Below are 57,671 nucleotides of genomic sequence, written 5' to 3'. Positions count from 1 at the left end.
TTCTTTTAATTGGTAAAAACCAAGCGATGCAGTTGCACCAATAATACGTTTTGCTTCGGTTGGATCTTGCACGCCCGGTAACTCTATACGAATGCGATGTTTGCCTTGTTGCTGTGTTACCGCTTCGGTAATGCCTAACTCTTCAATACGTGAACGAAGAGTTGTAAGTGTTTGCCCCATAACTTCTTTATCAAAGCTGCTTAGCCCTTGCTCTGAATAACTAAATTTGGCAGTTTTAACGTTGCCGTTATTGCTTGTTACAACGGCTAAATTAGCAAATCGGCTTTGTAGCTCTTCAATAACGGGGGTTAGCTTGTCGGTTGCACTAGGCAATGCGTTTATTTCAAACCCGTGCTGAGTTTGCTGCGCTTTTACACCATGTGCTTTTTGCTTAATAATGATTGATTTAGCTTGTTGATACGCACTGACTAATTGCTCATCAACGGCTTTATCTAAGTCTACGTCTAGTACAAATAGCACACCGCCATTTAAATCAAGGCCTAGCTTTATTGGTGATAAACCAAAATCTTGTAACCATGTTGGGCTGGTTGCATGCTCAACAATTTTAACTTGCGTGTTTGGGTATTGCGCTTTTATAGCCGCTTGCGCCTGAGCGCTTTTAGTTGGCTCGTTTAAAAGTACATTAATAGTTGATTGTTTATCTAAGCCCTGCTCAACCTCAAGCCCTTGGTTATTTAAAAAGGTAACTAGGGTTTTAGTGCTCGGTAAAGATTGTCTTTCGCTGTGCGGCGTACTACTTACGTGCAACCACGATTTATTTGGATATAGGTTTGGTAATGCGCTAATAGCTAATAAAACCAATACTATTAGCATGGCTATATAACTTAATTTGAACTTAGCCGTAGACGGCTTTTTATCTTTTTTAAAACTTAACATCTTTAATCCTTACTATCAGCCATTAGCTGATAACGTACTTTTTAAAAGCACAATTAATCTGCAGGCTAAAACTTTAAAAGTTAAAACCTAATAAAATTAAATAAGGAAAATTAAGCGTGGTAGGTAGTTACAGCAGTGTAGAGTAAGTTAACGTCTTTCCAACCACTTAAGCGCGACTTTTTACTATTAGTTACAAGCGTATACCAAGGTTGTATAGGGTTAACAGCGCATGGTTTTAAAAATATATGCCTAACAAGGTTTTGAGCAAAAAATTCAAAAACAACATCGTATTCAGACTCACTTTGAACAGTGTGCAAAAACAATGATGAATTATTGGCAGTTAACCTTGGTTGGTGCGCGTCAAAATCGGTTTGATGCGTTTTTTTATGCTGCGTAGTATCTACAGATTTAGTAATAGGCTGTATTTTAGTTAAATCGCCAATATCAGTAAGCGAAACCTGCGTACTAACAGTAATATTTAAATTTTGTGAGGCGCCCATAGCATTACTTTGCACACTAAAAAGTGCAGCAAGTAGCAAAAAGGCAGTTAAAAACACTCTAAATTTAAACATTCACGTTTTAAAACTAAAATAAGGGATGCGTAGTATATAAGGGCTAGTATTTGAAATACAATAGCCTTTAATTATTTACTATCTAATTTAATTTTACTGAGACTTTTAATGCGCCCCAGACAAAGCAGTGAAAAACGACCAGACGCGATGAATTTACGCCAAAGCGTAAAAACACTGTGGCCCTACCTTACAAAATTTAAAGGCCGTGTTTTTATTGCACTTATGGCGCTTATAGGCGCAAAAGGTGCCACGCTTTTAATGCCTTGGGCGCTTAAAGAAATAATAGACTCGGTTGATAAGTCGATTAACCCACTGTTAGTTATCCCCGCTTTATTGTTATTGATGTACGGCGCGCTGCGTTTTGCTAGCGTATTTTTAGGTGAAATAAGAGATGCTGTATTTTCGCGCGTAACCGAGCACGCAATGCGTGATATTGGTTTAAAAGTATTTAAGCATTTGCACTCGCTAGAGCTTGCCTTTCACCTAGATAGGCAAACCGGTGGCATTAGCCGCGATATAGAGCGCGGTACGAGCGGCTTAAGCTTTCTAATGCGTTTTTTAATGTTTAACATTGTGCCTACTTTGTTTGAAATACTGACCGTTGCGATTATTTTCGGCACGCTGTTTTCTGTTTGGTTTGCGCTTATTACATTATTGGCAGTTGCTATTTATATTACCTTTACTGTGGTGGTTACTCAGTGGCGAAACCGTTTTATTAGAGAAGCAAACGCTGCCGACAATCAAAGTAATACCCGCGCCATAGACAGCCTACTTAATTATGAAACTGTAAAGTATTTTAATAATGAGCAGTTTGAAGCAAAAACGTACGACACCTTTTTAGCAAACTGGGAAAAAGCCCGTTTAAAAAATAGAATGTCGTTACTCGCCCTCAACTCAGGCCAAGCACTTATTATTGCTTGTGCTATTACCGCGTTAATGTGGTTGGGCTCAACCGAAGTAGTTGCAGGTACGCTCTCTATTGGTGAACTTGTGATGATTAACGCGTATATGATTCAGCTATTTTTACCGCTTAACTTTTTAGGTTTTGTGTACCGCGAAATAAGACGCGCGCTAACCGACCTTGAAAACATGCTTGGGCTACTTAACAAAAAACCACAAATAACCGATGCACTTAATGCAAAAGAGCTCAATATTAGCCAAGGTGAAATAACATTTAAAAATGTGAGTTTTAGCTACGATGCGCATCGCCCTATTCTTAATAATCTTAGCTTTAGTGTTAAAGCTGGCAGCAAAGTAGCCATTGTTGGTGCCAGTGGTGCTGGTAAAAGTTCATTAGCCCGACTGCTGTATCGTTTTTATGATGTAAGCGCTGGTGAAATTAGTATCGATAATCAAGCAATAAACTCAGTAACACTTAATAGTTTACGAAAAGCCATTGCAATAGTCCCGCAAGATACTGTGCTATTTAATACCACTATTCGTGAAAATATTGCTTACGGTAGACCATCAGCAAGCAATGCAGAAATTGATAAAGCCATTGCAATGGCGCATTTAAAAGACTTTGTAGTAACTCTTGATAAAGGCGACAAAACACTGGTTGGCGAGCGCGGTTTAAAGGTATCCGGCGGCGAAAAACAGCGTATTGCTATTGCGCGCGCTATTTTGAAAAAGTCCCCTATTTTAATTTTTGATGAAGCAACTTCAGCACTCGACTCTCATTCTGAGCAAGCAATACTCGCAGCAATGCGTGAAGTGGCCAGTAACCATACGAGTATTGTAATTGCTCATCGCCTTTCTACTATTACCGATGCAGACACCATTATTGTGCTCAAAGCCGGACAAATTATTGAACAGGGTAAGCACGATGAGTTACTTACACTCGCCGGAGAATACGCCCGTATGTGGGAACTTCAGCAAAATAAATAGTAAACAAGCGCGGCATAAAGCCCCGCCTACAGATAAATTAAAGCCCCAAGCCCACGAATACATCTAAACATCGCTATTAACCGTGGGCGTGAGTTTACCTCGCGCTTTTTGAGCTAATTTAAACAAGCGCAGCATAAAGCCGCGCCTACAGATAAATTAAAGCCCCAGCCCATGAATACATCTAAGTATCGCTATTAAACCGTAGGCGTGAGTTTACTTCGCGCTTTTAAGCTAATTTAAACAATCGCGGCGTAAAGCCGCGCCTACAGATAAATTTGCACACTGCCATTAACCGTAGGCGTGAGTTTACCTCGCGCTTTGGACTTGCTCACTTCTTGCTTAATCTAAGCTTTATCAAGCACTGGGGTGATTCACCTCAAAAGGTTTGTTTGTCTGATTAATATCAATAACAATCGATAAGTTAAATATTCGTAATAATAAAATGGTTCTCATCTATTTGAATCCAAAAAGCTCCTCAGGGGAACATAATGAAAAAGAGTTTAATTGCCGCAGCATTAGCTGCCACATTTATTACCGGTTGTTCAGAGCCGTAAACCAGGCGACGACTTTTTATGTATGCCCGCGGCACATGGTATGACAACGATGAAATGCCTGCAGATAAAACCCGCTACGGTGCATTTTCAGGATTAACTGAGCGCAGCGAAGACGATGTTAAATCAATTACTCATCAGAGATATTTAGTACCTTTACATAGTTACTTAATAATTTAGTCACTACTCTACCTTTAAACATTAATGTTTCGACCTTATTTATCTACTTCCTAGAACAAATATATCCTCCTTTAATTTACTTATAAATAAGTTCATTTTTATGATTATTTTCACCCTGATTGGTTTTTTAAACTAAAAACGCAGAGCTTAAATCAGTAAAAGTTAAAAAAATTGCACCTTAAGTTAATAAAAGGTAAATTAATTGTACCTACTTTATCGTAGGTCAAAAGTTACTAATATTATTAGATTTCAATCTAGGGATGAAAATGAAAAAAATAACTAATAAACGGTTTAAGCACTCTTTATCTGCGTTAGCTGTATCAACTGCACTTTTAGTCACAGCTCCTACTGCACTAGCCGCATCAAATACATCTGGCTCTATATACGGTCAAGCAAAAACTGGCGCAACAGTTACATTCAAAAATAAAAACACAGGCTTAAGCCGTGATGTAATTGTTGGAGCTGATGGCCGCTTCAACTTTAAAGATGTACCGACAGGTAAGTATACTGTAACAAGCAGCAATGGCATTTCACGTGACATTTTAGTAACTCTTGGTACTGGTAGTTCAGTTTTATTTGATCAAAGTACGGAAGTAATTCAAGTCTTTGGTTCAAAAATTCGTGCTATCGATACAAGTTCTGTTGAATCAACAATGGTTTTTACTCAAGAACAGGTTGAGTTATTACCTATAGGACGAGATTCTACTTCCATTGCTCTGTTAACACCCGGTACGGTAGCTGGTGATGATGACTTTGGTAATCTCCCCTCTTTTGGTGGCTCATCTGTTGGTGAAAATGGCTTTTATATAAATGGATTCGATGTAACAAGCTTACGTACTTTACTAAGCTTTGCTGAATTGCCTTTTGACGCAATTGGGCAGACGCAAGTTAAGACAGGTGGTTATGGTGCAGAATTTGGCCGCTCTCTTGGTGGAATAACAAATGTAATAACTAAAAAAGGGACAAATGAATGGCAGTTTGGTGGAGCAGTTTATTACTCTCCAGATAGCCTAAGAGAACCTGGAATTGATACTATTGACCGTACACCAAGTGATGAAGTTGTATACGCTGGCTATAACTCAGATAATTATATTAACAGCTTAAGTTATAACTTTTCAGTTGGCGGGCCAATAATTGAAGATACGTTATTTATGTATGCTAACGTAGAGTTTCAAGATGATAATCGTGATTATTATAACCGTGATACAAGCGATAATCGTTCTGTTACAAATCCAAATGGCATTGTAACTCTAGATTGGTATATTACCGATAACCATATCCTTTCTGGTACTTATATCCAAAATGAAACTGAAATAGATAGAACTTATTATGTAAACTCAGTAGATCAATTTTACACAGGTAAACATGGCACCGAATCATCTAGTTATACAGAAGAAAATGGCGGTGACATATTTATTATTAATTATAATGGTCATCTAACAGACAATCTTTCATTAAGTCTGATGTACGGCGAACTTGAAAATAAAGAAGAAAATAAAAACCCGCGCAATCCAGATCCTGACGCAGCATTATGTGCTTTAGCTTATGATACTTTTGGAGTTTCATTTGCTGCACTTACAAATGTTGGCTGCTTTAATCCATCACAAACTACGATTGGTGCACTCGATGCCAAATCAGACCGTGATGAGCGTAACAGTTATAAAATTGATTTTGATTATACTTTAGGCGATCATAATATTAGAGCCGGCTATAACAACGAAGAATATACTTCGTTTACAATAGGTTCGTCTTATACTGGTAATAACTATTACCGCTACATCGATGTTAGTGAGGGTGGCTATTCATCAACAGGTATAAATGGTGTTGACCTCCCTCTAGGTACTAAAGCCGTTCGCGTCCGCACTAGTGACACTCAGTCAGGTAGTTTTAAAGTAGAAAATACTGCTTTCTATATTGAAGATAACTGGCAAGTAACTGATGATCTACTTCTTTATTTTGGTGTCCGTAATGAAACATTTACTAACTATGCTGCAAATGGTGAAGTGTTTGTAGAAGCAGATGATTTAATAGCACCTAGAACTGGCTTTTCTTGGGATATTGACGGGGATTCATCTAAAAAGCTTTATGGTACTTTAGGCCGTTATTATATACCTATTGCTGGTAATACAAATATTAGAGCAACACGTTTAGAATCATCTTCGGAGCATTTTTATTATGTTGATGGTTTTGATCCTGCTACAGGGGAACCAGTAAATCTTGGTGCTGAAATTGGAACTGGCTATACCGATCTGCAAGTACCGGATCCTAGAACTATCGCTGTCGCTGATTTAGACCCTATGCATCAAGATGAATTCATTTTAGGTTATCAACAGCAAGTTTCTGATAATTGGACTGCTGGTGTTAAGTTTATGTACCGTAAAGTTCAAGATGGTATGGATGATATGTGTGCCCACGACGGATTCTTTAAATGGGCTGAAGCCGAGGGTATTCCTGTTGCTAATGAAGAAAATGGTTGGGTAACTCCTGCTGGTGGTTTTGATGTGGGTTCTACTGCTGGCTGTTTACTAATAAATCCGGGTAAAGATCTGAAAGTCTTCATGGATCTTAACGGAGACGGAGAAGTAACAGAGCAAACAGTGTCAAATGAGTATTTTGATCTTCCTGAATACAAAAGAAGTTATAAAGGCCTAGAGTTCACATTAGAAAGAGCTTTTGCCGATGGTTGGTATACAAATATTTCTTACGTATATTCAAAAAGTGAAGGTAATATTGAAGGTTATGTAAATTCAACACTTGGTCAGGAAGATGCTGGGGCGACTCAAGATTTTGATCATAAGAAATTCCAAGATGGTTCTGATGGATACTTACCAAATGACCGTCGTCATCAATTTAAAGCTTATGGTGCTTATAAAGTAACAGAAGAAATTACTTTAACTGCAAATATGAATATTATGTCAGGCACGCCTCTTAGTTGTAATGGTTACATTACAACCGATGATATGGAAAAAGGTAACGGCTCTACCGTTTATGATGAGCCTAACTTTAAGCGTTACGGTGCTTCAAGTTTTTATTGTGGTGGAGAACTAACTAATCGTGGTGATTATGGGAGTACCGACTGGAGTTACATGCTCGATGCTGGTGTTACTTATGTTCCAGATTGGGCAGATAATAAGCTTACGCTAAAAATGGATGTATTCAACTTGCTTAATCTAGATAAAGTGACTGAATATAATCAAACAAAAGACTTATCTCAGGGTAGTAATGATGTGAATCCAAACTTCTTAGCACCAACGGGGTATCAAGCTCCAAGAAGTATTCGCTTTACCGCTAGATATAATTTTTAATAGACATAATATTATTTAACCTTTACTGAGCACTAATTTCATTAGTGCTCTTTTATTTTTTACTATCATTCATCGCCTTCATAAAGATCACTCGCAGCTCTTATTATGGTCAAATATGATGAAATTATTAATCATAATAGATAGAAGTTTATCCCATACTTGTGCCCTGCTTTTGCTTAATATTAGCTTTATCGAGCGCTGTGGTGATTCACCTCAAAAGATTTGTTTGTCTGATTAATATCAATAACAATCGATAAGTTAAATATTCGTAATAATAAAATGATTCTCATCTATTTGAATCGAAAAAGCTCCTCAGGGGAACATAATGAAAAAGAGTTTAATTGCCGCAGCATTAGCTGCCACATTTATTACCGGTTGTTCAGAGCCGCAAACAACAAAAACAGACGAGCAACAACCTAAAGTAGCCACAGCAACAGTGGCAGAAAAAGCAGAATTAGGTAGTTTTGGTGTTGATTTAACAGCCCGTAACGAAGCCGTGAAACCAGGCGATGACTTTTTTATGTATGCCAGTGGCACATGGTATGACAACTACGTAATGCCTGCAGATAAAACCCGCTACGGTGCATTTTCAGGGTTAGCTGAGCGCAGTGAAGGCGATGTTAAAGCTATTATTGAAAAAATAGCAGCACGTAAAGATTTAAACACAGAAGAAAAACTCGTTGCAGATTTTTACAACGCCTATATGGATACCGAAACACTTAATAAACTAGGTGTAGCGCCTATCAAGCCATTATTAAGTGAAATTAGTGATATATCGTCGACTGACGATTTAGCTGAAATGTTTGGTAAGTCTTGGTTAACCGGTAATAAAGCCCCTTTGGGTGGCGGCATGTGGTTTAATCGTTTAGATCCTAACAAATATGAAATGTCGCTAGGTGCTGGTGGTTTAGGCTTACCCGATCGCTCTTACTACCTTGAAGACGCTGAGCGCTTTGTTAAAATGCGTGCAGCCTATGTTACACACATTGCTGACATGCTTGAGTTTGCAGGAACTGAAAATGCAACTGAGCGTGCTCAAGCAATTGTTGACCTTGAAACTAAAATTGCACAAGGTCATTGGCCTCGTGAAAAGCGCCGTAATCGCGATTTAACCCTTAACCAAGTTGAACGTGCCGATTTAAGCACTGCTTATCCTGGCTTTAACTGGGATTTATACTTTGCGCAAACAGGTTATAAAGTACCTCAGTTAAATGTATCTCAGCCTGAGCCAATAAAAGCGATGATTGAGCTAATCAATCAAGAAGATATTGATGTATGGAAAGACTACCTAACGTATCACGCTATTAGCGGTAACGCGGGTTTACTATCAGAGGACGTATTTAATACTAACTTTGCTTTTTTTGGTAAAGAACTAAACGGACAGCAAGAGCCTCGCCCTCGTTGGAAGCGTGCAATCAGTGAAATGTCGGGCACGACCTCTCTTGGTTTTGCTATTGGTAAAATATACGTAGCACGTTACTTCCCTGAATCATCAAAACAGCAAATGTCTGAGCTGGTTGAAAACCTTCGTACAGCCCTTGGTGAACGTATTGATAGCCTAGAGTGGATGGGCGATGACACTAAAGTAAATGCGCGCGCTAAGCTCGCTGCATTTGTACCAAAAATTGGTTATCCCGATGCTTGGCAGTCTTATGACGGTTTAAGCATTACCAAAAACGATTTAATCGGTAATGTGAAAAACATGCGTGAGTTTTTCCACGCAGAAAGTGTTGAAAAAGAGCTACAAAAAACAGATCGTAACCGCTGGGGCATGACGCCACAACGCGTAAACGCTTACTACAATAGCTCGTTTAATGAAATTGTATTTCCGGCTGCAATTCTACAACCGCCGTTTTTCGATCCAAATGCCGATCCGGCTGTAAACTATGGCGGTATTGGCGCTGTAATTGGTCACGAAATGGGTCATGGGTTTGACGACCAAGGTTCAAAATCAGACGAAAACGGGATTCAACGAAACTGGTGGACTGATGCTGACCGCGCTGCATTTGACAAAAAAGCCGATCAACTTGCTGCCCAGTACAGTAAATACGAGCCAATCGAAGGTAACTTTGTTAATGGTCGAAATAGCCTTGGCGAAAACATTGGTGATGTGGGTGGTTTGTCGATGGCTTATCATGCTTATAAGCTAAGTTTAAATGGTAAAGAAGCGCCTGTTATTGATGGTGTGACTGGCGATCAACGTTTCTTCCTTGCGTGGGCACAAGTATGGAAAGAAAAACGTACTGAACAAAGTATGCTTAACCAACTTCGTGGTGGCACACATGCCCCAGGTCGCTTTAGAGCACAAGCACCACGTAACCACGATGCATGGTACAAAGCGTTTGATGTAAAACCAGGCGATGCGTTATATCTTCCTGAAGATGAACGTGTGCGTATTTGGTAAGTAACATGGGGCTTTAATTAGTCTCGTTTAATTTTATTACTCTTTAGGCAACTCATTAAATGAGTTGCCTTTTTATTGGATGGAATTTGCTCTTAAACCTTCTTTAAATCAGCGCAAAAACGCCTCAATAAAATGCACTTTAGATGGTTTTTAAACGCTACAGCTTAATACTTACTAGCCCTTGAATGCATTTACCTTTAGAATACACACTATAATTTTATTCTATTATTTACATATATTAAGGCGAAACGCAGATGGGAAGAGCTTACCAAAACAAAAAAGATTCAATGGCTAAGACTGCGGGTGCTAAAACTAAAGTTTATTCTAAGTACGGTAAAGAAATTTATATTTGTGCTAAAAACGGCGGTGTAGATCCAGATGGTAACTTATCATTACGTCGTTTAATTGAACGCGCTAAAAAAGACCAAGTTCCAGCACACGTTATTGACCGCGCAATAGACAAAGCAAAAGGCGGCGGCGGTGAAGACTACTCAGCAACTCGTTACGAAGGTTACGGCCCAGGTAACTGTATGATTATTGTTGACTGTTTAACAGATAACAACAAACGTACCTTTGCTGATGTACGTGTTTGCTTTACTAAAGCAAATGCTAAAATTGGCGCTCAAAACTCTGTTTCACATTTATTTGATCACCTTGCTATTTTTGTATTTGACGGTGATGACGACGAAGCAGTACTTGAAGCCCTTATGATGGCTGATGTTGATGTAACTGACGTAGAAGTAGATGACGGTAAAGTTACTGTTTTTGCTCCTCACACAGAGTACAACAACACACGAACAGCGCTTGAAGAAATGGGCGTGACTGAATTTGACGAAGACTTAATTAGCTTTGTGCCACAAATTGAAACGCCGATTGAAGGCGAAGACGTTGAAGTTATGGAACGCTTTTTAGCAATGTTAGAAGATTGCGACGATGTACAAAACGTTTACCATAACGCGCAATTCTAAAGAACAATTTAGTAAGTTAGAACGACTTTAAGCCAACAGCTATGTTGGCTTTTTCATTTTTAGAACGTGGTATAAATATATGAACTCCCTTAAAGAGCTTAAAAGTGGCAAGCTTGTTGGTGCTACTCACCTGCAATTAGTAGAAGAGCTAACCACATTTCCTGAAGAAATTTTTAGCTTAGCTGATACGCTTGAAGTGCTCGATTTATCAAATAATAACTTATCAACACTACCTGATGAATTTGCCTGCTTAACACGCCTTAAGCGTGTGTTTTTATCGTTTAATCAGTTTAAGCATATTCCTGCGGTTTTAGCCAAATGCCCTGCTCTGATAATGGTTGCGTTTAAAGGGAACCAAATAACTGAGTTTAGTGATTATTGTTTACCAAAAAATATTGAATGGCTCATACTAACCGACAACAATATTACTGAGCTGCCTCAAACCTTTGGCCAATTTACACAGCTTAAAAAGCTCGCGCTTGCGGGCAATCAACTTAAGCAGCTGCCAAGTAGCATCGCGCAGTGTAAAAACCTTGAGCTTGTTAGGCTCTCTGCTAATAACTTAACACACGTAGACGACTGGCTTTTTGAACTGCCTAAACTTGCTTGGCTTGCGTTTGCCGGTAACGATTTTAATAAAGCCCAGTGCCTTACAAAGTGCAGCTTAGAAAATAAGCCTCTTAACGATTACACACTTAGCCATGTTATTGGTCAAGGTGCCTCGGGCGTTATTCATTTAGCAAAATCGGCTGATAACTCTGTAGCAATTAAGTTATTCAAGGGTGCAATTACCAGCGACGGCTACCCGCTTGATGAAGTAAATTGCTGCTTACAAGCTGGCGATCACGGTAATTTAATTAAAGTACTTGCCTACATTGAACAAAGTGATCAGCTGGGTTTAGTGATGGAGCTAATAGATAAAAGCTTTGCTAATTTAGGCCTGCCTCCAAGCCTCGAAACTTGTACGCGTGATACCTTTAATGATGATTGCTATTACTCAACTCATGCTATTTTAAAAATTGCACAGCAAATGGTAAGTACACTGCATCACTTACATGTTCGTAAAGTAAGTCATGGCGACATTTATGCGCATAACACTATGATTAACCAAGACCATGATGTTTTGTTTGGTGATTTTGGTGCGGCAACTAATTTAACAATACTAAGTGAGTATCAACAAAAGCAGTTAGAGCTTATAGAAGTAAGAGCCTTCGGCTGTTTAATTGAAGACTTATTAGGCACGGTTACCGGCGATGATAGGCAAAGTGAGCTATTTGATAAAATGTCCGATATGGCAAAACGCGCTATGCAACCTGTATTAAATCAAAGGCCTATATTTACTGAGTTATTAGAAGATCTAAATATATAACTCAATATTAATTAAATAAATTGTAAAAGGGAGCAGCATATAACGCGTTGCTCCCTTTTAGTTTATATTGTGTATTTATTCGAACATTCGAATTTATTTAGTGCGCTTAAACGGATAAACCTGTTGTTTAAGCATACCTATCGGCATGTAATCCCCGACTACACCGTATGCTTTTGGCCACTCTGTTTGACCTTTAACAGCAGTACCAAACGCGTAGTCTAAAAACGAAAAGTGCGCAGCGTAGTTGCGGTCAATCGCGGCTTTATCTGACGCATGATGCCAATGATGAAACTGCGGTGTAACCATAAAGTATTTTAGCCAACCAAATTTCACACGTACATTTGCATGATTAAACACAGCCTGCAAACCCACAATAATGACGTACAAACTAATTATTTGCTGTGAAAACCCAAGTACAAATATGGGCGTGAGCACTAAGCTGCGAGTAACGAGTATTTCAAGAATATGCTGGCGAGAGCCCGCTAACCAATCCATTTCTTTGGCGCTGTGATGTACACCATGAAAACGCCATAATAAAGGAACTTCGTGATATGCGCGATGCACCCAATACTGCATTAAATCAGCCACGAGTATTATTAAAAACAGCTGCACTACAAATGGTGTTTGCTCTATATAACCTTGTACTGTAGATGATACAGCCCAGCCAAAGCCATAATGTACAAAATGGTTAGTAACGAGTAATACAAAACCAATAATTAAATGATTTACAAAAAAGTGGTTTAAATCGCCTCGCCATTCGCTACGTAATATTTTTTGATCTTTACGATGTGGTAGTAGCTTTTCAATCACAATAAATATAAGCGTTGAGCCGAGTAAATCTAAAATAAACCAATCGAGCCCTATGTAAGGCGTGTCGCTTGCAAACTCGTTTACCTCAACGTTTGGTCCGCCAAACATAATTGACAATATAATAAAAAACCACGCTGTAGCCCCTAAACGCTTATTGGTATTACGTACAAAGTTAAGTAGCCCTAAACTGCCCGAGACCAATAATGATACAAACATAAGCTGACGTAAAAAATCGACACTGTAGCTTTTTCTCAGCTCTGGTGTGGTTAAGTATTCAGGAAAGTGAAACGCTAATACGCCTAAGCAACTCAGTATTGCTAAAAAGCAGGCTATGTAGCCACTTATGTTCCCCTCACCTATTTGTAGATGATTTGTGCGAAATATTTTTCGTGATAAAGCTTTGATCATTGTTATTATTCCTTGCGTCGTTTAAATATAACGAGATTTCCATGCCCCAATATTAACAAAATTTAGGGGTTAAAAAATATAAATAGTTCCCTCCATAGTCTAATACCAATCTGCTTATATACGGGGTCTATTTAACGTTAAGAAAATTACGCTATAACTAGGCAAAAATTTTTGTATCTAGTTGTTCTCGGCAATTGCTCCCTGCATTGCTCTACCTCCTGCATCCATGCAGTCGTAAATAAAAAATTTTTAACGACGTTATAGTGAAATTTAATTCGTTAAATTGATCAAAGATTTATGCAGATTGGTATAAGTTGCAAATATACAGATAAGCCAAACACAAAAAAGCCACGCAATGCGTGGCTTGGTTGGATAAAGCTAAAACTTTACAACACTAGGGCTTATAAAAATGCACCTAATGCTTTAACTTGGTCTAACATGCGGTTTGAGAAACCCCATTCGTTGTCGTACCAAGCCATTACTTTTACTAGATTGCCATCGGCTTTAGTTTGCGTTGCATCAAAGATAGATGACGCAGGGTTATGGTTAAAGTCGATAGAAACAAGCGGAAGCTCATTATATTGTAAAATATCTTTCATTGAACCCGTTGACGCTTCTTTCATGATTGCATTGATTTCTTCTGCAGTCGTATCGCGCTTAGTAATAAACGTAAAATCAACTAAAGATACGTTGATTGTTGGTACACGTACCGACATACCGTCTAATTTACCAGCAAGTTCTGGTAATACTAAACCAACAGCTGCCGCAGCACCTGTTTTAGTTGGGATCATAGATTGAGTTGCACTACGAGCACGATATAGATCTGGGTGGTATACGTCAGATAAATTTTGATCATTCGTATAAGAATGAATAGTAGTCATGCTACCTTTTTCAATACCTACTGTGTCGTTAATTGCTTTTGCAAGCGGTGCTAAACAGTTAGTAGTACAAGAAGCATTTGAGATGATGTGGCTATCAGCGTTAATTACATCGCTATTTACACCATGAACCACTGTTGCATCCATATCTTTACCTGGAGCAGAAACGATTACTTTTTTAGCGCCTGCAGTAATATGTTTAGCTGCATCTTCGCGTTTAGTGAAAAAACCAGTACATTCTAAAACGATATCTACGTTTAGTGCTTTCCACGGTAAATTTGCAGGGTCACGCTCTTGCGTTAACGTAATTACGTCATCGTCAATTAGCATCGTGTTATTTTCAAGTGTTACTTTTTTAGAAAATTGACCATGAACTGAGTCATACTGCGTTAAATGTGCATTAACGTTAGCAGGTGCTAAATCGTTAATTGCTACAATTTTAATTTCGCTGTTTTGAGCTGACTCATAAAGTGCACGTAAAACATTTCTACCGATACGGCCGTAACCGTTAATTGCTACATTAATCATTTTAGACTCCTATTTAAGTTCACTTGCTTGGCGAGCAAGCGCTTCAATTGCTTGCCAGTCTTTATTTTCAATTAGTTGTTTATCTAGCATCCACGTACCACCAACACATATAACGTTATTAAGCGCTAAATAATTAGGTGCGGTTGCTAAGCTAATGCCGCCAGTTGGGCAAAAAGTAATATGTGGTAATGGGCCACCGATTGATTTAAGCATGGCTGTTCCGCCTGCAGCTTCTGCTGGGAAGAATTTTAAATACTTAAAACCGTGCGACGCAAGTTGCATAACTTCACTTGCAGTTGCAGCGCCTGGTAAAAATGGTATATCTGATGTTTTAGCCAAAGCAATAAGCTCATCGCTCACACCTGGACTCACCATAAAATCTGCACCTGCGGCAACCGAAAGATCAAAACTTGCTTTATCTACTACCGTACCAGTACCTACATAGGCTTCAGGTACTTCTGCTTTCATCAGCTTTACAGCTTCTGCAGCAATAGGTGTACGTAGTGTTATTTCTAAGGCTTTTAAGCCACCGTTATATAACGCTCTTGCAAGTGGTGCTGCATCTTCTAATTTTTCGATTACAACCACTGGCACTACGGGTGCCGATGCTAAGATTTTTTCAATACTCATTACTTGTTCCTCATTACCCAGTATGGCTAATATTTATTCAAGTCCAAAAGCACTCGCGCCTAAATCGGCACTGCTTACGATATTTCTAAATCCAGTAAATAATTCGCGACCTGTACCAAATGTGGCACTTGGCAGGCTAAGTTCTGCTTCACGTTTAGCAAGTTCTTCGTCGCTAACGTGTACTTTTAATATTCCGTTTGGCGCATCAAGTGTCACTAAATCACCTTCTCGGATTTTAGCAATAATGCCGCCTTCTACTGCCTCTGGTGCTAAGTGAATAGCAGCTGGTACTTTACCTGATGCACCCGACATACGACCGTCAGTAACAATGGCTACTTTAAAGCCTTCATCTTGAAGCGTTGCCATTACTGGCGTTAATTTATGTAGCTCTGGCATACCTTTCGCTTTAGGGCCTTGCTCTTTTAGCACGGCAATAAAGTCTTGGTTTAATTCGCCACGCGTGTATGCATCTTGCAAAGCACTTTGTGAGCTAAATACTTTTGCAGGAGCAGTAACAACCTGATGTTCAATAGCAACTGCTGACACTTTTATAACGGCTTTACCTAAGTTACCCGTTAGAAGTTGCAGACCACCTTGCTTACTAAATGGGTTACTCACTGGGCGAAGTACTTCTTCATCGTGTGAGTTTGCTGGGCAATCTACCCATTTAACTTTAGTTGGGCCGGTTGAGTTGCTCATGATCAGGCTATCGTCTTTATCTAAACGAGGCTCTGTCATGTATGGCGCTAAACCATCACCTAGCATTGTTTTAACGTCTGTGTGTAAATAACCAGCGCTTGCTAGCTCTCGCATTAAGAAACCCATACCGCCAGCTGCTTGGAAGTGGTTTACATCAGCTGAACCATTAGGGTAAATACGTGTAAGCAGTGGTACAACTTCTGATAAATCAGACATGTCTTTCCACGTAACCTGAATGCCCGCAGCTTTTGCTATCGCAACAATATGAATTGCATGGTTAGTAGAACCACCTGTAGAAAGCAGGCCTACTAAGCCGTTTATGATCGTTTTTTCGCTGATCACATCAGCTAAACATGGGCTTTCTTTATCATCTGTAAGTTGCTTAAGCATAGTTTCTACAGCATTACCTGTAAGACCATCGCGAAGCTCAGTGTAAGGATTAATAAACGAGCTACCTGGAAGGTGTAAGCCCATTATTTCCATTAACATTTGGTTTGAGTTTGCAGTACCGTAGAACGTACAAGTACCTGCGCTGTGATAAGACGCGCTTTCAGCTTCTAATAAGTCTTCACGGCTTACTAAACCTTGTGCAAATTTTTGACGAATACGTGCTTTTTCTTTATTAGGAATACCTGACTGCATTGGGCCTGCTGGTAAAAAGAACACAGGTAAATGACCAAACGACAATGCACCAATTAATAAACCCGGGACTATTTTGTCACAAACGCCTAAACAAAAAACGCCATCAAACACATCGTGCGAAAGAGAAATAGCCGTTGACATAGCAATTACATCACGAGAAAAAAGCGAAAGTTCCATGCCGTCACGCCCTTGCGTAACACCATCACACATTGCAGGAACGCCACCAGCAACTTGTGCTGTAGCATCGAATTTGGTAGCAATGTCTTTAATTAAATCTGGGTAATCTTTGTATGGCACATGAGCCGAAAGCATATCGTTATATGAGTTGATAATAGCAAGATTTGGCTGCTCATCAGCCTTTAAGCGCGCTTTGTCATCACTGCTACAAGCAGCCATAACATGGGCTATATTTCCGCAACCTAAACCGGCACGAACTCTTGTTTGTTTTTTTGTGTGCGAAATACGTTCTAAATAATCTTGACGGGTATTTTTACTGCGCTCGATAACGCGCTGGGTAACTTCTTGAATACGAGGATGTAACATAATTTAACTCATCTCTATTAGTTAGAGGATAAAGGCTCAGTAGCAACTACAGACTCCACGTAAATAACTGTACTGAGCATCTTTGATTTACCCGTTCAAAGGTACGCTACCAGGGAGCCTCTCACAACAACCCTGACACCGGTGTCACTGTATTAACGCATAGCAATGACACCGGTGTCAACCCTAGGTAACAAAAATAGTTTAATATTTTAACATGACCGAATAATGACCTATTTGATTTTTAGGCACAAAGTATATTTTAGCAAGTTCAGAGCAAAAAAAAGCCCGAATAAGCGTCACTCATATTCGGGCTACTGTGAAAGTGCTTTTAGCTTACTATTTTACAGCTGCGGTTGACTCACGTGTAATTAAGCGCGATTCAAGCGTTACTTGGTATGGTTGTTCTTGAGGCTGAGCTATGTGAGATATAAGCTGCGTTACGGCTTGTTTTGTCATTTCTTCAACCGGTTGTGCAATAGTCGTTAAACCAGGCCAAATATGACGTGCAATAGGTGCGTTATCAAAGCCCGCAATAGAAATATCATCAGGTACTTTTAATTGGCGCTGGGTAGCTAATTTTAACACCGCAGCCGCCATGTAATCATTTGATGCAAATACAGCTGTTGGCCTAGGTGATAAGTCTAAAATACTGCGCGCGCTGTCGACACCTGAGTGATAACTAAAGTTACCCTCCTCTACTAAGCGCTCATCAAACTCTATTCCATGGCTTGCAAGTGAACGTCTGTAGCCTTTAAAACGCTGTTGCGTGGCACTGTGATCGGGGTGCCCTTTAATAAACGCAATTGATTTATGACCAAGACTAATTAAATGCTCGGTAATTTCAAATGCGCCTTGCTCATCGTTGCTACGCACAGAAATTGAGTCATCTTGAAGTAAAGCCGATGCAACTCTTGCGTAAGGGATTTTTTTAGATTTTAAAAATGAAACCAGCTCGGCAAAATCACCAAAAGGAGGTGTTAATACAATGCCATCTAATCGAGAAGTCTGTAGTAATTGCTCAATATTATTTATAAGGGCTTCACCACGAAACTCACAAGGGTGTATCAATAAGTTATAGTTATTTTCTTTGCATGCTTCTAAAGCGCCCGTTTGCACCCGAGTGATGTAACTTTTACTGGGATTATCGTAAAGACAACCAATAATAAAACTACGATTTTGTGCAAGACCACGCGCAATAGGGTTAGGTGTGTAATCGAGTTCTTTAAATACCGCGAGTACCTTTTCTCGGGTGGCGGCACTTACATTAGGCTCATTATTTAAAACACGCGAAACGGTTTTTTTAGAAACCCCAGCATGGCTTGCTACACTATTTATGGTTACTTTTTTCATCTATCCATTATCCAAATACAACCAATAAGGCCAAAGCCCTATTTGCTATTGTGTAAACACGCAGCAGCGCCGATAAGCGGTATATTGTCTTGTGTTACAAGTGTTACAGGGATTTGTCCTGCGTACTGCGACATAATACCCTTTTGAGAAAATCGTTCAACAAAACGACTCTCTAGAAGTCTTGCTTGCATACGAGGCAGTATTCCACCACCAATAAATAATCCGCCTAAAGCGCCGTAAACAACGGCTAAATCGCCGGCTACGCTGCCAATCCAATCACAAAATTGGTTAAGCGTTGCATCACAAACAGCACATTCACCGCTATTTGCTAGACTACTTATTTGCGCAGCATCTAAATTCTTAGCTGTTACACCCTTAACCGCAGCCATGGCCTTGTACAAATGCGCAATGCCAGGGCCTGAAAATACAGTTTCGATAGAAACATGAGGATGATCTTTGCGTAATTCATTTAATAATAAGGTATCGAGCTCATTAACAGGTGCTAGCGATATATGCCCCCCTTCAGAACTTAAAACAGCGGTAGATTGCGACGTTCTAACTAAGCACGCGGCACCAAAACCAGTACCTGGACCTATAACACCAATGTTTGCATTATCATCAGCTTGACCCGATTTAACAATGACATTTTGTTTAGGATCTAAATACGGGGCGGCGTATGCAAAGGCAGCAAAATCGTTTATGACTTCTAGTTGTTGTAAATCAAAATGAGTTTTAAATTCACTGACGCTAAAATGCCAACCTAAATTAGTTAAATGCACTTGCCCGGCTTTGATTGGGCCTGCAACGGCTAAACATGCGCGTTTAGGTGTAATATGCGGGACTGTTTGTAAATATTGCTCAAGCGCACTTTGAAGTGAGCCAAAATTAGCACTAGGGAAAATATTAATGTGCTCTATTACAAATTGGTTGGTGTGTTCATTAAAAGCAGTGATTAAAGCAAAGCGGGCATTAGTGCCGCCAACATCAGCAACTAAGATGGGATCAAATTGTGCAGAAGCGTTTGGGCTCATAGTATTATCTCTTTTGTTAAGCGACTCATGCTTATTATTTTACAATGGTGTACCATTGTTATTTATACTTTGAGCTATCACCTCAAAGTAGCTATCACAGTAAAAAATGCTGCCTATAAAGATATAGACAGCGAATACGTTTTGACAACAAAATGATAAAACATTGACATTATGACACCGGTGTCAGCCGTTTATCAATAAAAATATACGTTAATTCACAAAAAGCTTGAAATTATTCATTAATAAACGAAAATGACACAATTATTTATCAAACTAATTAAGTTGTAACGATGAAAGGTAAAGCCACCTCATTTGATATTGCCCACTATGCAGGGGTATCTCAATCAACTGTATCTCGCGCTTTACGTAACAGCCATCTTGTTAATGAAGAAACACGTAAGCGTGTTTTTGATATAGCTAAAAAACTAAATTATAAAGTTGATAAAAATGCCAGTAACTTACGCACTCAGCAAAGTAGTACGCTTGCATTACTTTTATTTGAAGACCCCACTTCTGACGAATCACAAATTAACCCTTTCTTTTTAGCCATGCTTGGCAGCATTACCCGTGCTTGCGCTAAAGAAGGTTACGATTTATTAGTTTCATTTCAATCGGCTAGTGCAGATTGGCAAGCAGACTACGAAGATAGCCACAGAGCTGATGGTATTATTTTACTCGGCTATGGCGATTACATTGATTACCAACCAAAATTTAGCACCTTACTTGAACAAAACACTAAGTTTGTTTGTTGGGGGGCAACCGTCGATAATCGACCCGATTTAACTGTTTGTTGTGACAACTACGGTGGCGGTAAGCTTGCCGCTGAGCACTTTATTGCTCATAGCAGAACTGATTGCGCTTTTATTGGTGATGCATCTGATCACAGCCCCGAATTTTTTAGTCGCTTTCAGGGGTTTAAAGACGAGCTATTGGCTAACAATGTTAAAATAAATGAACGTAAAATGGCTAACGCTATATCCACTGAAGAATCTGGGTATCACGCTACTCGCTCGCTTATCGCTAATAATATTAAATTTAACGCCTTATTTGCCGCAAGCGACTTAATTGCTATTGGTGCAATACGGGCGCTTAAAGAAGCTAATATCAATGTACCAAAAGATGTAGCCGTAGTCGGCTTTGATAACATAGCCATTGCTAGTTATGTAAACCCACCGCTGACGACGATAGAGCAAAACACCACTGTTGCAGGGCAAATGCTAGTAGAGAACTTATTAAAACTGATACGTGGTGAAGAAGTACAAAGTACCCTACTTCCACCTGTATTAATTTCTCGAAAAAGTAGCAGTTAAACTTTAAATATACTAATAAGACTTCAATATAATAAAAAGGCTCCTAAATAAATTTAGAAGCCTTTTTTAATAACTACAGCATTTTATACCAATCCGCAATAATACTTAATCATTTTGCGGGGCTAAACGTGTCGCTAACTGCGTTAAAAAACCCTCATTTACGACTGCATGGATGCAGAAGGTAGAGCAATGCAGGAGCAATTGCCGAGAACAACTAAATAGCGAATTTTTTGCCTAGCTAACAACACGTTTTTCCTGCCTCAAAATAGCTCACTTAATTAAGCGAATTGGTATTATATATTAGTCTTTAAGCGATTCGGCAACTATAGGGTAATAGTCCCAAACTTGTTTATCACTGAGTGAGCGCACAAGCTTAATGTATTCTGCGTGTGTCCATGCTAAAGGTGTTGCTGAGTTTGTGCCCTCGCCTAACTCATAACCTGCTTTATTTACGCCTACGCCATCCCATACTTGCTCAGGTAGCATCATTCCGCTATTAGCAAATTGCTCTAAGCCTTTAACATAGCTGTTTTTGATCTCGCTTTGTTTTTTATCATCTAGCGCATTATTTGCATTTGCAGCGGCGATTTCATAATGCCCGCGCTCACCTGTAAAAAATGGCCATACACGGCCACGTTGCCCTGGTGTGTTACTCCCGCTTTCGGCGTAATTAGTACCTGTGGTTTCATCTTCACCATAACCGTCGTTACCATAGCGGCGATAGCCTGCAAATGTGCCGCTGCCATCGGTAAAGTTAAAGCTGTATTTAACTTGTAGATTATCTTCAAGCGTTTCGTCGTCATACTCAGGCAGGGTTTTAATGATGCTTGAATCGTTGGCACTTCTTACTCCATAGCGGACTAATTCTAAAAACCCACCGTCTAAAATCTGCTTTTTGTTAAAACCTTCACGGCCATTGTTGGCGTTAATTTTAGTATTAGAGTTAGCATCAGTGTCTTGACCTATACGAATAAAATACTCGCCATCGGTGCTATCACCTTTTAAATTACCTTGGGTAGTAAACATTTGCGACTCTATATCACTGTTATATTTTTTAGCCGTTGCTAAATAACGCTCTGCATTTTGAGTATCGCCACTGAGTGTTGCTATGTCACTGGCTGTTATAAGACCAGCAACAACGGCAGCCGTTGTAGAGGGAGAATAACCACTTTGCTCTTCCCAGCGCTCTTGCTGTGTTGCAGGTGGAGTAATTTGCGTATCGTTCCATAAAATTTTAGCCCTTCCGCCATCAACTAAAAAGTCAGCTGCCGGTTTTAGCATGCGTACGTACCAATCTTTAAGCTCGGTATCGCTTAGTACGTTTGCTTGATGTAACTTCCACGCGAGCATAATTGGCATTGCCGTTTGATCAAGCTGTACCCCTACCCACTCAAGTTCACCGTCTACATGTGTTTTTTGTAAAAACCAGCCAGTGTCGCCATTGTTACCGGGGGTTTTACTGTTAACTTGTACTTTTTCAAGATATTCGAAGGCAGTTTTAGCTGTAGCAGTATCACCCAAAGCCATAAACGCCATCGCTACTTGATAAAAATCACGAACCCATACCGCTTTATAACCCGTCGACCCTTCTTTGGCCGAAACCGTTTCACCCCAAGGGTTAGAAAGCGAGGCGATAAGCGCGCCCGCATTCGTTTTATCTTCTTGCGCTTTTAGCACCATTGCACTGGTATAGAGTAGCTTTCCGTTATCGGCTGTTTGCTTAACCATTGTATTTAATGGCTCAAGGCTTTGTAGATAATCCTCCCATCCTAGCGCTTCACCTTTACCGTTGTAGGCATCGAGCACTCTTTGATAACCTTTAGATAAGCTCTGTGCACCTTGTTGCTGGCTTTGTATCTGCGTTTTACCAAAACTAAGTGCTAAATCAAACGTGGTATTACTACTTATACTGCCAAGCTCTGCCAACATACTGACATTGCCCGATTCACTCCCTGTATTTACATATTGCTCACTGAGTCGTTGTTTAGTTTTAAGTGACGTAATGCCATCGCTTACACCTGCAAAGCCAACGCTTTTCATTTTAAATGGAGTAGATGATTGCAGTGTTAAAAAGTTATCGTCTTCCCAAGCAACTAAACCTTGCTCAGTTGTTTTTGCAAAATCACCTAAACCGTTGTTGTTAATGTATGGATTAACAACTACATACGCTTTTACACCTTCAAGTGATGTATTAAATACAGTACGCACAAACAATGTTTGTCCGTCAGGATCGGTGAATATGTGTTTTTCGAGGGTAAAACGCCCTTTCTTATCTGTACTTGTTACTTTGTAAGCAAGCGATAGTGGTCTGCCTTTATCGTCTTTATGTAAGTAATCAATGCTAACGTCTAAATCGTCTGCTTCAGTAACTGTAAAATCTTTACCGGTTACTACAAACTGCATATCTTTAATTTGCGCTTGGTGAATGAGTCCAAACATAGTTTCGGTGATCATACCTTTAGCAATTGAAAACCATACTTTTGATACTTCACCTGTCGCAGCGTTGTTATTATATAGGCCGTTTTGGTATTGCTCAAAAGAAGTACCAATTCCGGTTTTACCCGCGTAAGCCCAAAATGGTTCAGCGCCTGGTGCGCCAGGAGCGGCTGAAACTGTAGTGTCGATATTTTCGTTATTCGTATTTTGTGCACCACAGGCCGTTAAACCCAAAGTTAAAAGAGAAGCGGTAATAAGGTTATATTTTTTCATTGTGTGACCCTTAGTTTGAATTTTTAACGCGCATAACAGCAATCGCAGCAACAACAAATGATGCTGCACCAATTAATAATGCGTAAATAGGCTGGTTCGAAAATACGTGGCGTAAAATAAGCCCTAAAATACTCGCGGCTAATAACTGTGGAATAACGATGAAGAAATTAAATATCCCCATATAAACGCCCATTTTATTACTCGGTAGTGCATTACTTAACATGGCGTAAGGAAGCGACAAAATAGACGCCCATGCAAAGCCAACGCCTATCATAGGTATAATTAGCATTTTAGGGTCTGTTATAAACATAAAGCTCGCAAGGCCTAATGCGCCTAGTAATAAGTTAAAGCAATGTGCGCCTTTTAAGCCCATTTTTTTAACTAAAAACGGAATACACATTGCTGCAATGGCCGCAAAACCATTGTAAGCGGCAAATAAAATACCGACCCAGTCGGCACCATCGTTGAATGCTTTACTGGTTGCATCGCTGCTACCATAATGAAAGCTTGTTACTGCGGCTGTGGTGTATATCCACATAGCAAATAACGTAAACCAGCTAAAAAACTGTACCCACGCTAGCTGCTTCATTGCCTCTGGCATAGTAAATACATCTTGTACTACTTGATAAAAGCCGCCTTGTGTTTTATTTGCGCCTTTTAAAGCACCCGCTATCCACTGCACAATACCAAACGCTAATAAACCACCAGCAAGTAGGTATAACTCTTTTTCAAGCGATAAACCCATTACTAATGCAAGGGTTGCTAAACCTAGCACCACAAAAATAATGGCACCTTTATTGAAGTTGATATCTACTAATGCGGTGTTAGTCGGTTTGGTAGTTTGGTTTTCAAAAGCAGCTAATTGCTCAGGGCTATATTCTTTGGTTCGCATAACTGTCCAAAGAACTGCAACTAGTAATACAACCCCACCCCAATAAAATGAATATTTAACAGACTCAGGTATTTCTCCTGCAGCAGCGGTATTACTAACATCAAACCAATTAGTCATCATCCATGGTAATGCTGAGGCTAGTACAGCACCAATACCAATAAAAAAGCTTTGTAAGCCGTAACCTGTAGCACGTTGTTTTTCTGGCAAGTTATCGCCAACAAGTGCTCTAAAAGGTTCCATAGTAACGTTGATTGACGCATCCATAATCCACAACATACCTGCAGCAATCCAGAGCGTTGGCGAGTGCGGCATAATAAAGAGTGAAATAGTAGTAAGTACCGCCCCTAAAAAAAAGAACGGACGACGACGACCAAAACGTCCCCATGTTTTATCACTCCAATAACCAATTATTGGTTGCACTATTAAACCCGTTAAAGGTGCTGCTACCCATAAAATAGGAATATCATCAACTTGTGCGCCAAGCGTTTGAAAAATACGGCTCACATTGCCGTTTTGCAGTGCAAAACCAAATTGAATGCCTAAAAAACCAAAGCACATATTCCATATTTGCCAAAAGCTCAGATTTGGTTTGTTGCTGTCATAATTATTATTTTGATTATTCATGATTAGCCTTATTAGTTAACACTGCGCTACTAAATGCGTTTAGCGTGAGCGTAAGCTTTGTAACTTGCCCGTCGGTAATGAGCTTCGTGGTATTTTGTTCAAGTAAGTCGTGTAGCGGTTTATTTCGCTCAAAGGTATTTGCTTGCTGTGGTGTTAAGTTAATAACCACCGTTTGTGGCTCCTCACTAAAATTACTAAATACATAAATCGATTGCTGGCCTAACGTGCGTACAAAACCAGCAACGCGTTCGCTACCACTAAGCGAAAGCGCTGTCATATTTCCACCTACAACAGCCGGCAAACTATTAAGAGCCATTATTGATTTATAATAATCACGAAGTGATGCTTGCTCGCTCGTTAAGTTAGCGCCAACGAATTTGCCGTCATTCATCCATGCTTGATGCGCGGGTACACCAATGTAGTCAAAAATACTGGTACGAGTAGATGTGCCAAAACCTGCGTTTTCAGAGCCGTCCTCCCCTACATCTTGAGCGAAGTATAATAAAGTAGGTGCACGACTAATTAAGCTAGAAACTACCATTGCTGGTTTCCCCCAGCGTGCATCACCTGCAAAATCAGGGCTCGCAATGCGTTGTTCGTCATGGTTTTCTAAAAAGTGCAACATGTGCGATTCAATATCATTAACTTGGCTTTGGGCTGCAAAAATCGTATTAGCAGCTTGCTTACCCTGCATAATGGCCTTTAATGTGTCGTAAAAGCCGACTTTATCGTACAGATAATCCATTTTTCCTTGCTGAATATAGGCTCTGTACATTTGCGGGTTATAAACTTCAGCCAATAAAAATGCATCCGGTTTTTGCATTTTGATTGATGAGTTTAAAAAGCTCCAAAATTCAACTGGCACCATTTCGGCCATATCGTATCTAAAGCCATCAACGCCTTTATCAAGCCAGTACAAAGTGATGTCTCTAAATTTATACCAACTATTAGGAAGCTCTTTATTTTGCCAAAACGCATAATGAGCGCGATAATCTTGGTTTTCTAGCTCTTTAGGTAATACAGGAAAGTCATAGCTGCCATCAGGCTTTACACCGTAGTTAACTTTTACGGTTTCATACCAATCGTTAATATCTGGCTTTGGTGCACGCGCCCCATTACCCGTCCATTTAGCGGGTGTTTCGTCAAAAAAACCATCAGCTAAAGGGTGAGTATTACCCCCTAAAACTGTATAGCTTTGTGATGTTGGAACCTGAAAAGACTGACCTGGTACATAATAAAAGTTATTATTTTTATCGTACTCTTTGCTGGTGTCGTCTTGCTCACCAAAGTCTTTTACTCCTTTGGGTTTTGCTACTGATTTATAATCACGCGCAACATGGTTAGGCACAATATCAATAACCACTTTCATACCATGTTGATGAGTGCGCTCAATCAGATCACTAAACTCACCCAACCTATTAGTCACATTTATGGCTAAATCGGGGTTAACGTCGTAGTAATCTTTGATTGCATAAGGTGAACCTGCACGGCCTTTAACTACATCAGGGTCGTCTTGCGTAATCCCATACTCGGTATAATCGCCCACTAGCGCATGATGTAAAACACCTGTATACCAAACATGAGTAGTCCCTAGCTCTTTAATACCAGCTAGTGCAGCATCGTTAAAGTCTGCAAATTTGCCTACACCATTTTGCTCTTTTGTACCCCAAGGTACATTTGCGGTTTGTGTGTTACCAAATAAACGTGTAAATACTTGGTATACAACAGGCTTTGTTAACTCGTTTTGAACCTGCTTAGGCATTTGCTGCGGTTCGGTTTTATTATTATCTGAGCAGGCACTTGTTACAAGTGCGCTAAACAGTAATGCGGGTACATAAACTGATTTTTTCATTGTGTGTCTTTTTGTCAGTAGTGTTATAGCTTTATACTAAAGATAACTGCAGCAAGCATACAGTTGCTGCATACGTATTCACTTAAACATTCACGGCGTATTAATCACTAATACCGTTGCAGCCATTGGCTTTAAGTCAATACTGTTAGTTAGTTTAAAAGTGTGTTGTGTGAATAATGCCTGCGCATTGGCATTTTTTGGTATAACTTCTTGCATGTAATCAAGATTATGCTTTTGTGTTACTTCGTTTTTATTCATAAAAACTAATACAGTTTGCGTGTCACTAACGCGAGCATAACTATAAACACCATTTTGCGGACTAAAATGAACGAGCTTACCCTTTGCCAGCGCAGGGCTTTGCTTTCTAAAGTTAAGTAGTGTGCTAATGGTCTTGTGCATATCGCGCTGCTCTTCGCTTAAACCGACTCCAGTAAACGCATTAGCGTTTTGATTTTTGAACCCACCAGGAAAATCAATTCGTATATCGCCATGATCTTTACTCGGCGTGTTATCTAATATCACTTCCGTTCCGTAATACATTTGAGCAATGCCGCGCGTTGTTAAAAATAACGTCATCGCCATTTTAGTTTTAGCTAAGTCTTGCCCAAGCTCTGTATATACTCGGCTCATATCGTGATTATCAGCAAACACCATAATGTTATTGGTATCTGGGTATAAAAAATCGTTAGCTAATGACTGATATACTTTAACCCAGCCTGTACTCCAGCTTTCATCTTCATTTAAAGCTTGAATCACCGCTTCTTGTAATGAAAAGTCCATTACACTGGGTAAGCTTGATGTGTACCCATCTTTATTTACTTTGCCGCGTTGCCAATACGACGCTATTGCAGGGTTTGAAGTCCACTCCTCACCAACAATATTAAAGTGTGGGTATTCATCCATAATGGCTTTTGTCCAATCACTTAAAAACGCTTTATCTGAATAAGAATAGGTATCTACACGAATACCGCTTAAATCGGCGTATTCAATCCACCAAATAGCGTTTTGAATTAAATATTCACTTAAAAGTGGTTGGCGCTGATTTAAATCAGGCATGCTAGCAACAAACCAACCATCGCTAAATTGGCGTTTGTCATAGTTGCTTGCGTGTGGGTCTTGAATTGTTTGGCGCGCATGGCTTGTCGCATTTTCACCATTTTTAAAGTCGCCATTAAAGTTAATCCAATCTTGGGTGGGTTTGTCTTTAACCCAAGCATGTTCAGAACCAAAATGATTAAGTACCATATCCATAACAAGACCAATGCCCTGCTCTTTAGCCTTTATTGATAACGTTTTGTACAACTGATTTGAACCCATACGTGGATCAACGTTATAAAAATCTGTGATCGCGTAACCATGGTAAGAATAGTCAGGCATGTTGTTTTCAAGCACAGGTGTTAACCAAAGCTGTGTCACGCCTAAATTATTTAGATACGGTAGCGCATTAATTACACCTTGAATATCACCGCCATGTCGTCCGCCTTTTAAGCTTGGATTTGCACTCTCTAGCATACCTTTAACTGTATCGTTTTTTTCATCACCATTAGCAAAGCGATCTGGGTTGATTAAATAAAGGGTATCGTTAGATGTAAAGCCTTGGCGCTTTGCACTGTTTTTATCACGTGCAAGTAGTGGAAATTCAAAATTTTGGCTCGTTTCGCTGCTGCTAAATTCTAGCGTTCCAGCTTTAGCGGCATCGGAAATCGTTATATTCAAAAATACATAATTTGGGTTATCTGTACGCGTTATTTTATTTAACTTAACGCCATTGTACTTAGCTAATTTAATTTGCTCGTTAGCAATGTTTTGTTCATGCACCATGATGGTTATAGTGCTTTTATTCATGCCTACCCACCAATTGGCAGGCTCTACATTAAGTGCATAACTAAAGCTTGGTAAGCTGCATGCGCTTACTAGTAAAAGTGTGTTTAAAAATCGCATTATTAAACCTTTTTAATACTGGCTAAAAAATCTTGATGAGTTGGTAGTTGCGCAACTGTTGAGTTTATCAATGTTTTTAAGGTAGAAAATAAATCGCTCAGTTGCTCATCACTTAACGAATCCACAATACTATTGTAGTCATCAGGGATAAGCCCTTGCCCTATCATTGCTTGCTGCCAAGCAACCTCAGTAAATAGCTCGTCGTCTTCGCGTACTACCTTGCCTGTTTGCTTAAATAAATTCATTTTTTGGCTCAGGGAGTTAGGTATATCCATTTGCCTACATTGGCGCCAAAATGGGGAGTCTTCTCGCTCGGTGAGCTTGTAATGTAAAATAATAAAATCACGTATGTGCTCTATTTCAATTACGCTTTGTTTATTAAACTCAGTTACTAACGCATCGCTAATGCCATTGTGTGGAAATAGCTTAATTAAGCGTGTAACCGCAGTTTGAATTAAATGAATACTGGTTGACTCAAGCGGTTCTAAAAACCCACTTGATAAACCAACCGCGACCACGTTTTTATGCCACTGCTTTAAGCGCCGACCTGTTTTGAATTTTATAATACGGGGCTCTGTAATTGCCTTAGCGGGTAATTTTTGAAGAAGTAGTTGTTTAGCATCATCGTCTGATAAATATCGGCTGCAATAAACAAGGCCATTACCAATACGGTTTTGCAGCGGTATTTGCCATTGCCAGCCTGCACTATGTGCAATAGATCGTGTATAAGGTTTTAACTCATTGGTACTGTGTGTTTGAATGGCCACTGCACTATCACAGGGTAAGTAATGAGACCAATCAATAAATCCTGTATTAAGTGTTTGCTCAATTAACAAGGCACGCAACCCTGTGCAATCTATAAATAAATCACCACTAATTTGACTATCGTTATCAAGTGCTAGGCTTTTAATATTGCCTGTATAGCATTGTTCAACATGGTCTATTTTTGCATCTATGTGTTTAACACCGCGCGATATAGCCAACTTTTTTAAATATTCGGCGTAAAGTGTGGCATCAAAATGGTACGCGTAACTCAGCCCAGGTAGTTGGGTATTTGGAATGGTATTTAAAGGGGCAAACCTATGCTGTTTAGCCGCTTGGTAATTGAGTGAAAAATCCCATAGTTCGTCTTCGCAACCCGTAACTTGACCTTTTAACCAAAAGTTATAAAAATCACAAAAAGGAAAGTCTTTACCAAACGAGCCAAACGCATGCATATAATTATGCTTTGGCGTTTTCCAATTTTCGAACTCAATACCTAATTTTATTGAAGCATTAGTGGCATTAATAAAATCTTGCTCGTTTATACCCAGCGCGTTATTAAGTTGAATAATAGGCGGAATTGTTGCTTCGCCCACTCCCACTGACCCAATAGCCGATGATTCTATAAGCGTGATATTAATTACTTTACCTAACACTTTATTAAGCAGTGCTGCTGTTATCCACCCTGCAGTACCACCGCCTGCAATTACCACGTGTTTTATTGGTTTCATATTATTGTCCACGTTTACAAATTAAAGCTTTGTTAAGTTAGGTAAACTAGCTATAAAAAAGCCCCTGTAACACAAATTACAAGGGCTTCTACACACAGTTTTTATTATAGCTTGTAGCTAAAGCCTAACAAGTAAGTGCGACCGTAATCTTGGTAATCACGTACTTGTAAAGCATTGTCGCCAGAAAGCGACGTAAATGGTTCTTCTGTTAAGTTTTGTACTTGAAACTGAATTGATAAACCTTCAAGGCTTTCAATACCCGCTTCACTAAAGTCGTAACCCGCTTGAACATCCCAAATAGTTTCACCTAAAATATCAACTTGTTCCGTGTCAAAGCCTAAGCCATATACATCGCCTTTAAAGGCACTACGTTTACGCATACTGGTACGTAACTGCATACCATGCATTTCGTAGTAAACCGTTAAGCTTTGAATTTTATCTGAAAGACCCGGTAGTTCGTATTCGTTACCATTTTGATCTTCAATATCAGACTCAATACCTGTATGGCTTGCTATTAAACCAAAGCCTTCAAGTGATGGGTGAAATAGTTTAAATGGTAATGCCAGTGATAGCTCGTAACCATATAAATCGCCACCGCCGCCATTTATTTTACCACTGCCAGTACCCGATGATGTTGCTGGTAATTCTCCAGTAGATGGGTCTGCAACACCCGACATATCAATTGCGTAAGTACCGTCAAAAATCCACTGAGTTAAATCTTTATAGAAAAACGCAGCAGAGAAGTAACCTTCATCGCTAAAGTAATTCTCGTAAGTAAAGTCGTAACCAGTTGCTTCTTTAGGCTCTAAATTTGGATTACCACCCGATACAGACCAGTAGTTACCATTTTCATCTGGCGTTTGATTATATGACGCATTAACTGATGAATTCATTTCATCTAAACGTGCACGAGAAATTGTTTTAGCAGCACCAAAGCGTATTGTTTGTTGCTCATCAATCGCAAGAGATAGATTTAAGCTAGGTAATACGTGTGAGTAATCATGGCTTATGTCTGTAGGTGATGTAACAACGACACCATCAACAGTACTAAATGCATTACCTTGTGATGATTGATCAGTTTGTACATAACGCACGCCAACATTACCCGTTAGTGCAAGGCCGCTCACTTCAGCATTAATATTTGCTTGAACAAATGCAGAAGTGATTTCTTCTTTTACAGTCCACGATTTAGTCGCATGACTTGTATTTGTTAAGCTCTCTGCAAGTAAGTCGTAATAACCATCGTTAACTAAACCATTTACATCATAAGCAATCATGTCGCCCATGCCTATAAAGCCTAGATCAACACTTCCGTTGCGGTACTGTTCTGGCACGCTAAGCATGCCTGGGTTATCAAGCGAAAAGCTAGATAACGTCATGAAGTAACCTTCTGAATCTTTTGTTTTCTCACGTTCTTTGTAAGACATACCAAATTCAATAGAGCTTATGTACTCGTTTTCTAATACCTTTGAAGCGGCTATTTTTAATGTTGATAATTCATCTTCAATAGTAGGTGCATTTATAAAACCGTCTTGCGCTTGGTTTTCATATTCAGTACCAGTTAAACCGTATTTATCGTTAAGTGCAGAGCTTGCACCCCACGAAAGCGGGCCACCTAACTGAATTAAATCATAATCGCTATAATCTAAATCATGTGAAAAAGTAGCCCCAGTGTTACCACCATTAAATGTGTAACCCAAGTTATCTGCCACACCGCGAGCATCGCCACGACCTGTACCTGAATAGCTTTCAACACTCCAGATTTTGCGCTCTACTTGTGAATAACTTGCATCAAACTCTACTGACCACGAATCGTCAATATCGTATTTAGTATTAAAACCAAAAGCTGTAAGTTCTGCTTCACGCTCTTCGTAATCGTTACGAACTACAACACGCTGACCTTGGGTTACAGCGCTTGTTATAAAGCCTGACTCTTCATCAACTACTACGCTGCTTGAGTCGATACTACCTTGTCCCCACGCGAATGGAACTTCAATACCGCGTAAGATTTTTTCATCTGTAAAATCTACATATAACGCATCAAACGTCATACTTAGATTGTCTGTAGGTGCTGCTTCTAAAACAAGCATTGCCGTGTCACGCTCAAGCGTTGATGAACGCACGTAAGGTTTAGCACCACCTAAAATTGAATAATCGTTACCATTTTCATTGAATTCTGGATAACCCCACGAGTTCCAACGTTTTTCTTGATTTGGTGAACTCATCGTATTTAAAGCAAATGCAACACCAATGGTATCGTCTGCAAACTGGTCAATGTATGAAATTGTACCTCGGTAACCAGCGTCGTTACCGTCTGGGTTTAGTTTATCAAAGCTAGTTTGCTCATACTGTCCATTTACTTGTACAACACGTTCGCCTTTACTTAAAGGACGAACTGTTTGCATGTTAATTACGCCTGCTATGCCTTCAGCATCTATACTTGCATTAGGCGTTTTATAAACAGTAACACCGCTCATTATTTCTGATGGGTAAAGGTCAAATTCTACGCCACGGTTATCACCAATAGATACCTGCTCACGACCATTAAATGTAGTACCACTTTCGTTTTCACCAAAACCACGAATAGAGACACGACTTGCTCGGCCGTCTAAGCGCTGCGCTGTTAAGCCAGGTAAACGCGCAATCGATTCAGCAATTGAAGAGTCTGGTAATTTACCAATATCTTCGGCTGATATAGATTCTACAACCTGAGTAGAGAAACGTTTAGTGTTAATAGACTCAACCACACTGCCACGAAAGCCTTTAACTTCGATAACTTCTACATCATCTTTTTTTATTGTATCTTCTTGAGCAGCCTGTGTAGCAAAGCTTGATAAGCCTGCAGCTGTTAATGCCAAAGTTAATATACTTGGTTTGAACATAGACATAATGTTTTCCCGTTACCCATATTGTGATACCCGCGTTCAATGTTTAAGTGATAGTTAAACAAGGCGAGCTAATTTTGTTGTCAGGATGAATATTAACGCCAGATTTATTTTATTAACAACTTTATGCATACGTATTCAACAATTAAAGCACTCTTTAATATTAACATAAAAATCACAAGCATCACTTCAACACCATGATTTTATTGAAAATAAATAAAATAAAAAACACAAAGCAAGCATAAATAGTTAAATCAATTCTATTGAAACTTAATGGCACCTTTACTTAAATGTAAACAAGGTGAAATTAATTATCGCTGTTATATAAAGTTTAAATTACTCCACATTTACCAAGCGTTAAATTGGTCTGACCATTCCATGTAAAGCCTGAGGTATATTTTCCTTACAGTACAGTCTGTTAGGTTTAATTTAACTAAAAAATGAATGAATAAAGTAATTGGTAAACAATAGGCACACAATATGAGCACTGTTTAAGCTATGCTAAGCGCTTATTTTTAATAAATTTATTGCATTATTTTTAGTGCATACGTATGCAGACTTTTTACAGGATTAAAGGCTTCACGTATGCTTTTTGCAAATAACGTGATTAATCGTAATCACAACAAAGAATAGTCTAAATACTGTGTGGAATGATGGAGAAAAGCATGACCCAAAAGCAGTGGTATAAAGGTGCGGTTATTTATCAAGTTTATCCGCGTAGCTTTCAAGATAGCAACAACGATGGCATTGGTGATTTAAAAGGGATTATTAATCGTATTGATTACATTAAGAGCTTAGGAGTTGATGCAATTTGGATTTCACCTTTTTTCAAATCGCCAATGAAAGACTTTGGTTACGATATTAGCGACTACCGCGACATTGACCCACTTTTTGGTGACTTAAACGATTTTGATGAACTTATTAGTCAAGCCCACGATCGAGATATTAAAATAATTATAGATCAGGTATTAAGCCACACCTCTGATCAACATCAGTGGTTTTTAGATAGTCGTGATAATTTAACAAACGATAAAGCTGATTGGTATGTATGGGCCGATGCTAAAGATGACGGAACAGCTCCTAACAATTGGCTGTCTATTTTTGGTGGTGGCGCATGGCAGTGGGAACCTCGCCGAGGGCAATATTATTTGCATAATTTTTTAACAGAACAACCCGATTTAAACTTTCATAATCCTGATGTAAGGCAAGCTGTGCTTGATAACGTGGAGTTCTGGCTTAAAAAAGGCGTTGATGGCTTTAGACTCGATGCTATTAACTTTTGCTACCACGATGCATTACTTCGCGATAACCCTGCTAAACCAAAAGACAAACGCCAAGGTCGCGGTTTTAGTGAAGATAACCCGTATGCGTTTCAATATCATTACTACAACAACACTCAACCAGAAAACATTGAGTTTATGCAAGACATTCGCACATTACTTAATAAATACCCAGGTACTGTATCGCTCGGCGAAATCTCATCAGAGGATTCATTAGCAACTATGGCAGAATATACCCAAGGCGGTGACAAACTGCACATGGGTTATAGTTTTGAGCTATTAACAAATGATTATTCAAGTGAATATATCAGAACTACGGTTCAAACTCTTGAACAGCGTATGACGGAAGGCTGGCCGTGCTGGGCATTTAGTAACCATGACGTAGAGCGCGTAGCAAGTCGTTGGAGTAAAAACGGCGAGATAAATTCTCAACAATGTAAAATGTTAACCGCCCTACTTGCCTCCCTTCGTGGAAGTGTGTGTATGTACCAAGGTGAAGAGCTTGGTTTAGGTGAAGCATCTGTTGCTTTTGAAGATTTACAAGACCCATACGGCATTACTTTTTGGCCAAACTTTAAAGGGCGTGATGGCTGTAGAACGCCAATGCCTTGGGAGCACGCTGATTCATCTCATGCGGGTTTTAGTGACGTAAAACCTTGGCTGCCTGTTGATGACGCACACAAACAGCAATCAGTCGCTGTGCAAACGAATGATAGTAACTCAATTTTAAACGCCTATCGTGAGTTTATGGCGTGGCGCAAAAACCAAGCTGTGCTACTTGAAGGTGATATTGAGTTTATTGAAACGCCTGAGCCTGTGCTTGCTTTTTATAGAACCCTTGGAGCGCAAAAAATGCTTTGCCTGTTTAATCTAAGTTCGCAGCAAACAGCTATTAATATGCCAACATCAATCGTTAAAGAATATAACGAGCTTAGCCACCATAGTGCAAAATTAAGCCAAGATACATTAACGCTTGAGCCTTATGCTTGCTTTTATGCAAAGTGTTAATCACATAAAAATTACGTTTAATTTTATAATTAAGCTATGAAGACAACAAAGCCTAAGTTAATTACTTGGGCTTTTTTATGTATTTTATCTTTATGGTGACTTTGAGCTTTGCTGTTTAAATAGTTAGTTAAAGCAAGCAAAGCACTTGATATTACAAACGTGACATGAATAATCACTTTCCAAAATAGTTTATGACTTGGGTATACGCTGGAGTTATTAAATACTTTTAATAACTCAACAGCAGAAATAGCGACTATTGCACTTATTAACTTCATCTTTAAACCTAAAAACCACTACAACATAATACTGCGAAATACCGACAAGCAAATTACTCATCCTTACGATAAAAATATTTTGTTATCTTTTATTTCGTTTTCGTTTAAAAATCAATATACCAACAGAGTTGTTCTGGATTGGGCACTACTGGTTTAAACCTGACTTTAAACTGGGTAAATCAGTCATCACACCATTTTTTTAGGAATAAACGAATGAAAAAAGCATTGCTAGCATTAATCGTAGCACCACTATTTGCAGTATCTGCGACTTACGCGGTAGCAGACGATGCGCCAACAGCTTCAGCCGAAATGGTAAAAGAATACACAGAGATGTGTGTTAACTGGGCTAAAGATGATGACGTAAGCAATGAAGAGCTAAATGCCTACGTATTAAAATGCGTAAATGATGAGCTTGAATCTGAAGGCTATAAAAAAGTATCTTCTGTTAAAATTTAATCATACCAATTGCATTAAATTAGCGATCTATTTAGTGCAATAAAATGACTATGTTTTTTAATAAAAATTGATATACCCAATACGCTTAGTTAAATGTACTGCTAATAAAGCCGTTGCGAAAACATTTAACTAGGCACAAAAAAACCGGAATAGACACAAGCTGTGTATTCCGGTTTTTTTATGACTTTTTAAAAACTATAAAAAGCTATGAATAAGAAATACCTACTTATTCATCCTCTTTTTTAGCTTTAGGTTTTGCTTTAGCTGGTGCCTTTTTTGCTGCGGCTTTCTTTTTAGGCGCTGCTTTTTTCTTCGCTTCTTCTGTCCATTTACCTGCTTCATAATGAGCAGTCCAGCCAGTTGCTTTACCGTCAACTTCAGTCATAACATACTGAGCTTTATTTTTACGGCTATAGCGTACAACAGCAAGGTTACCATCAGGATCTTTAGCTGGTGCATCAGCTAGGTAATAAAACTTAGGCGAAATACGGTCTCTAAAGCGTTTTAATTCTTCTACCTTAGGTGCACGTGTTTCTCGTGACTTAGGAAAAGTATTTGCAGCTAAAAATATACCCGCGGCGCCATCACGTAATACAAAATACGCATCTGACTTTTCACATTCTAATTCAGTAATGTGAACAGGGTCTTCTTTTGGTGGAGCAGCTTCGCCACTTTTAAGTAGTTTACGTGTATTTTTACACTCGTCATTATTACAGCCAAAGTACTTACCAAAGCGACCAGATTTAAGCTCCATGTCAGAGCCACATTTATCACATTCGATAATTGGTCCGTCATAGCCTTTAATTTTAAAGGTACCTTCTTCAACTATATGCCCTTTACATGCGGGATTATTACCACACACATGTAATTTACGGGTTTCGTCAATTAGGTATGAATCCATTGCCGTTTCACAAATCGGGCAACGTTTCATCTGCATTAGCTTTTCAGTTTCTTCGTCTTCAACATCGGCTGCAACCGCTTCATCGCCTGACACTAAGTTCATTGTCGTAGTACAACGCTCTTTAGGTGGTAAGCTATAGCCAGTACACCCTAAGAAAACACCGGTTGATGCCGTACGTATACCCATTTTTCGGCTACACGTAGGACATTCAATATCCGTTTCAACCATCTCGTTAAGACGCATGCCGCCATTTTCTGGCTCATCTTTAGCGACAGTTAATTGCGTTGAAAAATCAGCATAAAATTTATCAAGAACTTCAGTCCATACTCGCTCGCCTTCAGCGATGTCATCTAAACGGCCTTCCATTTTTGCTGTAAAATCAAAATTCATTAAATCAGTGAAGTTTTCAACCAAACGATCGGTAACTATTTCACCCATTTTTTCAGCAAAGAAACGGCGATTTTCTACACGTACATAACCACGATCTTGAATCGTTGATATAATTGACGCATAAGTAGATGGACGACCAATACCGCGTTTTTCAAGCTCTTTTACTAAACTTGCTTCACTAAAGCGCGCTGGCGGTTTAGTAAAATGTTGCTTAGGATCAAGTTCGATTAAAGTAAGGACTTCACCTTCTTTAACAGCCGGTAATGATTGATCTTCTTCGTTCTTTTTACGTATTGCAGGCTGTACTTTAGTCCAACCATCAAAGCGTAGCACACGGCCTTTTGCTTTAAGTTGGAAGTCGTTAGCTTCAACTGTAAGCGTTGTTAAATCGTATTCAGCAGGTACCATTTGGCACGCTACAAACTGACGCCAAATTAGCTCGTACAGCTTTTTAGCATCGGCGTCGACACCTTCAACATGCCCAGATAACACGGTAACACTTGAAGGACGAATAGCCTCATGCGCTTCTTGTGCATTACCTTTAGAGCTGTAGCTAATTGGATCTTTTGGTAAATATTTAGCACCAAACTCGTTCGTTACGTACTCACGACACATTTCAACCGCATCTTTTGAAAGATTAGTTGAATCGGTACGCATATACGTAATATAACCGCCTTCATACAAACGCTGAGCAAGCATCATGGTCTTTTTAACGCCATAACCTAAACGTGTACTTGCCGCTTGCTGCATGGTTGAAGTAATTAATGGCGCACTTGGGCGACTTTTACTTGGTTTTTCTTCAACGCTAATTACTTTATATTCTGCATTCTCAAGGCTTTTAACCGCTGCACTAGCCTGAGCTTCATTTACAGGCTTAAATGGCTTTCCTGCTTGTTTGGCTACTTCTAAGCGTAACTCAGACTCAGTATTTTTAACGTCAGCGTGAATATCCCAAAATTCTTCTGGGATAAATGCTTTGATTTCACGTTCACGCTCTACTAATAAACGTACTGCCACTGATTGCACTCGTCCTGCAGAAAGTCCTCTAGCAACCTTAGCCCAAAGTAAAGGTGATACCATAAAACCAACAACACGGTCCAAAAAGCGACGTGTTTGCTGAGCATAAACCATATCGGTGTTAAGCTCGCCTGGTGTTTCAAATGCTTGTTGTATTGCGTTTTTAGTAATTTCGTTAAAAACTACGCGCTTATACTTTGAAGGCTCGCCGCCAATAATTTCCTGAAGGTGCCAAGCAATTGCTTCCCCTTCTCTATCCAAATCCGTTGCGAGATATATTTGGTCTGCATTTTCTGCCAGCTTTTGTAATTCTTGAACAACTTTTTCTTTACCAGGCAGTATTTCGTAATGCGGATCCCAGCCTTGGTTTGGGTCAATACCCATACGCGCGACTAAGTTTGTATAATCTCGTTGCTTTTTATACGCTGCTTTTTCTTCTGGTTCCATTTTACGAACTTCTGCTGGCGTTTTAGTTGCCGGCACTTTAGCTTTGCTCGAACCTGAAGTAGGTAAATCTCGCACATGTCCAATACTGGACTTTACGATGAAGTCATTACCTAAATATTTATTAATTGTTTTAGCCTTAGCAGGTGACTCTACAATTACTAGCGATTTGCCCATAGTTGCCTATTTCTAACCAAATATTAAAAATGTGTTTACCGCTATAAGCGGCGCGAATATTTATAGGTATATCTACAAACACTAGTTGTTACAAGCTTTTAATACAAACTTTTCAGCTTTTACTGAATAAACGAACAATTTTTGTCGTTAAATTAAACAAACAGGTGTTTTTAGATTAATTGATGTGGAATATATAGAACAGAAACAAAAATGCCAACCTAAAGGTTGGCATTTTAAATACTTTATTTTTTCTAAGGCTCTGGTTCATCCAAAATCGACATCACGGTATACTGGGTTTTAACTCCACCAGGTGTTTCAAATTCAATATATAAAAAACCAGAATCTACAGCATCAGGATCTGTCTCTTTAGTAATATTGACAGTGACTGAATCTGGAACTTTTTGCGCTGTGTTAATTACAGTATAGTCAGTCAACCCTTTCAATACCGCATTATCAGATGTTACTTTAACAGTAGTGCCTGCTGGTAATGGGTTGTTATGAATATCACTGAAGAAAATAGTAACCGAAATTGCACTGTAAGGCGTCGAGTTACTAATATCAATCAAGTTTATGTCACACATACCAGCCATATCAGAAGCCTCTAAACTAATTCCACTACTTAAAGTACAATCATTTAAAGCAGTCACGGCCCTTATGTAAGGAGTACTGCCTGACATAACTAGTTCAGAACGAGCACGTACATTTACTGTTTCTCTAGTACAAGCGTTAGCTGTAAGTGCTTCATCACTACACAGTAAACCATTATATTTACCATCACCTAAATCGTACTTACCATTATTTAATACACCAGAGCGCTCAACGTACCATTCGTTTTCCCCGCCATTGGAGTCAACAGGATTAGTTGGTGCAAGTAAATTACCATCAAATACACCATTTTCATTAAAGTCTATAAATGCTTCCGGTAAGTCTTGTAATGTAGTGTCAAATTCATTTTGATTGAATTCGCCATTAGCTGATACATCATTAAAAGACTCCTCACCCACCGAATAAGCCAATAAACTTACTCGCCCACCAAGGGGATAATCTATTGGTGCAAGTGCTGGTGCATCAGCAAGGGTTATTGGAGCACCACTACTGTTAAGATAAGTTTCTAAATTACCATTTACATCTAATTTAGACTCTCTGATGCCTAAAGAGCAAGGTGCAGCTTTTCCAAAATATCGATCACACTTCTGCCCTACTGAATTCTGGTAAATACTATAATGATACGGAATAGGATTTTGGCTACGCCACTGTGCATTACATACGCCGTCTATTGTACGGCAAAGCAATAAAGGAGTAAACTGCTCGCCATCAATAGTGCCTACAGCACCGCCTTCACTGGCAATATAAATTGCTGTATTATCCGGTACGAAATTATTAAAGTGATCTGCGGCAAATACGGTTAAATCGGTAGTTACTCCCGCTTCATTTAATGACTCAGTATTAAACGTTTGCACTGCAAGAGTGAAACTGTCTTGATCTGGTACCCCTGTAGTAATAGTAATATCGTTTGAAACGATTGAAATCACGATATTTTGAGAGGTATCGCCACTGTCAATTTGATGCGAAGCAGTAACAGATAAAACACCGGCGGCTCTTCCTGAGCGCACATTTACAGTTACTAAACCTTCGTTGTTGGTAAATTGAAATGCACTACCCAATAAAGCACCACCGGGGTTTTGTGAAAGTGCAAAATCTATTTGCTTTTGACCTATAGGATTTCCATTAATATCCAAAAGTCTAAAGGTTAACTCTGAGTTTTCAGTGAGGGTTTGTCCCCCAGCGCCTTTAATAGCTAAAACTTGATTGGTCGACCCCATAAGAGCAATAGAACCCGTTTGAGCTGCTACTACATTAATATTAATTGTTTGTGTTGCAACATTGCCACCGGTAACCACTGTGGCCGTAATTGTATCAACACCATTACACCCATTAGCCTTATATGTTGTGCTGGCTATGCCTCCGATACTACTTACAACACTATCAATAGTTGCTCTAGGCGTTGATTCTTGGGCACATGCAGACGTAAACTGTACTTCAAGGGGTGTCGTAAATAAATTATTACTACTGTCTACAATTTTTGCTGTAATTACTGTAGTAGAACCCGCTAACAATATATCTGATGAACCAATACCCGAACTTAAATCAACACCGACTTGAACAGCGTTAATCTCAAATAAAACAGATGCTACGCTACTTTGTGATGTTAACTCCACCTGACCTACACCAGAGCTACTTCCGGGTAATAGATTTAAAATTGCAATACCAAACGCATCGGTTTTTGCAGTTAAGCTCTCTGGCAATAAGACACCTAATGTTGTCGTAGCGCTAACTAGCACATTACTGGCTGGTGTATTAGTGCCTGCTTTGGTGATTTTTGCATAGATAATAGCCTGCTGACCTAAAAGATTACTGTTCTGTGAACAATCAGAGGAGCTAAGCTCAACCGAATCACGATCAATGCTAAGCCAGTTATCTGGGCAGTTTTGTAAAATTTTAATATCAATATTAGCGCTAGAATTATCCGATGAAGCTTCATCTCCTGCAGTATAAAAGCCAAGTTTACTGCTAGTCTCTTCGTACGTTGCTATAACGGTACCCGCACCTTCAATACTTCCAGCAGCTAGCTCAATAGTTGCAACTCCACTAGTATCCGTTAGAGCACTACCAGTTGCCGGTATGAATGAGCCTAATGTAGTTGTAAAGCTAACCTCTTGACGCTGTACTGGTAGCCCATCAGTACCTAAAACAGTTGCAGTGATTTTTAATGGTGAATCTGCAGTGACAGAGCGATCTTCAAAAGAAATCTCGATATTCGCTGCTTGTACAGTTGTGTCTCCACCAGTATCCCCTGAACCATCACTAATGGAGCCATCTTTTTCAAGTGACCCACCGCCACCACAGGCTATAAGTAAAAAACTTAGCAATGAAATGCCGAGCAGTCGCATTAAAGGCATGAACCTCTCCCTAGCGTTGTTATTATAATTAAAATTAATTTACACTTAATATTAACCTATAACTTAGTCTAAAATCACAGTTTTTTATTACTTTTTTGTGCAAAATATTTTTAAATAAATACTAACTTTTTCTGTAGTAAATATTTCCTTGCTGGTAGTCTATGGCAAATTTATAAATGTAGATCAGGAAATATGTCAAAAATCCGTTCAATGAGTTTAACCACTCGCATCATGATTGGTATGGCGCTTGGGGTTACAGTAGGTTTTATATTTCAGGCTATATTAGCTGGTGAAGACGATTATCTAATACCGCTTGGGTTATTCTCTTTGCCAATTAAAGCCTTTTTTGTCGATGGTATTTTTCATGTTGGCGGCCAAATATTTATCGCCAGCTTAAAAATGTTAGTTGTCCCGCTTGTTTTTGTGTCGCTTGTTTGTGGTACCTGTAGCTTAAGTGACCCTAAAAAACTAGGTCGCCTAGGTGGTAAATCTATTGGTTTATATTTAGTAACCACAGCAATCGCTATAACAGTAGCCATTACGCTAGCACTACTATTTAGTCCTGGTGAAGGTATAAGCCTGCCATCTAATGCAACCTACGATGCTAAAGAAGCACCTACCCTTGCACGTGTAATTATAGATATGTTTCCTACAAATCCTTTTGAAGCAATGGCCAAAGGCAATATGCTTCAAGTTATTGTGTTTGCACTTTTATTTGGTGTAGCAATGGCATTAAGTGGTAAAGCAGGAAAACGTGTTGCTACCGTATTTGAAGATTTAAACACAGTAATTTTAAAACTAGTTACGCTTTTAATGAACATTGCCCCTTATGGCGTGTTCTTTTTAATGGCAAAACTGTTTACAACTATTGAGCTTAGTTTAATTGTGAGCCTAGCTAAGTACTTTGGTGTTGTAGTACTCGCACTGTTATTACATGCTTTTGTAAACTACACATTGCTTTTAAAAATATTAACCGGCCTAAACCCGCTTATTTTCTTAGCAAAAATGAAGCATACATGCTTATTTGCATTTAGTACTTCAAGCTCAAGCGCAACCATGCCTATTACACTTGAAACAGCGACCAAAAAATTAGGCGCTAACAACTCTGTTGCCTCATTCACTATTCCCTTAGGCGCTACTATTAACATGGATGGCACGGCCATTATGCAAGGTGTGGCAACCGTGTTTATTGCACAAGTGTTTAGTGTTGATTTAACAATCTCTGATTACTTAATGGTTATATTAACTGCAACACTTGCTTCTGTGGGCACCGCGGGTGTACCTGGTGTGGGCTTAATCATGCTGGCAATGGTACTTAACCAAGTCGGTTTACCTGTCGAAGGGATTGCAATTATTATAGGTGTAGACCGCTTGCTAGATATGACACGTACAGCAGTTAATGTAACCGGGGATTGTATGGTTACCTGTGTTGTTGCCAAATCTGAAGGTGAGCTTGATGAGAGCATCTTTAACGACCCCAATGCAGCTAAAGATTTAGAAGATTATCATAAGTCTATTGATTCATAATCTATGACTATTGAGTTATAAAAAAACCTTGATGTTTTGCATCAAGGTTTTTTTTCGAGTAAAAATAATTAGCTTGTTCTCAGGTTAAATATTCTAACCTAAGGATTTAGGGATTTAAATTTAGAAAGTAAACTTATACCCGCTTTATTTACACCACTACTCAAGCCAAGGGCTAACTTATCGCTCAATCCCTTTTTAACTTTGTATTTAATCTTATAAATTTGGCGCTCATATTGCTGCTCTAGCAATGCATCATCACTCGTTTTAATAATATCAACTAAACCTTTTTCAATTGCTTGAGTTGCAAACCAATGCTCGCCCGTCGCAACTAAATTAATATCAAGGCTTGGACGTTGAGCGCTTACAAAAGTTTTAAATAAATCATGTGTTTGCTCAATTTCTTCACGAAATTTTTCGCGTGCTTTATCTGTATTTTCACCAAATAAAGTAAGCGTACGTTTAAACTCACCTGCGGTTATTTGCTCAAATTCAACATCATTTTTCTTTAATATTTTATTAAAGTTAGGTATTTGTGCTATCACACCAATAGAGCCAACAATAGCAAACGGTGCTGCGAGTATCTCATCCGCAACACATGCCATCATGTAACCGCCACTCGCTGCTACTTTATCAATTGATACACTTAGGGGTATGCCTGCACTTTTAATACGTTGTAACTGTGATGCAGCAAGTCCGTATCCATGTACAACACCGCCACCACTTTCTAAACGAATAAGCACTTTGTCTTTACTTGGATCGGCGATAGAGATAATTGCAGTAATTTCTTCTCGCAAGCTTTCTACTTCGTGGGCATCCATACTACCAACAAAGTCAACTACATATAAGCGAGGTTTTGGCTCATCTTTATCTGCTTTTTTACTTTGCGATTTAAGCTGTTTTTGATGTGTTTTAAGTTCTTTTTTACCGAGTGTATTTTGTAAAAAGCTTTCTTTAAGCTCAACTAACTGCTCTGATATATCGTCAATTTGTATTTCACCTTTTTTTGCTTTTGGCTTAACTGCAGCACCTACTATAAGCATTAAAATAACTGCTATAGCGATAACAAAAGTGACTGTCTTAGCAAAAAACAAACCGTACTCGTATAAAAATTCCAACTGGTTTCTCCATTTATAAATTTCAGCTAATTTAGCATGCTTTAAAACAAAAAAAAGCCACTTTTCAGTGGCTTTTAAAGGTTAATTACTTCACTGGTTATTAATCAGTCACAACCTCAGGATTTGACACTAATAACATACGTCCACGAGAAGCTAAGTAAGTTGCTACTTGTAACTGCATTTCTGCGTTAGCGGCCGCACTGCCTTCAACAGTTCCAGCCTCTGCAGCATCTTGAGCTGGCGTTAATATAGAACCATGATGCCCTTTAGTAAACTTAACTAAATAGCTTGTTGGTGTTTCACTCAATGCTTGCGAAGAGCTTACTGTTTCAAGACCCATCAAGTTAGCTAATGGAATTGTGCCAGAAATAGGATTATTAGCTGCCATTGGTGGTATCACTTGGTCAGGCTTGTTATCAACACCATCACCCACAACAGCATTAGTATAAACAGGAGTACCTAATGCTTTCACAGTGGCTGCGTAGTTCGTTGGGTCGCCACTATCTAGCGCTGTTTGCGCCGCAAAAGCAAACTGTGTAAATACACCTTGAATGTTAGTAAGTTTAGTCGTTTCACCTGCGGTTGTAAGTGAGGCAATATACTCGTTATACCCACATGTTAAATAAGCTTCCATATCCTCCAATGCAAATGAACCACAGTTAGAAAGCGCAGCGCCCTGTAAGTAAACGTTAAGTTCATCGGCTTCTGTTGTACCCGCTTGTGAAAGTACTGAACCTTGAATAAATGGACCAAACGCAGCGGATTCAAGTAAGAAGCTTGCTATACCGCCGCCGCCACTTGCAAGCGCTACCGTGTTAACATTAAATAGCGGATCAAGCGTTTCTGCCATTGGCGTATTAGCTTGAGCAATAAATGCTGGAGCAACAATTGAACCTAAAGAGTGTCCAACATAAGTTACATCTTTACTGTTAATCGTCGCATCGTTAATAAAGTTTAAACCTAAACGCAAACCTAATAAATCAGCAGCCGATTGACGCAGGCTATCGCGAGCAACTAGTAACGAACTTAAGTTCATGTAACTAAGGACAGAGCCTGTGGTTGCATTGAAGTCGTCTCCTACCTCTTTAGCAGAGTTAAGCCCATCATCACCAACATCTATTCCACGCTCACCGTGGCGAGGATGGTCAATTGCAACAGTCGCAAAACCCTGTATTGAAAGCTGCGCCGTTAAAGCAAGCATACTTTCTTTATTCGTCGTTATGCCATGTTGCATAATTACAACAGGCCAGCCACCTTCTGGGATACTTTCAAGCTCAGGTAGACCATAAGCTGAACGATAAACATTTATATCAGCTAAAATTGGCTTTGTGATTTGTACAGGTATAGTCTCATTGCTTTGAGCTAGTGGAACTGGGTTATATTTAGTTAAATGTCGAGTAATATCTATTTTTGGATAGTCATGTAGACGAGCATTTATTTGCTGACAAACTTCTTCATAAGGTCCTTCGTCAAACATGGTTGCATCAATATCTTCTTCTTTATCCTCATCTCGTAACTTTTGATCCGCGGCTAACTGATTTAATACTGCAACAGGGCTTGAACACATTGCTTTCCAGTATGTGTCATTCAAAGCGCTTGTATCTTTACCTGTTGGTGTGCCTAGATACATTGGTAAAGTAATCTCGCCTTTAATATATTCAACAGCATCAAATGGAGCAAAAGTAGCTATATCAGGAAATTTTAAAAAATCTTTAACCGTTTCAACCTCATCAGACTCTGTAACAGTTATTTTTGGTATAGTTGCAGGGTTTCTCAAACTACCAGCTAACAATTGCTTGATAGTGCCCAATACAGGACCTGCTGATTGAATAGTCATTGCGCTAGAAAAAATAATATCTTCTTTTGTGATATCGCCTGAACTAACCACTACATTTTCGTAGCTATTTACAGCACCTTGCAAACCAAGTTGGGCTTCTGTAATTAACGGCGCTTCTTCACTCACAGAGGCATAAGTAGAAGAAGGTTCAATAGAACGCCCTAATGAATCTTTAAGCCCTGTAGTTAATACATTGATGTATGAGCTACCGGCTGTAAATGGTTTTAAAGGAATAATGGCAACGGCATCACCTGAAGCTTGAGTTACAAAGTCAACGCCAAAAGTAAGTTCACCCACTAATTTACAAGCAGTGCCTGCCGCTACAACAGAACATTCTGCGTCAGTTAAGCTTGCACCCATTACGACTTCAAAAATCCTTACTGTTCCAGGTGTTCCCGCAGACGCTTCATCTAAACTAACATTTGGCGGAAATGTTAAATCGATTTTATAAGGAACCTGCGAAGACCAACCGTCAAGTGCACCTAGTGCAAGTTGAGGGTCAGCATAAGCTGCACGAGAAATAGATACATTATCGTCATCTAATTCTCCAGGGATATTAAGTGTACCGTCTTGAGTTCCACTCATTAATAAATCATTAGGTACCGATAAGATACCTGCAGCAGGATCAAATGTAACTGTTGCTGTTGGAATAACGGGTGCTGTGTCGTTTTTGACATCTGTTAACGTTTCTCCACCGCCACAACCTGCTAAAGCAGCTGTAACCGAGAGTGAAAGTAGCATTTTTTTCATATTGTTGGCTCCGCACGTATTTTATTTTTATAGTGTGTTTAATCAGTGTATTAAGTTAAAACAATGTAATCAGATTATTAATGAGACATTAGACCAGTTAAACTTAACGTAAAGTTTCTATTTTCGCCACCTAATTTTACAATAAATTCGATTACTTCACGTTTTGCTATGTTAAAATCAAAAAAATTATATGAATTGGTACTTTTATGCACACATATCAAGCAGCTGAAAACGCACTTAAAGATAAAGTTATTTTAGTAACAGGCGCCGGTGATGGTATTGGCCGAGTAGCAGCAATTACGTATGCAAAATACGGTGCTACGGTTATTTTATTAGGGAAAACAACTAATAAACTTGAATGTGTTTACGATGAAATAGTTAATGCTGGTTATCCTAAACCTGCAATTGTGCCTATGGACTTAAAAGGCGCAACGAAGCAAAACTACCGTGACCTTGCTGCAACAATCGAATATCAGTTTGGCCGCCTTGATGGATTGCTTAATAATGCAGGTATTTTAGGGTCGCTTGGTCCACTTGAACATTTTTGCTCGTCCACGTTCGAAAACATAATGAAAGTAAACGTCACTGCACAAGCCATGATCACTAAAGCACTTTTTCCCGTTCTTCGTAAATCTGATAATGCATCGATAATATTTACATCATCAGGTGTAGGCCGCAAAGGTCGTGAATTTTGGGGCCCTTACGCCATCTCTAAATTTGCAGTAGAAGGTATGATGCAAACATGGGCATGTGAAGTAGGTAAAACGAATATTCGTATAAACTGTATTAACCCAGGTGCAACGCGCACCTCTATGCGAGCGGCTGCATACCCGGGTGAAGATAGAGATACCCTTGCTACGCCAGAGGATTTAATGCCAACCTACTTATACTTGATGAGCGATGACTCTAGTAAAGTGAATGGCGAATCATTAGATGCTCAAGAAAAAAAGTAACTTAGAGTTTAAATAACTTAAACAATACGCATTAAAAAGCCGCAATTAGCGGCTTTTTTGTGCTCAATAAATAACTAATTGATTATTTACGTTTAGTTGGCTTAACACGTTGATTGTGTTTTTTAACTGCTTTACGGATTTGGTTAATTTTAGCGCGTTTATCTTTGCGTTTTTCAGGCATAACAGAAAGCTTAGTTTGTGTTTCGCGGCCTAATTTAACGGTTTTACGTAAGTAGTTTACTGTTTCTAAATCATACTCCATCCAACCACCTTGTGGCACACGCTTATCAAGCTCTAGTTTACCGTAACGAATACGAATAAGACGAGATACTTCTGCATCTTGAGACTGCCATAAACGACGAACTTCACGGTTACGCCCTTCATTTAACGTTACATTAAACCATCGGTTAACACCTTCGCCACCCATAGGGGTTACAGTCGTGAATTTGGCTGGACCATCTTCAAGCTCAACACCGCGTAGTAAGTTTTTAACCGTCTCGTTGGTTACTTCACCAAATACACGTGCAGAGTATTCACGCTCTACTTCATAGCTTGGGTGCATTAAACGGTTTGCCAGTTCACCATCGTTTGTAAAAAGCATTAAACCCGATGTATTGACGTCTAATCGACCAACCGCAATCCAGCGATCGCCATCAATACGGGGAAGTCGGTCAAATACAGTACGACGCCCTTCTGGATCTTTACGTGTACTTAACTCACCTTCTGGTTTGTTATACATAATTACACGACAGATTCGGTCTGCTTTTTCTTCAATTTTTACACTGTGACCGTCAACACGAATCAAATCGGTTTCTTCAACACGGTCACCTAACTTTGCCACTTTACCGTTTACACTAACGCGGTTTGCGTCAATGTATTTTTCCATTTCACGGCGTGAGCCTACGCCTGCACGGGCTAAGACTTTTTGTAACTTTTCACCTTGTATAATACTCATTCGGATGGTTCTCTCACAGAAGGATCGCTCAATAACTGGTTAATTTTACTTTGCTGCTCTGTTGGCAACGCAGGTAAATTTTCAAGCCCAGTTAACGAAAAATAATCTAAAAATTGCTTAGTAGTTGCATATAAAGCCGGTTTTCCCGGAACCTCTTTATGCCCTACCACTTTAACCCATTCTCTTTCGAGTAAGGTTTTAATAATATTCGAACCCGTAGTAACACCTCTTACTTGCTCAATTTCGCCGCGTGTAATGGGCTGCCTGTATGCAATAAGTGATAATGTTTCCAGTAAAGCACGCGAGTATTTTGGTGCGCGTTCTTGCCACAAGTTATTTAACCAAGGGCCTAAACTACTGCATGCCTGAAACCGATATCCACTACCCACTTCAACTAAGCGAATACCACGAGTTTGAAAATGTTCTTGTATTGTATCTATTGCGTCATTTATTCGCGCCATAGAAATAGCTAAATCTATTAATACAGTGTCTTTAATATGGCGTTTACTAACAGGCTTATCTGCAACAAAAATAGCTGCTTCAATGATCTCAACTAGTTGTTCATCACTAATTCGCCGACCCGTCATACACACTCTTAACAAATAAAAATACACAGCCATCTATTATGACAGAACAACATCAAACTAGGAAAATATATCTACCAATTTACTTAATTTAAAGCACAAAAAAAGCCAGTGACTATCACTGGCTTTAATCTTACTTACTAAAATGGTAACTATTAGTTACTTTTAATAGCTTCTAATGCATCATCTTCAGCGACTGCGTTACCGTATTTTTTAATGTAACCCATAAACTCGCGTTTACTGATGCGCTTATCTTGGTTTTTATCCATGTAACCAAAATGATTTGAAATATCATCATCGTTACCTTCAACTACCGAGATATAGCCATTGCTATCGTTATCTAGACTTGCAAAGCTGCTTTCAATTTTATCAAATTTAGCGATTTCAGCTTTAAATGCAGATTCACTTACCTCAGCATCAGAAGCTACTTTGCCATTATTAAGCTTCATATAAGTGTTAAACTCTTTGCGGCTAATTTCGTTATCCATATTGGTATCAATATTTGAAAAGTGCTGCCAGATGTTATCGTCATCTGCTTCAACTTTTGAGATATAGCCATCACTGTCATTATCTAAACTTGCAAAGTCACTGTCTATTCTTTCAAGACCTTGATTAGATGAACAAGCTGCTAGGCTTAACGATGCTAAAATTGTTGCTGCTAATGTTAACTTTTTCATAAGACGTATCCTTCGTAATTAATTAAATGTCACTTTAGTTAATACAATTCGAATGCCAAAAATATTTAAATCAGATAAATCAATAGCTTAATTGTTTTAAAGTGTACTTATTAAACAATTCCAATAAGTTAAGCTTGCAAGCTTTGCATACACCCTTGTAATTTTTGCAAAAAAATACCCGGTAATGACCAGGTATCTCAAGTTCAGTTATATAGTTAAGCTAATAATTAGATTGCTGCGTTTTGGTAGCGTTTAACAAACTCAGTAACGTTTTGACCATTACATTTAAGAGAGTTTAAGTTACCGATTTTTTGACGAACAGGTGCTAAACCTTGTTTTAGGGCCGTCATACATAATTGAGTTTCTTGTTGAGCGTCTTTTGCAAACACTTCTATTTTTTCAGCAGATACTGTGCTTAGCGTCGTTTTTTTAGCTATATCGCGAATATCTTCACCATTACATAAAATGCTTTTAGAAAAACGAGATAAGTAAACGCCGTGCTGGGCAGCTTCCCTACGAGCAACGCTAAAGCCTTCGTTTGCACTTAGTACACATAACTTAGATTCAATTTTGTTATCTTGACTGAAATAAGTATTGCTTTGTGCTGACGTAGTTGCAGATGCTAATAAAGCAGTGGCTAAAAGTAGTTGAGTTTTCATGAGAGATCCTATTTGAACGAGCTAAACAAGTGAATTTCGCGCATTATATATTCAATAAGACTAAGTTCAATTGAATTTTTTATTTATTTAATAAATTAATACTGCATTTACAATGTTTAAACTTTAGCCACCAATTGATCAACATTTGTGCAGCTATTATCTCAATTCAGTCATGTTATGTACGCGTATTTACTGATACAATTTAAGCTATTAAATAGAACCAATTTTAAGGTAAATTTTATGAAAGTGATTTCTTTCAATATCAATGGTCTGCGTGCTCGTCTTCACCAATTACAAGCAATTATCGACAAACATCAACCAGACGTTATTGGCTTGCAAGAGATTAAAGTTCATGACGAAGCGTTCCCACTAGAAGATGTACAAAAAATGGGATATCACGTCTACTTTCATGGTCAAAAAGCGCATTACGGCGTAGCTATGTTATGCAAAAAGGAGCCTAAATCGGTATTAAAAGGCTTTGCCACCGATACAGATGAATCGCAAAAACGCATGATAAGCGTCACTGTTGAACAAGATAACGGTCGAGATTTAACAGTAATGAACGGCTATTTCCCACAAGGTGATAATATTAATCACGAAACTAAATTCCCTTATAAACGCCAATTTTATAAAGATTTAATGACCCACCTTGAAACTAACCACACACCCGATCAGGACGTAATAGTTATGGGCGATATAAACATATCACCTACTGACTTAGATATTGGTATTGGCGACGTAAACGCAAAACGTTGGTTAAAAACAGGTAAATGTTCTTTCCAACCGGTAGAGCGTGAGTGGCTTGCAACATTACTTAATTGGGGCTTTAAAGACACCTTTAGAGAGCAAAACCCTGAAACAGACGACCAATACTCATGGTTTGACTACCGCTCAAAAGGATTTGTAGATAACCGTGGACTTCGTATTGACGTCGTTCTTGCAACTAATGAACTTGCTGCACGCTGTATAGATACCGGTATTGATTACGAACTTCGCGGTATTGAAAAACCGTCTGATCATGCCCCTATATGGTCAACATTTAAGTAATTATTATGCTCAGCCTAACAATGCAGGGGCTACTTTGGGCTCTTGTAATTATTATTGCTATTTTAAGCTTTGATAAAAAAACATATAAAACATTGCTTAATACGCCAGTCCGTCAAACGGGTGTGCTTGCGTGTGCGCTAGTGTTTGCTGTGCTTTGGCGAATAAAGGCAGGCATTTTAACGGGCCTTGATTTACACATATTAGGCGTTACGGCTGCAACATTAATTTTAGGCTGGCGATTAACGATTTTAAGTAGCCTACTTGCCACAGCTCTACTCGCTGCATTTGGCCAAATTGAACTTGAACTGTTACCTGTTCAACTGCTTATTGGTGCGTTTATTCCTATAATATTGAGCTACCTTGGCTTTATAATTAGTTACCAGTATTTACCTCGTCATTTTTTTGTTTATATATTTGTTTGCGCGTTTATAACTGCAGGATTTATAGCCTGTATAAAAATAAGCCTAGGTGCTTTATTTTACTTAGCTATAGGGCAATACAATTGGCAAGAACTTGCAGATAACTACGTTTACTTAAGTGCTATTATTTGGTTTCCTGAAGCTATGCTCAATGGCATGGCTATAACAATTATGATCATTTATCGCCCTCATTGGGTAAAAACTTTTTACGATAAGGACTACCTAGACTCATGAGTCTTGAATATCAATGCCCGCTGTGTAACCTAGCACTTTTAAAAGCTGATTCAACGCTTCGCTGTGCTAACAACCATAGCTTTGATTTTGCCAAAGAAGGTTATGTTAATTTACTGCCTGTGCAGCAAAAAAACTCAAAACAACCGGGTGACTCGCTTGAAATGGTACAAGCAAGACGCGCATTTTTAGAGCGTGGTTATTATCGTTTTTTACAGCAAAGCCTCAGTGATATAGTCAGTAATATAAGTGCAAATACTGTTATTGACTTAGGATGCGGTGAAGGATTCTATACTCAAGCAATAGCGAGTAAAACAAACGCTATTGTATACGGTGTTGATATTTCAAAATCTGCCGTTAAATATGCTGCAAAGCGCTACCCTAATTGCCAATTTAGTGTGGCATCAATCAGCCAAGCGCCCTTTAAAAACCAATTTGCTGATGTACTTGTAAGTGTATTTGCACCTTTGTTTGAAGAAGAACTTGAACGTCTTGCAAATCACAACGCAACATTAGTGGTTGCAAGCCCTGGCCCTTGTCATTTAAAAGAATTGAAATCGTATATATATTCAGAGGTAAACGAACATACTGAAATTGCGATTCCAAAAGGATTTCAAAAATCAGAACAAATTCTTTTAACAGAGCAAGTAACGCTTGGCTTTGCTGATATTAAAAACTTAATAATGATGACGCCATTTGCATGGAAATTTAGACCCGAGCACTGGACAGCACTCGAAGAAAAAGGTGAGCACACTGTCACCTTATCGTTTTATATTACTCAGTTTACCAAAATAGATAATGATGTAACTCTCTAAAACTGCTCTTTAGTAAACGCCCTGTCCATTTTATCAAACATATCTTTAAGTAAATTGGCAAGCTCCATATAACGGGGCTTGTTTTCACTTAACTGCGTTTGATATCCATTAGCTGCCATTTTAGTGTACAGCTCGTTATACCATTTTTGCATCGCAGGCTCTAAAGGCGTTTGCGCTCGCTTACCCAACCAAAATAAACCTTGTAATGGTAGAGATATAAAAAATAATGCACTCGCAATGGCTTGCGGTAAAAAATCAGAACCCAAGTAATTTAGCTGAAAAAACAATGTTAGCATGGCTAAAATTGGCATTACTGTAATGGCAAGCTCAGTCGCTCTAATTACTCTAAACTCTAAAAACAAAGGCGCAAGCTCTTTGCGCATCGGCCATTTTTTACCATACAAACGGCCTGTTTGTAGTTGTGACATCACACTTTTTTGCATCATGACTCCTCACAGATACTGCTTTTAAATACAATAGAAAACGAGCTATACCTAAAGTGTAACACAAAATGAAAGAGTTACACTTTCTCAGTAAAACAGCTTAAATTTACCTTTTAATGACGAACAATCCTAACTTAAACATCTTAATTAAGGTAATTAACATTGCGTTAACTACTTTGCAATTGAACATTCAATTGTTTTAGCTTTATTTAATACCGTAAGTGTAACTATTACGTATTAATGTTTACTTACTAAATTTGTTTATGGAAATTGAATCTATGCCAACAACCCCTCCTGAATCACAACACGTTTTAGTTTTAAATTGTGGTAGCTCTAGCTTAAAGTTTGCCATTATTGATGCGAACGATGGTCACGAAATCATTTCAGGTCTTGCTGAACGCTTAGGCGACAAAGCGCCCTCTATTAAATACAAATTTAATGGTACTAAAACAGTTATCGACTTAGCGGCTAATCAAGCACATGCTGAGGCTATAAATACGCTTGTAAGCTTAATAAAAGATCACAACTTAGACGAGCAACTTATCGCCGTGGGCCATCGTGTTGTACATGGCGGCGAGCACTTTACGCAATCTGTATTGATTGACGAAAAAGTAATTGCAGGCATTACACAGTCGGCAACACTTGCGCCGCTTCATGGCCACGCTAATTTATTAGGTATTTCATCGGCGCAGGCATCGTTTGAAGGTTTGCCACAAGTCGCGGTGTTTGATACTGCATTTCACCAAACTATGAATGAAGTTGCCTTTCTTTACGCTCTTCCATATAAGTTGTACACCGAGTTTGGTGTTAGGCGTTATGGTTTTCACGGCACAAGTCATTTTTATGTTGCAGGGCAAACAGCAAAGCTACTTGAGCAACCTATCGAGAAAAGCAATTTTATTAGTGCCCACTTAGGCAACGGTTGTTCTGTATGCGCTATTAAAAATGGTAAGAGTGTTGATACCAGTATGGGACTAACGCCTCTAGAGGGGCTGATAATGGGCACACGTAGCGGCGATATTGACCCTGGTTTATTTAATTTTTTAACCACGCAACTTAACTACACAGCCCAACAAATAGATAACCTACTAAATCAAAAAAGTGGCTTGTTAGGTATTAGCGAGCTTTCTAACGATTGCCGTACCATTGAAGAAGCCGCTATAGCCGGTGATAAAAAAGCGATACTCGCAATTGAAATGTTTTGCTACCGACTTTCAAAACAAATCGCGGCGTATATGGTGCCATTACAGCGCCTTGATGCTGTGATTTTTACTGGTGGTATTGGTGAAAACTCAGATATTATTCGTGAAAAAGTAATTACACAACTTGCCTTTTTAGGCATTAATTGTAATCCGCAAGCCAACCTCAATGCGCGCTTTGGTCAAGAAGGCGTTATTAGCTGTAAAAATTCACACGTCAAAGCAGTTGTAATGCCAACTAATGAAGAATGGGTTATTGCTCTTGATGCTGCAAATATTGTAAAGGAGCTTTAATATGGCACGTCGTATTATGTTAATTCCTGTTTCTACCGGTGTGGGTTTAACGTCGGTATCAGTTGGTTTAGTGCGTGCACTTGAACAAAAAACAGTTAAAGTTAACTTTTTTAAACCCATAGCTCAACCACGTTCTGGTGAAACAGGCCCTGAAAAATCAACACAAATAGTCACTCAAGGCTCACCTATTAACCCACCAACGCCTTTTGCACTCGACTATGCAGAACAAATGATTGGCGACGGTAAAGGTGATGACCTACTAGAGGAAATTGTTGAACGTTTTGAGAGTAAAATTAACGATGATGAAGTCGCTATTATTGAAGGTATGGTGCCTACTCGTCGCCAACCTTATGCTGGGCGTGTAAACCGCGAAATTGCACAAACGCTCGGCGCTGAAATTGTATTTGTACTTACCCCTGGTAATTACACCATTACACAAATAGAAGACCGCCTTGAAATTGCAGCAGGTAACCATGGGGGCATTGATCATCCCCGCGTACTGGGCTGTATTTTTAATAAAGTAAATGCGCCACTTGATGAAGAAGGTCGTGCACGTGCCGATTTAGTCGACAGCTACAAACCCGAAGAGCTTGAAAACGAGTTAAATCGTTTAGCGTCTTTACCTATTTTTAAAAAAAATCCGTTTATGTTGCTTGGCGCAATCCCGTGGGATTTTGACTTAGTAGCGCCACGCGTAAAAGACTTAAGCGCGTATTTAAAAGCAACAATAATTAACGAAGGCGATATGCTTCATCGCCGCCTGCGTCGTATTACTTTTTGTGCTCGTACGGTTTCTAATATTTTAAATTATTTTACGCCAGGCGCTTTATTAGTAACACCGGGCGATCGCTCTGACATACTTGTTGCTGCGTGTTTATCTACTATGAACGGCACTAAACTTGGCGCTATATTGTTAACCGGAGGGTATGAGCCTGAGCCGAGAATTATGGAGCTCTGCGAGCAAGCTATGCAAACCGGTTTACCAATACTCGCAACCGATGCCGACACATGGCGCACATCACTATTACTGCATAACTTTAATATGGAAGTACCAAATGATGATGACCAACGCATTGAAAAAGTAAAAGATCACAATGCAGAGCATATCAATTCAAGCTGGCTCGATACTTTAGCTCAAAGTGTGGGCAAAACACGTAAACTATCACCACCTGCATTTCGTTATTTATTAACCGATAAAGCACGTAAAGCAGGTAAAACCGTGGTACTGCCAGAGGGAAATGAACCTCGTACAATTAAAGCGGCTGCTATTTGTGGTCAACGTGGCATTGCTAAAACTATATTGCTTGGCGATCGCGAAGAAATAATGCGTATTGCACAGCAGCAAGGTATTGAGCTAAACGAACATGTAAGTATCATCGAGCCAAAAAGTATTATAAATGATTATATTGCGCCTATGGTCGAAATTCGTAAAAGCAAAGGCCTAACTGCAGTTGTAGCACAAGAGCAACTACAAGATAACGTCGTGCTTGGCACAATGATGCTTGAGCAAGGTAAAGTAGGTGGTTTAGTATCGGGCGCAGTAAACACCACCGCCAATACAATTCGCCCTTCACTTCAGTTAATTAAAACTGCACCAGGTTCATCGTTAGTATCATCCGTATTTTTTATGCTGCTCCCAGATCAAGTATTAGTTTACGGTGACTGTGCTATAAACCCAGATCCTAATGCTGAACAACTTGCTGATATAGCGATTCAATCTGCCGACTCTGCAGCTGCATTTGGCATAGAGCCACGTGTAGCAATGATAAGCTATAGCACAGGTACGTCAGGTACGGGTGCCGATGTTGAAAAGGTACGTGAAGCCACAAAAATAGCAAAACAAAAACGCCCTGATTTAATTATCGACGGCCCACTACAATACGATGCCGCTATTATGGAA

At 39.2% G+C, this 57,671-nt stretch carries 38 protein-coding genes and 2 pseudogenes (2 of these 40 only partly in view); 16 read left to right on the top strand and 24 right to left on the bottom strand.

Annotation, left to right across the window (positions count from 1 at the left end; all coding sequences use genetic code 11):
- On the bottom strand, nucleotides 1-897 hold the 5' end (the start) of the coding sequence (secD, locus tag PX700_RS07710) for a protein translocase subunit SecD (protein WP_479520408.1). Its footprint begins 942 nt before the window's first position; only the first 897 of its 1,839 coding nucleotides appear in the window; its start codon is at nucleotides 895-897; the stop codon falls past the left edge of the window.
- Between the two features lie 110 nt (nucleotides 898-1,007).
- Nucleotides 1,008-1,469, bottom strand: coding sequence for a hypothetical protein (locus tag PX700_RS07705; protein WP_479520407.1), 462 nt, complete (start codon nucleotides 1,467-1,469; stop codon nucleotides 1,008-1,010).
- Nucleotides 1,470-1,577: 108 nt separating this feature from the next.
- Here PX700_RS07705 and PX700_RS07700 point away from each other — a divergent pair, with 108 nt between their 5' ends.
- The 6 genes and pseudogenes from PX700_RS07700 to PX700_RS07675 all read left to right on the top strand — a co-directional run bounded on the left by PX700_RS07700 (nucleotide 1,578) and on the right by PX700_RS07675 (nucleotide 12,133).
- Complete coding sequence (locus PX700_RS07700) at nucleotides 1,578-3,356, top strand: ABCB family ABC transporter ATP-binding protein/permease (protein WP_479520406.1); 1,779 nt, start codon at nucleotides 1,578-1,580, stop codon at nucleotides 3,354-3,356.
- Nucleotides 3,357-3,844: 488 nt separating this feature from the next.
- Nucleotides 3,845-4,048: pseudogene (locus PX700_RS07695) on the top strand (M13 family peptidase); the annotation flags it as partial.
- Nucleotides 4,049-4,353: 305 nt separating this feature from the next.
- The gene (locus tag PX700_RS07690) at nucleotides 4,354-7,392 is read left to right on the top strand and encodes a TonB-dependent receptor (protein ID WP_479520405.1); all 3,039 of its coding nucleotides are present in this window, start codon (nucleotides 4,354-4,356) and stop codon (nucleotides 7,390-7,392) included.
- A 325-nt stretch (nucleotides 7,393-7,717) separates the two neighbouring features.
- Nucleotides 7,718-9,796, top strand: a complete 2,079-nt coding sequence (locus PX700_RS07685) for a M13 family metallopeptidase (RefSeq protein WP_479520404.1) — start codon at nucleotides 7,718-7,720, stop codon at nucleotides 9,794-9,796.
- A gap of 254 nt (nucleotides 9,797-10,050) precedes the next feature.
- Complete coding sequence (locus PX700_RS07680; protein WP_010555049.1) at nucleotides 10,051-10,764, top strand: YebC/PmpR family DNA-binding transcriptional regulator; 714 nt, start codon at nucleotides 10,051-10,053, stop codon at nucleotides 10,762-10,764.
- A gap of 79 nt (nucleotides 10,765-10,843) precedes the next feature.
- Nucleotides 10,844-12,133, top strand: a complete 1,290-nt coding sequence (locus PX700_RS07675; protein WP_479520403.1) for a leucine-rich repeat domain-containing protein — start codon at nucleotides 10,844-10,846, stop codon at nucleotides 12,131-12,133.
- A gap of 93 nt (nucleotides 12,134-12,226) precedes the next feature.
- Here the strand turns inward: PX700_RS07675 and PX700_RS07670 are convergent, their stop codons facing one another.
- The 6 genes from PX700_RS07670 to glk all read right to left on the bottom strand — a co-directional run bounded on the left by PX700_RS07670 (nucleotide 12,227) and on the right by glk (nucleotide 19,652).
- Nucleotides 12,227-13,351: a sterol desaturase family protein gene (locus PX700_RS07670; protein WP_479520402.1), complete on the bottom strand. Its 1,125-nt coding sequence runs from the start codon at nucleotides 13,349-13,351 to the stop codon at nucleotides 12,227-12,229.
- 401 nt (nucleotides 13,352-13,752) lie between these two features.
- The gene (gene gap / locus PX700_RS07665) at nucleotides 13,753-14,757 is read right to left on the bottom strand and encodes a type I glyceraldehyde-3-phosphate dehydrogenase (protein ID WP_165727417.1); all 1,005 of its coding nucleotides are present in this window, start codon (nucleotides 14,755-14,757) and stop codon (nucleotides 13,753-13,755) included.
- Between the two features lie 9 nt (nucleotides 14,758-14,766).
- Nucleotides 14,767-15,387 carry a bifunctional 4-hydroxy-2-oxoglutarate aldolase/2-dehydro-3-deoxy-phosphogluconate aldolase gene (gene eda / locus PX700_RS07660; RefSeq protein WP_002959756.1) on the bottom strand — a complete coding sequence of 207 codons (621 nt, stop codon included), beginning with the start codon at nucleotides 15,385-15,387 and terminating at the stop codon, nucleotides 14,767-14,769.
- A gap of 33 nt (nucleotides 15,388-15,420) precedes the next feature.
- The gene (gene edd, locus PX700_RS07655; RefSeq protein ID WP_479520401.1) at nucleotides 15,421-17,271 is read right to left on the bottom strand and encodes a phosphogluconate dehydratase; all 1,851 of its coding nucleotides are present in this window, start codon (nucleotides 17,269-17,271) and stop codon (nucleotides 15,421-15,423) included.
- Between the two features lie 336 nt (nucleotides 17,272-17,607).
- Entirely contained in the window at nucleotides 17,608-18,621 is a 1,014-nt protein-coding gene (locus PX700_RS07650) for a LacI family DNA-binding transcriptional regulator (protein WP_479520400.1), read from the bottom strand.
- Nucleotides 18,622-18,659: 38 nt separating this feature from the next.
- Nucleotides 18,660-19,652: a glucokinase gene (gene glk, locus PX700_RS07645; RefSeq protein WP_197139517.1), complete on the bottom strand. Its 993-nt coding sequence runs from the start codon at nucleotides 19,650-19,652 to the stop codon at nucleotides 18,660-18,662.
- A gap of 290 nt (nucleotides 19,653-19,942) precedes the next feature.
- On the opposite strand from glk, the gene PX700_RS07640 reads away from it, so the two are divergent.
- Entirely contained in the window at nucleotides 19,943-20,962 is a 1,020-nt protein-coding gene (locus tag PX700_RS07640; RefSeq protein ID WP_166376258.1) for a LacI family DNA-binding transcriptional regulator, read from the top strand.
- Between the two features lie 300 nt (nucleotides 20,963-21,262).
- Here PX700_RS07640 and PX700_RS07635 read toward each other — a convergent pair whose 3' ends face one another.
- The 6 genes from PX700_RS07635 to PX700_RS07610 form a co-directional block, all read right to left on the bottom strand.
- Nucleotides 21,263-23,671 carry a glucan 1,4-alpha-glucosidase gene (locus PX700_RS07635; protein WP_479520399.1) on the bottom strand — a complete coding sequence of 803 codons (2,409 nt, stop codon included), beginning with the start codon at nucleotides 23,669-23,671 and terminating at the stop codon, nucleotides 21,263-21,265.
- A 10-nt stretch (nucleotides 23,672-23,681) separates the two neighbouring features.
- Nucleotides 23,682-25,187, bottom strand: a complete 1,506-nt coding sequence (locus PX700_RS07630) for an MFS transporter (protein WP_479520398.1) — start codon at nucleotides 25,185-25,187, stop codon at nucleotides 23,682-23,684.
- A complete protein-coding gene (locus tag PX700_RS07625) occupies nucleotides 25,180-27,039 on the bottom strand; it encodes an alpha-amylase family glycosyl hydrolase (protein ID WP_479520397.1) in 1,860 nt (619 codons plus the stop codon). The genes PX700_RS07630 and PX700_RS07625 overlap by 8 nt, the downstream gene beginning before the upstream one ends.
- Nucleotides 27,040-27,129: 90 nt before the next feature.
- Entirely contained in the window at nucleotides 27,130-28,980 is a 1,851-nt protein-coding gene (locus tag PX700_RS07620; RefSeq protein WP_479520396.1) for a glycoside hydrolase family 13 protein, read from the bottom strand.
- Between the two features lie 2 nt (nucleotides 28,981-28,982).
- Nucleotides 28,983-30,473, bottom strand: a complete 1,491-nt coding sequence (locus tag PX700_RS07615) for a tryptophan halogenase family protein (RefSeq protein WP_479520395.1) — start codon at nucleotides 30,471-30,473, stop codon at nucleotides 28,983-28,985.
- A 104-nt stretch (nucleotides 30,474-30,577) separates the two neighbouring features.
- A complete protein-coding gene (locus tag PX700_RS07610) occupies nucleotides 30,578-33,361 on the bottom strand; it encodes a TonB-dependent receptor (protein WP_479520394.1) in 2,784 nt (927 codons plus the stop codon).
- A gap of 662 nt (nucleotides 33,362-34,023) precedes the next feature.
- Between PX700_RS07610 and PX700_RS07605 the strand changes: the two genes are divergently transcribed.
- Nucleotides 34,024-35,646, top strand: a complete 1,623-nt coding sequence (locus PX700_RS07605) for an alpha-glucosidase family protein (protein WP_479520393.1) — start codon at nucleotides 34,024-34,026, stop codon at nucleotides 35,644-35,646.
- 95 nt (nucleotides 35,647-35,741) lie between these two features.
- Here PX700_RS07605 and PX700_RS07600 read toward each other — a convergent pair.
- Nucleotides 35,742-35,936, bottom strand: a pseudogene (locus tag PX700_RS07600) (TIGR00645 family protein); the annotation flags it as partial.
- Nucleotides 35,937-36,134: 198 nt separating this feature from the next.
- On the opposite strand from PX700_RS07600, the gene PX700_RS07595 reads away from it, so the two are divergent.
- Nucleotides 36,135-36,377, top strand: coding sequence for a hypothetical protein (locus PX700_RS07595; protein ID WP_007582596.1), 243 nt, complete (start codon nucleotides 36,135-36,137; stop codon nucleotides 36,375-36,377).
- Between the two features lie 226 nt (nucleotides 36,378-36,603).
- Here PX700_RS07595 and topA read toward each other — a convergent pair whose 3' ends face one another.
- Complete coding sequence (gene topA / locus PX700_RS07590) at nucleotides 36,604-39,306, bottom strand: type I DNA topoisomerase (RefSeq protein ID WP_479520392.1); 2,703 nt, start codon at nucleotides 39,304-39,306, stop codon at nucleotides 36,604-36,606.
- 251 nt (nucleotides 39,307-39,557) lie between these two features.
- A complete protein-coding gene (locus PX700_RS07585; protein ID WP_479520391.1) occupies nucleotides 39,558-42,266 on the bottom strand; it encodes an Ig-like domain-containing protein in 2,709 nt (902 codons plus the stop codon).
- 192 nt (nucleotides 42,267-42,458) lie between these two features.
- Here PX700_RS07585 and PX700_RS07580 point away from each other — a divergent pair, with 192 nt between their 5' ends.
- The gene (locus PX700_RS07580; protein ID WP_415635924.1) at nucleotides 42,459-43,793 is read left to right on the top strand and encodes a dicarboxylate/amino acid:cation symporter; all 1,335 of its coding nucleotides are present in this window, start codon (nucleotides 42,459-42,461) and stop codon (nucleotides 43,791-43,793) included.
- A gap of 98 nt (nucleotides 43,794-43,891) precedes the next feature.
- Here the strand turns inward: PX700_RS07580 and sohB are convergent, their stop codons facing one another.
- Complete coding sequence (gene sohB / locus PX700_RS07575) at nucleotides 43,892-44,908, bottom strand: protease SohB (protein ID WP_479520390.1); 1,017 nt, start codon at nucleotides 44,906-44,908, stop codon at nucleotides 43,892-43,894.
- Between the two features lie 100 nt (nucleotides 44,909-45,008).
- Entirely contained in the window at nucleotides 45,009-47,495 is a 2,487-nt protein-coding gene (locus tag PX700_RS07570) for a VolA/Pla-1 family phospholipase (RefSeq protein ID WP_479520389.1), read from the bottom strand.
- A gap of 206 nt (nucleotides 47,496-47,701) precedes the next feature.
- On the opposite strand from PX700_RS07570, the gene PX700_RS07565 reads away from it, so the two are divergent.
- Nucleotides 47,702-48,448: a YciK family oxidoreductase gene (locus tag PX700_RS07565; protein WP_415635921.1), complete on the top strand. Its 747-nt coding sequence runs from the start codon at nucleotides 47,702-47,704 to the stop codon at nucleotides 48,446-48,448.
- Between the two features lie 82 nt (nucleotides 48,449-48,530).
- Here PX700_RS07565 and rluB read toward each other — a convergent pair whose 3' ends face one another.
- The 4 genes from rluB to PX700_RS07545 all read right to left on the bottom strand — a co-directional run bounded on the left by rluB (nucleotide 48,531) and on the right by PX700_RS07545 (nucleotide 51,323).
- Nucleotides 48,531-49,403, bottom strand: coding sequence for a 23S rRNA pseudouridine(2605) synthase RluB (rluB, locus tag PX700_RS07560; protein ID WP_007582584.1), 873 nt, complete (start codon nucleotides 49,401-49,403; stop codon nucleotides 48,531-48,533).
- A complete protein-coding gene (gene scpB / locus PX700_RS07555; RefSeq protein WP_024599380.1) occupies nucleotides 49,400-49,990 on the bottom strand; it encodes an SMC-Scp complex subunit ScpB in 591 nt (196 codons plus the stop codon). Before scpB ends, rluB begins: the two co-directional genes overlap by 4 nt.
- 152 nt (nucleotides 49,991-50,142) lie before the next feature.
- Nucleotides 50,143-50,664: an EF-hand domain-containing protein gene (locus PX700_RS07550; RefSeq protein WP_415635920.1), complete on the bottom strand. Its 522-nt coding sequence runs from the start codon at nucleotides 50,662-50,664 to the stop codon at nucleotides 50,143-50,145.
- A 227-nt stretch (nucleotides 50,665-50,891) separates the two neighbouring features.
- A complete protein-coding gene (locus tag PX700_RS07545; RefSeq protein WP_479520388.1) occupies nucleotides 50,892-51,323 on the bottom strand; it encodes an exonuclease III in 432 nt (143 codons plus the stop codon).
- A gap of 240 nt (nucleotides 51,324-51,563) precedes the next feature.
- On the opposite strand from PX700_RS07545, the gene xthA reads away from it, so the two are divergent.
- From xthA to PX700_RS07530, 3 genes are read left to right on the top strand one after another with little or no spacing between them, the layout of a single operon-like run.
- Nucleotides 51,564-52,370, top strand: coding sequence for an exodeoxyribonuclease III (xthA, locus tag PX700_RS07540; RefSeq protein WP_166421394.1), 807 nt, complete (start codon nucleotides 51,564-51,566; stop codon nucleotides 52,368-52,370).
- Nucleotides 52,371-52,375: 5 nt separating this feature from the next.
- On the top strand, nucleotides 52,376-53,023 hold the full coding sequence (locus tag PX700_RS07535) for an energy-coupling factor ABC transporter permease (protein WP_479520387.1): 648 nt from the start codon (nucleotides 52,376-52,378) through the stop codon (nucleotides 53,021-53,023).
- Complete coding sequence (locus PX700_RS07530) at nucleotides 53,020-53,835, top strand: putative RNA methyltransferase (RefSeq protein WP_479520386.1); 816 nt, start codon at nucleotides 53,020-53,022, stop codon at nucleotides 53,833-53,835. Before PX700_RS07535 ends, PX700_RS07530 begins: the two co-directional genes overlap by 4 nt.
- Here the strand turns inward: PX700_RS07530 and yfbV are convergent.
- Complete coding sequence (yfbV, locus tag PX700_RS07525) at nucleotides 53,832-54,278, bottom strand: terminus macrodomain insulation protein YfbV (protein ID WP_007582569.1); 447 nt, start codon at nucleotides 54,276-54,278, stop codon at nucleotides 53,832-53,834. The genes PX700_RS07530 and yfbV overlap by 4 nt on opposite strands.
- A gap of 278 nt (nucleotides 54,279-54,556) precedes the next feature.
- Between yfbV and PX700_RS07520 the strand changes: the two genes are divergently transcribed.
- Nucleotides 54,557-55,771 (top strand): acetate kinase, encoded by a 1,215-nt coding sequence (locus PX700_RS07520; protein WP_479520385.1) that lies wholly within the window; start codon nucleotides 54,557-54,559, stop codon nucleotides 55,769-55,771.
- A 1-nt stretch (nucleotide 55,772) separates the two neighbouring features.
- Nucleotides 55,773-57,671, top strand: partial view of a phosphate acetyltransferase gene (gene pta, locus PX700_RS07515; RefSeq protein WP_479520384.1) — the 5' portion only. 261 nt of this gene lie beyond the right edge of the window; only the first 1,899 of its 2,160 coding nucleotides appear in the window; its start codon is at nucleotides 55,773-55,775; its stop codon lies off the right edge, out of view.

The sequence above is a fragment of the Pseudoalteromonas sp. TP27 genome (assembly GCF_056470645.1).
This window is presented reverse-complemented; position numbering and strand designations above follow the sequence as displayed.

Coding starts and splice junctions, on each gene's coding strand:
- rluB (WP_007582584.1), bottom strand. CDS start 49,403: ATGAGTATTATACAAGGTGAAAAGTTACAAAAAGTCTTAGCCCGTGCA.
- PX700_RS07605 (WP_479520393.1), top strand. CDS start 34,024: ATGACCCAAAAGCAGTGGTATAAAGGTGCGGTTATTTATCAAGTTTAT.
- PX700_RS07680 (WP_010555049.1), top strand. CDS start 10,051: ATGGGAAGAGCTTACCAAAACAAAAAAGATTCAATGGCTAAGACTGCG.
- PX700_RS07585 (WP_479520391.1), bottom strand. CDS start 42,266: ATGCCTTTAATGCGACTGCTCGGCATTTCATTGCTAAGTTTTTTACTT.
- PX700_RS07565 (WP_415635921.1), top strand. CDS start 47,702: ATGCACACATATCAAGCAGCTGAAAACGCACTTAAAGATAAAGTTATT.
- edd (WP_479520401.1), bottom strand. CDS start 17,271: ATGTTACATCCTCGTATTCAAGAAGTTACCCAGCGCGTTATCGAGCGC.
- glk (WP_197139517.1), bottom strand. CDS start 19,652: ATGAGCCCAAACGCTTCTGCACAATTTGATCCCATCTTAGTTGCTGAT.
- PX700_RS07545 (WP_479520388.1), bottom strand. CDS start 51,323: ATGAAAACTCAACTACTTTTAGCCACTGCTTTATTAGCATCTGCAACT.
- PX700_RS07580 (WP_415635924.1), top strand. CDS start 42,459: ATGTCAAAAATCCGTTCAATGAGTTTAACCACTCGCATCATGATTGGT.
- PX700_RS07595 (WP_007582596.1), top strand. CDS start 36,135: ATGAAAAAAGCATTGCTAGCATTAATCGTAGCACCACTATTTGCAGTA.
- PX700_RS07530 (WP_479520386.1), top strand. CDS start 53,020: ATGAGTCTTGAATATCAATGCCCGCTGTGTAACCTAGCACTTTTAAAA.
- PX700_RS07610 (WP_479520394.1), bottom strand. CDS start 33,361: ATGTCTATGTTCAAACCAAGTATATTAACTTTGGCATTAACAGCTGCA.
- PX700_RS07615 (WP_479520395.1), bottom strand. CDS start 30,473: ATGAAACCAATAAAACACGTGGTAATTGCAGGCGGTGGTACTGCAGGG.
- yfbV (WP_007582569.1), bottom strand. CDS start 54,278: ATGCAAAAAAGTGTGATGTCACAACTACAAACAGGCCGTTTGTATGGT.
- PX700_RS07700 (WP_479520406.1), top strand. CDS start 1,578: ATGCGCCCCAGACAAAGCAGTGAAAAACGACCAGACGCGATGAATTTA.
- PX700_RS07640 (WP_166376258.1), top strand. CDS start 19,943: ATGAAAGGTAAAGCCACCTCATTTGATATTGCCCACTATGCAGGGGTA.
- PX700_RS07535 (WP_479520387.1), top strand. CDS start 52,376: ATGCTCAGCCTAACAATGCAGGGGCTACTTTGGGCTCTTGTAATTATT.
- eda (WP_002959756.1), bottom strand. CDS start 15,387: ATGAGTATTGAAAAAATCTTAGCATCGGCACCCGTAGTGCCAGTGGTT.
- PX700_RS07620 (WP_479520396.1), bottom strand. CDS start 28,980: ATGCGATTTTTAAACACACTTTTACTAGTAAGCGCATGCAGCTTACCA.
- PX700_RS07625 (WP_479520397.1), bottom strand. CDS start 27,039: ATGAAAAAATCAGTTTATGTACCCGCATTACTGTTTAGCGCACTTGTA.
- PX700_RS07685 (WP_479520404.1), top strand. CDS start 7,718: ATGAAAAAGAGTTTAATTGCCGCAGCATTAGCTGCCACATTTATTACC.
- PX700_RS07675 (WP_479520403.1), top strand. CDS start 10,844: ATGAACTCCCTTAAAGAGCTTAAAAGTGGCAAGCTTGTTGGTGCTACT.
- xthA (WP_166421394.1), top strand. CDS start 51,564: ATGAAAGTGATTTCTTTCAATATCAATGGTCTGCGTGCTCGTCTTCAC.
- scpB (WP_024599380.1), bottom strand. CDS start 49,990: ATGACGGGTCGGCGAATTAGTGATGAACAACTAGTTGAGATCATTGAA.
- gap (WP_165727417.1), bottom strand. CDS start 14,757: ATGATTAATGTAGCAATTAACGGTTACGGCCGTATCGGTAGAAATGTT.
- topA (WP_479520392.1), bottom strand. CDS start 39,306: ATGGGCAAATCGCTAGTAATTGTAGAGTCACCTGCTAAGGCTAAAACA.
- PX700_RS07705 (WP_479520407.1), bottom strand. CDS start 1,469: ATGTTTAAATTTAGAGTGTTTTTAACTGCCTTTTTGCTACTTGCTGCA.
- PX700_RS07570 (WP_479520389.1), bottom strand. CDS start 47,495: ATGAAAAAAATGCTACTTTCACTCTCGGTTACAGCTGCTTTAGCAGGT.
- PX700_RS07550 (WP_415635920.1), bottom strand. CDS start 50,664: ATGAAAAAGTTAACATTAGCAGCAACAATTTTAGCATCGTTAAGCCTA.
- PX700_RS07630 (WP_479520398.1), bottom strand. CDS start 25,187: ATGAATAATCAAAATAATAATTATGACAGCAACAAACCAAATCTGAGC.
- PX700_RS07690 (WP_479520405.1), top strand. CDS start 4,354: ATGAAAAAAATAACTAATAAACGGTTTAAGCACTCTTTATCTGCGTTA.
- PX700_RS07670 (WP_479520402.1), bottom strand. CDS start 13,351: ATGATCAAAGCTTTATCACGAAAAATATTTCGCACAAATCATCTACAA.
- PX700_RS07650 (WP_479520400.1), bottom strand. CDS start 18,621: ATGAAAAAAGTAACCATAAATAGTGTAGCAAGCCATGCTGGGGTTTCT.
- PX700_RS07635 (WP_479520399.1), bottom strand. CDS start 23,671: ATGAAAAAATATAACCTTATTACCGCTTCTCTTTTAACTTTGGGTTTA.
- PX700_RS07520 (WP_479520385.1), top strand. CDS start 54,557: ATGCCAACAACCCCTCCTGAATCACAACACGTTTTAGTTTTAAATTGT.